Below are 57,671 nucleotides of genomic sequence, written 5' to 3'. Positions count from 1 at the left end.
GGAAATGATGCCTATACGATGGCACTTGACCGCGTAGCAGAGCAACAAGCAAATGACGAAACAAATTAAAGGAGTCTTCCTGTAAACAATCCTTTTTGCGAAACGGATTTGTTTACAGCTTTTCTCAGATGAACACTTTGAGCCATTTCAGTTGTAATGGCTCTGTTTTATTTTATTCAGCTCGCCAATAACTCCATCTTTTTCTGTGATGATTTCCTTAACACCTAATGTTCGACCACAACACGAATGTTTCTCCGTCATTTGGCTTTAAATCAATGACATGTTCACCTGAATGCATACTCATTTGATCTTTTTCGGTGTTTTGTTGGAACGAATGAAATTCTAAGCAACTGGAAGAGGCAGAAGCCAGTAGTAAATATGAAAATCTGCCGGAAACTTGCCTCGATTTCTTTTATTATCTATCATCTGATAAGAATTCCGTTTCATTCCCCGAACCTTTTCTCAAGAAATACTTTTCTCCTCATTCCATTCACTTCTCTATGTTCTTTAAACGTGATTGATCAAGAATGTCAGCTAAAAAAAGTGAAACTTTTAGCTGAAGGAGGTTACCCGTTTTTTGCGGTCACTGATTTTGTTATAATATTTAAATGGAATGAAACGAAATGGAGGAACGTTTTTCATGTATGATGTTACCGAGTGGAAGCACGTCTTTAAACTCGATCCAAATAAAGAGATTTCCGATGAACAGCTAGAGGCCATTTGCGAATCTGGTACGGATGCCATATTGATTGGCGGAAGTGACAATGTGACAGAGGACAACGTGCTCCAATTGATGTCAAAGGTCCGCAGATTTCTTGTCCCATGTGTGCTTGAAATTTCGACACATGAGATGATTGTACCGGGCTTCGATATGTATTTCATCCCCACCGTGTTAAACAGCACCAATCAAGATTGGATTGTTGGGCTTCACAAAGATGCGATGAAGGAGTACGGTGATTTGATGTCAATGGAAGAGATTGTGCCGGAAGGATATGTGATCTTAAACGAAGATTGTAAAGTGGCCAAGCTCACAGAGGCAAATACGGCGTTGGATATAGATGACGTAAGAGCATATGCAAGAGTGGCAGAGCATTTGATGAAACTGCCCATTTTTTATCTAGAATACAGCGGGACGCTTGGAGACATAGATCTTGTCAAAGAAACAAAAGCAGTGCTTCATGAAACGGTTCTTTTTTATGGTGGCGGCATTGAGAACGCAGAGCAGGCAAAGGACTTTGCCCAGCATGCAGACGTGGTTGTTGTAGGAAACGTCATTTATGATCATTTCAAAGAAGCGTTAAAGACAGTCGACGCAGTCAAAAAATCATCATAATCAAACAAGACGAAATGGATTAAAGGGAACAAAAGTTCGAATTGGCGGTGAATGTAATGAATGAAATATCGAATCATCTATTAGAAGGGCTGAATGATGCGCAGAAAGAAGCGGTCAAAGCAACAGACGGTCCGCTATTACTGATGGCAGGAGCAGGAAGTGGTAAAACACGAGTGCTCACACATCGAATTGCGTACTTAATGGCAGAAAAGCATGTAGCTCCGTGGAACATTTTAGCGATTACGTTTACGAATAAAGCTGCACGTGAAATGCGTGAACGTGTAGAAGCTATTTTAGGACCGGGTGCAGATGACATTTGGATCTCTACTTTTCACAGCATGTGTGTCCGAATTTTAAGACGGGATATTGACCGGATTGGTGTGAATCGCAACTTCTCTATATTAGACACATCTGATCAGCTTTCAGTGATTAAGAACATTTTAAAAGAACGAAATATTGATCCTAAAAAGTTCGACCCACGCAGTATTTTAGGATCGATCAGCAATGCAAAAAACGAACTCATAGACGCAGAAGAATATGCAAAAACAAATGCTGACTTCTACGATCAAGTGGTCAGCGACGTGTATACAGATTATCAAAAACGATTGCTCAAAAACCAATCACTTGATTTTGATGATTTGATTATGATGACGATTCGTCTGTTTGAACGCATCCCTGAAGTATTAGAGCATTACCAGCGGAAATTCCAATACATTCATGTTGATGAGTATCAGGATACAAACAGAGCGCAGTACATGCTTGTGAAACTACTGGCTCAGCGTTTTCAAAACATTTGTGTCGTCGGTGACTCAGATCAGTCCATTTATCGCTGGCGTGGAGCGGATATTACAAACATTCTCTCCTTTGAAAAAGATTACCCGTCCAGTGAAGTGATTCTTCTTGAACAAAATTACAGATCCACTAAACGAATTTTGCATGCCGCGAATATGGTCATACAAAACAATGCAAACCGTAAACCAAAAAAACTTTGGACAGAAAATGATGAAGGTGCGAAGGTTGCCTATTACCGAGCAGATAATGAATTCGATGAAGGTCAATTTGTTGCTGGGAAGATTCGTCAGTTTCATCAAAGCGAAAAGCGCAAATTATCCGATTTCGCAATCCTCTATCGAACCAATGCTCAGTCTCGTGTCATAGAGGAAACATTAATGAAGGCGAACATTCAATACAACATTGTCGGCGGCACGAAGTTCTATGACAGAAAAGAGATCAAAGACATTTTGGCATACTTACGACTTGTGGCAAACCCAGACGACGATATTAGTTTCACGCGAATTGTCAACGTACCAAAGCGTGGTATCGGGGCCACATCTGTTGAGAAAATTGCTGCGTATGCAGAGATGAATGACCTGTCGAGGTCTGAAGCACTTGGTCAGGTGGATTTCATTGGACTAAATGCAAGGGCGGCCAATGCTCTTGATGAATTCAAACAGCTCATTGATCAGATGACGAATATGCAGGATTATTTATCTGTCACCGAATTAACGGAAGAAATACTAGAGAAAACAGGCTATCGTGAAGCGCTTAAGGTCGAAAAGACGATTGAAGCACAAAGTCGTTTAGAAAATATAGACGAGTTTCTATCCGTCACAAAGAACTTTGAAGAACAAAATGAAGATAAATCGCTTGTGACCTTCCTGACTGATCTCGCTTTAGTTGCAGACATTGATAAGCTGGATGAAAATGAGGAGGAAGATCAGGATGCTGTCATCTTGATGACCATTCACGCAGCCAAAGGTCTAGAATTCCCGGTTGTTTTCTTAATGGGGATGGAGGAAGGTGTCTTCCCGCACAGCCGTTCATTAATGGAAGATGCAGAGATGGAAGAAGAACGCCGCCTTGCTTACGTAGGCATCACACGGGCTGAAGAAGAGATTTATTTATCGAGTGCCAAGATGAGAACATTATTTGGCCGAACGAACATGAACCTTGAATCAAGATTCATTAGAGAAATACCAGCCGATTTATTGGACAACCTAATTGAGAAAAATGAATCGAAAAAACCGTTTGGCCAAACAAGAGAGAGACCGCAAAGACGGGGGCCTGTCTCACGTCCGCAAACACAAACCATTCAAAACACAGATGCCGGTAGTATTGGCTGGGCTGTGGGTGATAAAGCTGCCCATAAAAAATGGGGAGTTGGAACGGTTGTAAGTGTGAAAGGCAGCGGAGATAGCACAGAGCTTGATATTGCGTTCCCAATCCCTACAGGCATTAAGCGACTACTCGCAGCATTTGCGCCAATCGAGAAGCAATAAAACGATAGGACTTACAAAACGGAAGAATTGAAAGGAAGAAGCAGATGGATAAAGAAGCAGCGAAACGCCGGATCGGGGAACTGCACGAGATTTTGAATCAATACAACTACGAATATCATACACTTGATCGTCCAAGTGTTCCTGATGCTGAATATGATGCGCGGATGCGTGAGCTGATTTCTCTTGAAGAAGAACACCCTGATTTGAAATCAGCGGATTCTCCCTCACAAAGAGTAGGAGGTGCTGTTTTAGTTGCCTTCCAAAAAGTACGTCACGGCACACCGATGCTCAGCCTCGGGAATGCGTTTAATGAACAGGATCTTCTTGATTTTGACCGCCGGGTTCGTCAAGCAGTGGGTGACGATGTCGCATACAATGTCGAGCTGAAAATCGACGGACTTGCTGTTTCTCTCCGTTATGAAAACGGGGTGTTTGTCGGAGGTGCCACGCGAGGTGACGGGACAACGGGTGAGGATATTACGGAAAACCTAAAAACCATCCGTTCCATCCCTCTTAAAATCAACCGTCCTCTATCGATTGAAGTGAGAGGCGAGGCATTTATGCCAAAGCCTTCTTTTGAAGCATTAAACGAAAAAAGATTACAAAACGAAGAAGAGCCGTTTGCAAACCCGCGTAATGCGGCTGCGGGCTCACTTCGTCAGCTCGATACGAAAATTGCAGCGAAACGAAACCTCGATATATTCGTCTACAGTATAGCGGATCTTGATGAAATCGGTGTAGAAACGCAAAGTGAAGGGCTTGATCTTCTAGAAGATCTAGGCTTTAAAACCAACAAAGAAAGACGAATGTGCCAAACGATTGAGGAAGTGATCGACCTCATCGAAACAATGAAAACAAAGCGTTCCGATTATTCATATGAAATCGATGGAATTGTCATCAAAGTGGATTCATTGGCTCAGCAGGAAGAGCTGGGCTTTACAGCAAAAAGTCCCCGCTGGGCTGTTGCGTACAAATTCCCCGCCGAAGAAGTCGTGACGAAGCTGCTCGATATTGAACTAAGTGTGGGGCGTACAGGCGTCATCACACCAACAGCGATACTAGAGCCTGTAAAGGTAGCAGGAACGACGGTACAGCGTGCTTCTCTTCATAATGAAGATTTGATCAAAGAAAAGGATATTCGGCTATACGATCAAGTGATTGTGAAGAAAGCGGGCGATATTATTCCAGAGGTTGCCGGCGTGCTTGTCGATCAGCGAACAGGTGAAGAAAAGCCGTTTCACATGCCGAGTGAATGTCCAGAGTGTCAAAGTGAGCTGGTAAGAATCGAAGGTGAAGTGGCCTTAAGGTGTATCAATCCAGAATGTCCCGCACAAATACGTGAAGGACTCATTCACTTTGTTTCTCGTAATGCGATGAACATTGATGGTCTTGGCGAGCGGGTCATTACACAACTTTTTAAAGAAAAACTTGTGTCTCGTGTGTCTGATCTTTATCGATTAACGAAAGAACAGCTGATTCAGCTTGAACGAATGGGCGAAAAATCTGTCGATAATTTACTGCGTTCCATTGAACAATCGAAGGAAAATTCCCTTGAACGTTTACTATTTGGTCTTGGCATTCGATTTATTGGCTCTAAAGCGGCGAAAACCTTGGCCATGCATTTCGAAGACATCGATCAATTAAAGCAAGCGACGAAAGAACAATTGCTCGAAGTAGATGAAATTGGTGAAAAAATGGCCGATGAGGTTGTCACTTACTTTGAGAAAGAAGAAATACTGGATCTGCTAAATGAACTAAAAGAGCTTGGGGTTAATATGACCTACACAGGGCGAAAGCCGTTAAAAGCAGAAGAAAGTGATTCCTACTTTGCAGGAAAAACCATTGTGCTCACAGGGAAATTAGAAGAAATGTCTCGAAACGATGCAAAGGCAGCGATCGAAGCATTAGGTGGTAAATTAGCAGGTAGTGTGAGTAAAAAAACAAACTTAGTTATTGCCGGAGAAGCAGCTGGAAGTAAACTGACAAAGGCAGAAGAACTCAATATTGACATTTGGGACGAAGCTAAAATGCTCGAGGAGCTAAAGAAATAAGAGGAGTGTTTTCTATTGAAAAAGTTGTTATTGCTGCTGACAATGCTCACACTGGTATTGTCAGCGTGCGCACCTTTTGGGGGAAAGGATGAGAAAGAAGTCACAAAAAAAACGGATGAAACGAAGGAAACAGCGATCATCCCGATGTACAATATCTCTGACTCCTATTACAAAATGGTGCTGCCGTTTAAACAAGGTGCTGCAAGGGGATTAACAGCAGAGCGTCTTAATACACGCTTGGATATTGATGAATTTGAAACAGGTCTCATGCGCCTGGCAACAGAGTCATTTAATACAAACGACTATCTTTTTCAAGAAGGACAGCATTTAGATGAGGATACCGTTCTAAGCTGGCTGGCGCGCAAAAAAACAGGAAGTGATTTGAAAAAAGCAGAAAAAGAAGATGAAAACTTTAAGAACCTAGGCTTAAACCCTCCTCTTCCAAATTCAGGATCAACAAAGTCCAAAAACGAAAATAGTCCAATCTACTTAGCTTCGATGCTAGAGCATAATTACTTAATTCGAAAAGACAAAAACAGCTTACAGCTTGGCGGAGTCGTTATTGGTCTTGCGCTGAATTCCGTTTATTATTATCGAGAAAATATTGGCGATCCTCAGCAAGAGGTGACCATTGATTCATCGAAAAATTCAAAAAAACTCTTAGAAGAGGGCGAAAAAATTGCAGAACAAGTGATTAAACGAATACGCCAAATGGACGGTTTGGAAAAAGTGCCTGTGATGATTGCCCTTTATAAGCAAGCGCCAAAATCGTCCATCGTGCCAGGAAACTTTATCGCCAAAACCGATGTGAAAGCAGGATCATCTGATATCGGCAATTGGGACACGATCAAAGAGGAGAATGTATTCTTCCCTTCAGATAATGCCAAAAGCAACTACAAGAATGATTCAGAAAAATTTGATCGCTTCAAGACAAAGGTAGAAGACTACTTCCCAAATTACACCGGAGTGGTAGGAAAAGGCTTCTATAAAAATGGAAACATGCAAAAAATGAAAGTTGAAATTCCAATGCAATTCTATGGGAAAACAGAAGTAGTGGCTTTCACACAATATTTAACAGGTGAAGTCATGGATTACTATAAGAGCACAAATATAGAAATCTACATTACTTCTTCTGATCAACAAGAAGCCCTTATTACGAAAAATGCTGAAGATAAAGAACCAACAGTCCATATATATGACTAATTTAAAAAACCGCCTTTTGGCGGTTTTTTAAATTAGTAAAAAAGTATCAAATTAAGAAAATGTTGTTATAAAAAGTAGAAGTGTAGAAAATAATGTATTATTATGTATGGTAATGAAGAGAAAATAGAGATTACCATTTTACTTTTTATTAGGGGGGGCAAACCCTTGCTAAATTTTGGGGATTCACTATATGTTCTCGTTCTAACCTTCCTGACGTATCAATTTACAAGTTCTACGCTGATTGCTTCAATGGTGGCCGTCTCGCAGTTTGTCGGACAAGTACTTGGAGCGGTACTCATCCCTTTCTTTATGTATCATTTTAAGCTAAAAAGAAACTCATTTTCTATTTGTAAATATGTCAAATTATTTTCTTCCGTTGCTTGATTATATTCTACAACTAGCATCATTTTCTATTTCTATCTTTTTTATCATAGTATTTCTACTTTCTTTAATAGATGGGGGAACCATTCCAGTTAGAAATTCGATGATCCCGCTTTTAGTAGAAAAGCCCTTTTTATTAAAAAGCCAATAGTTAGATTTTCACTTCTGGTCTATGGTTAGGACTGAATGAATCAGCTAGGTTCAGTTTGTTATTTGTATTTTTATTAGGCCCAGCCTTTCAGCTTCGTAGTATTTCTATTCACACAATACGTAAAAGATACACTGAGTCAAATTTGAATTGCCTAAAATACTATAAGCTCAACATACATTATCCACTTTTATATATGGATTGCCCATCCTCGTTATGAGCACCATGACCGATCTCTTTGGGACAAGAATCGTCTTTTTTTCAACGTTGCCCTCTTTACTGTGTCGTCTTTCCTAGCGTCTACATTAAAAAATGAACATTTTTAGACATTTAAGCTCAATTATTTACAAAAATACCATTATATGATTTAATATGTTCGTAGAAATGTTAACTATACGAAAAGTAGAGGTGGCGTAATTGACTAGTAGTTTAGTATATTGGCCATTAACACATCCACAAAAGCGCGTTATAAACATGGAAACATTTTATCCAGAGACACCGATCAATCATATTGGTGGTATTATTTTCGTCAATGGGCCATTGCAGCTGGACAGACTTAAGCAGGCCATTGTATGTTGTATCAGGACGACAGAATCTCTTCGTCTCAAGCTAGTAGAGAAAGACGGAGTGACTCTTCAATACGTTGATCCAAACGCCGACAACCATATACCTGTATATGAGTTTTCAACCCATGAACTCATGTTAGAATGGGCCGAAAAAGCCTTCAAAACACCGTTTCAATTACTAGAAACCTCTCTTGTCGAATTCGCTGTATTAAAAGTCGGTGAACAACAGTCTGGTTATTTCATCAAATGCCATCATACTGTAGCAGATGGCTGGTCGATGAAAGTAATCATCGATAAGATTAGTCAACTTTACACTGCTCTTACACAAAACTCCTCAATCGAACAAGATACAGACGATCATTCTGTTTTTATTGATAAAGAATCGAAATATATGAACTCCCCAAGATTTAAAAAAGATCAGCAGTTTTGGAAAGAAACCTTATCTGATGTGTCTGATAGTTATTTGGTACAAGGAACTGACCAAATTAAAGGCCATCGACAAAGCCATTACCTTAATCGACAACTTTCAGAACGAATCTATGATTTTATAGATACCCATCATTGTTCAATCAACTCATTATTTACTTTAGGCCTCTTCGTTTACTTGCATAAAAGATACCAGCAAAAAGATTTTATTATTGGGACTCCAGTTCTCAATCGTTCCGGCCAGAAGGAAAAAGCTACATCCGGTATGACTGTCAGCACAATGCCTTATCGAATGAAGATCGATCCTCACCTATCTTTGTTAGAAAGTTTAACAGACGTACAAAAAAGCTATAAGGCTTACTTCCTTCACCAGCGCTATCCATATGACGCACTCGTCAAAGATTTAGAGCTGGCAAAGGCAGGATATGATCAGCTTTTTCAAATCTTTATCAACTCTTACAGCACAAATATGGTGCAGGAGATGGAAGGATACGCAGTTGAATATATAGAGCTTTACAATGGATTCCAGCCATATGGCTTACAAGTTGCTGTGAAAGAATGGGATGAAAAAGGGCAAATTGAGCTGCAATATGACTACAAAATCTCAGATTATGCCAAGGAAGACATCGACTTCCTTCATGAGAGAATGCTTCTATTTGTTGAGAACATACTCACCCATCCCGAACAGTGCTTGAAGGATGTCCTTTTGATGACAGAAGAGGAGAAGCATCGAGAGCTTTACCAATGGAATGACACAACCATTTTGTTTCCTCAGGAGAAAAAAATCCATGAATTGATCACAGACATGTCAAAGGCCTCTCCTAGTCGAATAGCGCTTCAGGATGGATCTCACGTGATGACATACGATGAGCTTGAGAGAAAAACCAATCAAATGGCGCATTTCCTTCAAACTCATGGGTTGCAGCGGCATGATTTTGTTGCTGTATGTATGAATCATTCACCAGAACTCATTGTGTTGCTACTAGGGATTTTAAAGGGGGGCGGTGCATATGTACCGATTGATCCTGAGTATCCGCAGGAGCGCATTCAGTTTATTTTGGATGATAGTCAGGCGAAGCTGTTTTTAACAGATCAAGCATCGTCATTCCCTTTTGAAGGGGATACGTACAATATGTACAACGTGTGGGATGAGTTGGTTCAGTATGATTCCGATCATCCATTCATTGGAGATGCGGAAGACGTTGCATATATGATCTATACTTCTGGCTCTACAGGACAGCCAAAAGGGGTCATGATTGAGCATCGAAGCTTAGTGAATTATATCATGTCTGCCAAATTAAACTATACAGATTCAGCCGATGATCACTTTGCATTGTATTCATCCATTGCATTTGATTTAACAGTGACATCCATCTATACACCATTGGTGATTGGAAGTAAGGTGGTGATCTATCGTCAAGAGGATCAGCCAGGCTTTTTATTAGAACATATCTTGCTTGATCAAAAAGCAAAAGTTATTAAGCTGACACCAGCACATATGGCGCTGCTAACAGATGTTGCACTCACGCAATCAGTTGTGAAGCGGATGATTGTTGGCGGGGAGCAATTATCGACAGCTCTGGCCAAAAGAATCATCGAGGCAAGTGATGGGCGAATTTCTATCTTTAATGAATACGGACCCACAGAAGCAACGGTTGGCTGCATGATTCATCCATTTCATCAAGACGATGGCGGGACATCGGTGTCAATTGGTGTGCCGATGCCAAATACGGAGATTTACCTTTTAGATGAGAATCAGCAAGTGGTGTTACCAGGAACAGTGGGAGAAATGTATATCTCAGGCGCGGGCGTTGGCAGAGGATATTGGCAGAGACCTGACTTGCAGGAATCACGCTTTCTGCCTAATCCATTTGTGAGTCATCGTCGTATGTACCGAACAGGTGACATTGCTAAACGAGCAACCGATGGAAAGCTTGAGTATATTGGCCGGATTGATCATCAAATCAAGCTGCGAGGTTACCGGATTGAACTGGGGGAAATTGAACTTGCGCTTATGGCACTCGAAGAAGTAGATAAAGCGGTTGTCATTGATCTCACCGATGAAGCTGGAGAAAAACAGCTCGCTGCTTATATTGAATTAAAAGAGAAACAACTAACAACCTTTTTGCTGAGAAAAAAATTATCAGATCAGCTCCCAGCCTATATGGTACCAGCGTATTTTGTTGTATTAGATGAGCTCCCGCTAACTCAAAATGGGAAAATTAATCGATCAGCACTGCCTGATCCATTGCTGTCTCAATTGGAAACCCCGGTTGAATGGTCAAGGGAAACAGCGGCCATCGAAGAGATCATGTTAGATACAGCAAAAGATATATTAGGGCATGAGAACATCGAACCGGCTGATCATTTTTATCAGCTTGGCGGTGACTCCATTAAGGCGATCCAGTTTATCGCGAAGTTAAAAGAAAAGGGGCTCTATTTAAAAACAAAAGATATGTTTACTTATCCAATCTTTAGAGAAATGGCACAAATTGTTCAGCAGGAACCTGTATTACATATCTCACAAGAGCAGGTGATGGGCGATGTGAAATCGATTCCAGTTGTCGAATGGTTCTGGTCTAAGCAGTTGGAAAATGAACATTTCTGGCATCAATCTGTCATTGTTCATTCAAAGCAGAAGATGGATGAGAGAATTGTACAGGATGCCTTAAAAGAGCTGATCAATCATCATGACGGATTAAGGTTAAAAGTACATGAGGCGACAAACATACTCTTTTATGATGAAGGCATTCAGCATATTCCTCTGGTGATACGCGATTTCACAGAGCAGGAAGAAGAGAATGTGCAAGAAGCGTTAAAAGAAGTGGGTTTTCAGTTAAAGCAAAGCACCCATCTTTATCAGGGACCGTTAATTCAAGTAGCACTTTGTCAGACATCTTCTCAATCGCATCTCATTTTTGCTGCGCACCATCTTTTAGCTGACGGCATGTCTTGGCAAATTCTTGTGGAGGACTTGATCAAATTATTGCATGCAGAAAAGGTGACAGCAGAGGTACTTCCGCTCAAAACCCATTCATATCAGATTTTTGCAGAGCGGATAAACCAATATGCAGCATCAGATGATGTAAAAGAAGAATTCAGCTATTGGGAGAAAGAGATTCAGGATATTCAGCCTTTGTATCAATTGGCAACAAGTGAGGGATATGTCAAAGATGAAATCAAACTGACCAAGTCATTATCAGTGGAACTGACGAATCAATTGATCAATCAAGCGAATAAAGCGTATCAAACGCAGCCTCATGAACTGTTAATTTCAGCTTTAACTCAAGCCTGTTATCAGCAAACGAATCAAAAACGGATTTCTATAGAATTAGAAGGTCATGGCAGAGATGCTGTGCAGGAAGATATCGATGTTTCTCGAACGTTCGGATGGTTTACAACCATGTATCCAGTGAATGTCAACGTTTATGAGTCTCTATCAGATCATATTCGAGCAGTAAAAGAAACGATACGTGAAGTACCAAATAAAGGTGCAGGCTACGGTTTGTTGTCACTCATCAATAGACAGCTTCCGGACCATTCAGCGCCACAATTACGCTTTAACTATTTAGGTGAGATCGATCAGGTACTTAAACAATCGGCTGATTATGAGATGTCCTATTTCACCTCAGGTACTGATTCGTCATTGGATAATCAGCTAACCACCGTCATCGATATGGTCGCAACGATCAAGGGCGGTCAGCTTATTTTTCATCTTTCTTTTAGCAGAAAACAGCTTTGTGAAATAGACATGACGCAGCTTTTACATGAGATAGAACGGCAAATTGAACGCATGGTTCAGCATTGTCTAGAGAAAGAAGAGGTCGAATTTACACCGTCTGATTTTGAAACAGTGGATATGTCTCTTGAAGAAATGGATTCGTTATTTACATGAGGGAAATTCAGCACGTTGTCTACATTTCATTTGTACTGGCATTGTTATGGATTAATAGTTTTGCCGGTCAAGCAAATGCACAAGCAGCCATTTCACCTAAAGCCATTGATCAAGTCATTGAAGAACAGATGGAGCTGGGACGCATTCCAGGCATGTCCGTTGTGGTTGTGAAAAAGGATCAAGTGGTGTACCAAAAAGGCTTTGGTTATGGAGACCGAAATAAGAAGAAACCTGTTACAGACAGCACTTTTTTTGAAATCGGTTCTACATCAAAGGCATTTACTGCTCTTGCTATTGTTGAACTAGAGAAGCAAGGGAAAATTGATCTGAAGGAGCCGGTGAGCAGCTATATTCCAGGTTTTTTTCCAACGTTTCATGGCAAGCCTCAGCCGATCACTGTGGATCAATTGATGCATCATACAAGCGGAATTCCTTTTCAATCCATTGCGCTTATCCAGCCGGAAGATTCAAAGGATGCGTTGAAAAAAACAGTCCATCAGCTGAAATCAATCGAGCTCAATCGCAAGCCAGGGAACTCCTTTGAATATGCCACCATCAACTATGATGTTCTTGGCCTTATCATTGAAAACGTAACAGGCGAGCCGTATGAGGCATATATGAAAAGACTGTTTAAAAGACATCACCTTGATCAAACGGAGGCAGGCCAAGACCGAATAAAGCACGGTGTTGTCTCGGAAGGGTTTAAACTGCAATTCCTTGCTCCGCAGGTCTATCACGCACCGGAATATCGAGGGAACACCCCTGCAGGCTATATTGTGATGAATAGCCAGGAGGTTGGTACTTGGCTGCAATATCAATTGACCGATTCAACATGGTCTCGCTTTGTAAAAAACCCGGATCACTTGACTGTGAATGTCCCAGACGAAGGGAAGCATGTCTATTACAATGCCGGCTGGTATATAGAAAAAAAGCATGAGCATGTGGAATCGTTATTTCATGCAGGCTCCAACCCAAATTATTCATCGTTTTTTCTTATTCAACCAAAAGAAGGCGTTGCTATCGGAGTTTTAGCGAATATGAATAGCATCTACACCGAGCAAACAGCCCGTCTCGTTGCCAATACGATCGTGGGAACAAAAGAACAAGTAGAAGCACCGGCTGATCCATTTCAGCTCATTGACAAATTAAGCCTTGCAGCTACAGGCCTGTTTATTTTGCTGCAAATTGTGTCTATCCTCCGATTTGTCAAGTGGAGAAGGAGGATCAAAAGGGGCATTGTGGTTCAGCGGAAGATGACACTTGCCGTTTTGCTGAAAAGTTCCTACTGGGTGTTGTTGTTGATTGGTGTGTTGATCCTGCCAATGATCCTTTCACAAGTGGCCTTTAACGGGCTACCTTGGAAGATGATTTTTGTATGGGGACCTTCCTCTCTTATTGAACTTGCTATCTCTTATTATTTGTTTTTCATTTGGTTTTGTACGATTGGTTTCATCAAAGGGTTCACGATGACATCTACTGCTGGAAAGAGAGGACAAGAATATGGCCGTCAAACAGATTTCAGGCATTCAACCTTATAATGAATTGTTTTATCGTAGCTGTTTCTTCAATTGCTTTTTTCCGATTGTGAAGCTGTATGATCAAGAAGTCGTTCCATACCTATTAAATGATCAATTCGCATATGGCCTTACAGACGACGGTTTTTTGCAGATTGACTGCATGTCAACGCATGATCCAGAAAGGATTATGAATTTTCAAGGCATTAAAGTCGAAAAAATCAAATATTGTGCCAATCTTATTGAGAAAGTCAAACAAGATGTGACGCTGGATCGCCCGGTCATTGTGTGGGTAGATCCTTACGTTCAGCGAGGAAGAAAAGAGTATTTGACGACGCATAGCCGCCATTCGATTTTAATCACGGGCTTTTCTGAAAAGCAGCAAACCTTCGATGTGTTAGAAAATCGGCATTTAGATAATTTGTCATATGAGCATCAAGTGTTGTCATATGGAGACGTGCAGAAAGGGTATGACAGCTTTCATGATTATTATCAGCCGAATGATCAATTTCACTCCTATGCGGCTTTCCGCTTTGATCCGGAAAAGGTCTCGACTGAATTATTTGATCAAAAAACGGCATATTTCCTGAGAAATATGCATGGTCAGCTTGAAACAATAGAAAAAGGAATCACAGCTCTTGAAACATATTATGAGCAGTTTCCACAATTGGATGACATCGAGAAGCTCGTGACATCTTTCAATCAGGTGATCAATATCAAGAAAGTGGAGCTGTATCGGCAGAATCTGATGAAAGAGGACATACCTGAAATGGTGCGGTGGACGGAATGTATTTTAGCAGAATGGGAGAAAGCGAGGCATCAGGCAGCAAAACTCCTTTTTTCAGGTGACATGTCCAGTAGGTACCAAGCAAACATCAAAGCTTCCTTAGAAAAAATAATCCATGATGAAAAAAACTGGCTTGAAGTGTTGGAAAACAAATGCAAAAGGGAGTGTGGCGTGTCGTGAAGTTATTTTGCCTACCGTATGCAGGTGGAGCAAGCACCATATTCAGTACGTGGAAACCATATATAGACCAGTCGATAGAAATTCATGCGCTTGAACTCCCTGGACATGGGACAAGAATGACAGAGCCTGTGCTGACTGATTTACATCAGGTCGCAGACGATCTTTACTTACAGGCATCCTCTTCCTTAAAAGAAGAAGAGCCCTACGCCATTTTTGGTCATAGCATGGGAGCCGTCCTTGCATACGAACTACAAAAAAGAATGAAAACAAGATTAAACAAAGAGCCTGTCCATGTCTTTTATTCTGGACGCTTTCCGCCACATATTCCAGAAAAGAAAGTCTATCATCAGCTGTCAGATGTCAAATTAAAAGAGGCGATTATTGAGATGGGAGGCGTTCCAGAGGAACTTGCTGATAACCATGCAGTGCTTGATTTCTTTCTGCCGATTTTAAGAGCAGACTTCCAGATTCTGGAGAACTATCAGTGTGATGAAGTCGTTCCAGCCGCTTGTCCAATTTCTATTTTCTATGGTACGGAAGATTTGCCTTCTGTGCTGTTTGATTTAGAAGATTGGGACCAGTATACAAGAGAAGATTGTGCGTTCTTTGAATTCGATGGAGATCACTTTTTTATTCATCCATTAACAAATGAAGTAGTAGAGAAAATCAATGTCATTTTAAAGCGAATTGGAGTGTTGGAAAAATGAACACGAAGCACGTAGGCATTATTGGAGCAGGTGTGATGGGGGCTGATATGGCATTAGACCTTTCAGCAAATGGCTATCAAGTCACATTAGTCGATCTCACAGAAGAAAAATTAAACGAAGCGTTAGAAAAAATCAAGAAGACATACCAATTGGTTCAATTTGTTAGAAAAAAGAAGATCTCCTTGTCCTTAGAAGAAGTATTGTCCCACATCCAGTTATCGACTTCATTTGAAGGCTTACATGATGCATATATCGTCATTGAAAATGTGACAGAAGATTGGGAGATTAAAAAGCCAATTTATGAAGAAATGCGAGATATTTGTGCTAAAGAAACCATTTATTTTGTAAACACAAGCTGTATTTCCATCACAAAGGTAGGATCCCTTATGCATCACCCTGAAAAGGTCATCGGGGCGCATTTTATGAATCCTGTTCCTCTAAAAGCGTTAGTTGAAGTCATTAGAGGAAAAGCGACTTCTGATGAAACAGTAGAAACGGCAAAAGATTTCTTGAAATCCTTTGATAAAACACCTGTCGTCGTGCATGATCTACCAGGATTTGTTTCCAACCGTGTGCTGATGCTGACAATCAACGAAGCCATCTGGGCTGTGCAAGATCAAGTCGCCACACCAGCTGATGTCGATAAAATTTTCCGCGGGGGCTTTGGTCATAAAATGGGTCCGCTTGCGACAGGGGACTTGATTGGACTCGATACGATTTTGAATTCATTGCTTGTTTTATATGAGAGCTACAAAGATCCTAAGTTCCGTCCGTGTCCTTTACTTGTCAAAATGGTCGACGCAGGCGAGTACGGGAAAAAATCAGGTAAGGGATTTTTCCAATATGACATGTGAGAGGAGAAAAAAGAATGGCTAAGCAAATCAAGTGTGTTGTCTGGGATTTAGATCATACATTATGGGACGGAATTTTACTTGAATCAGATGAAGTGACGTTAAAGCCTTCTATCAAAGAGGTGCTGACTGAATTAGATGAGCGAGGCATCCTTCTTTCGATCGCAAGCCGAAATGATGAAGCAGCCGTAAAGGAAAAGCTCTCTGCCTTCGGGATCGATCATTTTTTCCTCTATCCAGAGATTCATTGGAATGCCAAATCTAGTTCGTTAGAGAGAATCAGCGAGCGCTTGAATATTCATAAAGACACCATCCTTTTTATTGATGATCAGCCATTTGAACGAGAAGAAGTGAAGGCTGTTCATCCAGAGATTACGTGCTGGGATGCGGTGGATTATATGACATTGCTGACAGACGACCGGCTGCGTCCAGTCTTTATCACAGAGGATGCTAAACGCCGCAGAGAAATGTATATGGAAGCCGATAAAAGGCAGCAGGAAGAAGAGAAGTATGAAGGGCCGCCTGAGAAATTTTTGGCGTCTTTAGATATGAAATTCATTATATCTGAAGCAGGAGAACAAGACCTTCAGCGAGCCGAAGAATTAACAGTCCGTACCAATCAATTAAATGCAAGCGGGAAAACCTATGATTATGCAGAGCTTGATTACTTTCGTCAATCAGATGCTCACTTGCTTCTGGTCTGTGAACTTGAAGATAAATTCGGCTCCTACGGGAAAATCGGGCTCTCTTTAATAGAAGAAATAGGTGACACCTGGCATGTCAAACTACTGCTCATGTCTTGCCGTGTCATGTCTAGAGGTGTCGGGACTATTTTACTCACAACGATCTTGCAAGAAGCGAAAAAGCGAGGAAAGCGTCTTTTGGCTGACTTTAAACAAACAGACCGTAACCGCATGATGTATATCACTTATAAGTTTGCAAATTTCAAAGAAATTGAGAATGGAGAGAACGGCTATATTTTGTTTGAAAACGATTTAAGTTTGATTCAGCCTTTCCCAGAATACGTAGATGTCAAAATTGAAATTGACCAGAAAGACCCAGCCAAACAATAAAAAAGCGAAAAGCGAGGAGATTGAATCATGAACCTACACGAACAAGTAAGAGCATATATCGAGCAAAACCTAGTGGTATTTGATGAGGAAATAGAATTGGGAAATGATGATCACATTTTTGAGCAAGGCTTTGTCAATTCTCTATTTGCGATGAAACTAGTGAACTACATTGAACATGATTTTCACTTCCAGTTAGATAACGAAGATCTCGACATTGCCAATTTTAGTACGGTCAATCGCATTGTCTCCTTAATTGAGAAAAAACAACAGGGGGCGGCTCTTCATGAAAACAGCTGAACAAACAATCGATGGCATTGAGGAAATACGTCAGTATTGCGATCAACATATTCGCCCGTTTGCCAATGAATTCGATGAGACAGAACATCTGCCAGAGTCGCTGATTCGGGACATGGCGAAAAGAGGCTATTTGGCAGCAGGCATCCCATCTTCCTATCAAGGACTGGGGCTTGATCCGATTGCATATGGGCAGTTCACAGAGCAAGTGGGGAAAGCTTGCTGTAATGTACGGACCTTATTGACAGTGAATTCCCTCGTAGGAGAAGCCATCCTTCGTTATGGCACAAAAGATCAGAAACAAGGCTGGCTCGTTGAATTAGCCAAAGGGGAAAAAATCGGTGCCTTTGCATTGTCAGAGCCAAATATTGGTTCAGATGCCAATCATGTCGAAACAAGCTACCAAAAGAATGGACAGACTTATGTGTTGAACGGGAAGAAAAAGTGGATCTCCTTTGGAGCGATTGCGGACTTCTTTATTGTGATAGCAAGAGACGGCGAACAAGTTACCGCATTCCTTGTCGATCGAGGTCAGCCGGGCGTTGAGATTGAGAGAATTACAGGAATGATGGCAAACCGGGCGTCTTATTTAGCAGAAATCACCCTTGATGATGTACAAGTGCATGAAGATTGTGTCTTAGGACCAGTTGGGGGAGGATTTAACCATGTGGTCTCACTTGCTTTAGATCATGGAAGGTACAGTGTCGCTTGGGCAGGGCTCGCCATTGCACAAGAAGCCGTTGATTCTCTCGTAACGTATTCACGTAAAAGAACGCAATTTAATGAAAAGCTGTACAAGCATCAAATGATCAAAGGCATGATTGGAGATGCAGTTACCCAGCTCCATGCAGCCAGAGCATTATGCCTAAAGGCTGGAGAAATGAGACAGGCGAAGCACCCTGATGCCATCACAGAGACATCAATCGCAAAGTATTTCACATCCAAAATTGCCGTTGACATTACAAATACAAATGTCCAAATTCATGGTGGAAGCGGATTTAGCCGTGAGAATTCAGCTTCAAGACTTTATCGAGAAGCAAAGGTGCTCGAAATTATTGAAGGTACTTCTCAAATTCAGCAGCAAGTCATTGCTAACTACGGTTTACGCCATTATTTCGTGAAGCATTCTTAAGAGAAAGGAGATGATCCCATGGCTTTACAGCCGCAGAAGCTGGATAAAAAGAACATTGAAAATATGTTAGGTATCACTACGATCCAAGAAGGAATGCTGTTCCATCATTTAATGGAACCGCACGGAACGGCTTATTTTGAACAACTGCTGATCCAAATAGATGGACAGCTTGATCGAGAAACTTTTGAACAATCTTGGACGAATGTCACCAATCAGCATGACATGCTCAGAACATTGTTTAGGTGGCAGGAGCTCGCAAGGCCTGTACAAATTGTGCTGAAGCAGCATCAGCCTGATATTCGATATCGTGATTTGACTCAATCTGGGCAGCCTCTTCATCTGTTGAAAGAAGAGGTGGTGACACAGGACCGAGAAGAACGTTTTGATCTACAGCAAGTCCCATTTCGCTTGACTTTATGTGAGGTCAATGATGAAGTCAGTTGGATTCTGATTAGCTTCCACCACATTTTATTGGACGGATGGAGCCTTGGGATTGTATTAAGTGATTGGATGAGTGCATATGAGCGGTTGTCTAATGGGGACACCCCCCTTCTTGAACAAAGACCGTCCTATCAATCATTTGTCAAATGGCAGCAGAAAAACCTTCAACAGACAGAAGCACAAGCCTCCTATTGGAAAAATGTCTTGGATGGCTGGAGTTATTCAGAACTGCTTCCAAAGTCAGGTAGCGCGTATGAAGCCACAGGGGCTTTCTCAAAATATGAGCATCAGGTGGAAGCCTCCATTGCTGAGAGTTTGAACGATTTCACGAATAAACATGACGTGACATTGGCATCTGTGATGTATACGCTGTGGGGTGTTTTGCTATCCAGATATGCCAACCAAGATGATATTGTGTTTGGAACAACAGTATCAGGAAGAAATGCGGATGTGCCTCATATAGAAAGGATGACAGGCCTGTTCATTAACACATTACCGCTGCGGGTCTCATTCGAACAGGAGCAGACTATTCTCGAATATATGCAGCAAGTCAATCGTGACGTAGCCATTAGGAATGAATATGAACATACGCCACTATCTGATTTAAAGAAGTATGCAGGTATGACGGCAGAGCAATCGTTATTTGATTCAATCGTCGTAATTGAAAACTATCCACTTGATCAAATGCTAACGAAGAACGATCATCCTGTTCGTATTCGTGGGTTTGAGATGACAGAGCAGACGGAATTCGATCTGACGCTTAGTGTTCAGGCGTTTGATGATCAACTACATTTCTCATTGGTGTATAACCCAGTCAGTTTTTCAGCTGAACAAATCGAAAAATGGTGTCAGCATTTTCTGCATCTCTTGTCTGATGCCTGTGAACATCCGCACAAATCTGCGGATCAATTACAGCTACTATCAGAAGAAGAGAAAGAAAAGCAGCTAGCGGTCTTTCGTCAATATGACGGAGCATCTTCTTGTAATGAACCGACGGTGATTGATCTATTTGAAGAGCAAGTGGAACGAACGCCAGCTGCAACGGCAGTTGAGTTTGGCGATACGACCGTGACATATGAACAACTCAACAAGAGAGTGAATCAGCTCGCACATTATTTACAAAAGAAAGGGGTTAAACAGGAGCAGCGTGTCGGTATTTTAGCAGAGCATTCCATTGAAATGGTTGTGGCATGCTTGGCGATTTTAAAAGCTGGCGGTGCTTACGTGCCAATTGATCCTGAATACCCGCAGGAACGTATAGAGTATTTATTAGAAGACAGCGGGGTTGAATGGCTCCTGACTCATCCGATTAACGGGCTTACTTACGATTATAACGGAGAAAAAATTGATATCACACAGCCGGATTTATACACTGGATCATCAGATAACCTTACAACAGCCATCACCTCAGACCAAACAGCCTACTGCATTTATACATCAGGAACGACAGGAAGACCTAAAGGTGTACTCATTCACCATCTTGGCCTAGCCAACTATATTGACTGGGCAAAACAAGTCTATGTTCGAGGAGAAACAAGGCATTTTGCTTTGTATACTTCACTGTCATTTGACCTGACGGTTACTTCTATTTTTACACCACTGATTTCAGGAAATACCATCATGATTTATCACCATGAAAACCGGCAGCTGCTTGTCGAAGAAATTATAAAGGATAATCGTGCACATGTAATGAAGCTCACGCCGTCTCATTTGCAGTTTATTAAGCATCTGTCTTTTCCAGACAGCCAAATGAAATGCTTCATCTTAGGCGGAGAACAGTTGGAAACATCTTTAGCAAAATCCATTCAGCAATCATTCCCGCAGTCAATTGATATTGTGAATGAATATGGCCCTACTGAAACAGTTGTTGGCTGCATGATTCATCGATATGATCAAGACCGTGATCAAGACGTGTATGTACCGATCGGAAAGCCCGCACAGCATACGGATATCCTTCTTTTTGACAAACATATGAATCTCATGCCGGAAGGGACCATCGGAGAATTATATATTGGTGGGAAGGGTGTCGCAAAAGGCTATTTGAATCGCCCAGAACTTACCGAAGAGCGGTTTGTAGACCATCCTTTCCAGCCAGGTGAAAAAATTTATAAAACTGGTGATGTAGCGCGTATTCTGCCTAATGGCCTCATTCAGTTTTTAGGACGAAATGATGATCAAGTGAAATTGAGAGGCTATCGTATCGAAACAGGTGAAATTGAATTCTGGCTAAATGAACAGCCAGGGGTCAAAGCAGCGGCTGTCGTTGTAAAACCAGATGCTTCTGGTTCACCCTGTTTGGCAGCTTACCTTATCACGACAGCCATACTAGATGAATCCGCAATGAAACAAGTATTGGCTGATCAGCTGCCAGATTATATGATCCCATCTCACTTTGTTCAATTGGATGATATGCCGCTGACTGCTAATGGCAAGCTAGATAAACGGGCACTGCCTGCATTAAAACAGCCGCAGCAAACGAAAAAGCTGATGGGATCAGACAACCTTTCTGACACAGAGAAGGTCATTCATGACATTTGGAAAAAAGTCCTTGGTTTAGATGAGATAAGTGTTCATGACAAATTCTTTGACATCGGCGGGCATTCTCTCAATCTGATTCATGTCAACCAACAGCTTGCTAAGCGATTAAATCAAAGCATTCCAATGGTAGAAATGTTCCGCCGTCCGACAATCAGAGAGCTTGCATCATATTTAAGCGGAGCATCAGAGCCGGTAACAGTCGACACACAATCCGCGAACCAAAAGAGAAGAAAAGAAAACGAGCCAATTGCGATTATTGGAATAGCTGGAAAATTCCCTGGTGCGAAAAATGTTGAGGCATTTTGGCGAAATCTGAAGAAAGGAGAAGAATCGATTTCGTTCTTTTCCGATGAAGAACTGCTTGAAGCTGGCATTGACCGTCAAACCTTTGAACGTCCAGATTATGTGAGAGCAAAAGGTGTGATCGATGGATTTGATTTGTTTGATGCATCCTTCTTCGGTTATTCACCAGGTCAAGCAGAAATGATGGATCCTCAAATTCGCCTGTTACATGAGTACGCTTATAAGGCCCTGGAAGATGCGGGATATGTACAGGAAGATTATACAGGTAAGGTCGGTTTATTTACTGGATCCACATCGAACTTTCAATGGATTCAACAATTTGCATCGTCCCTTGATAGCAGTATGTCAGAACTATTTGAAGTGGGTTCACTTAATGATACGTATACCGTTAGTACAAGAATTGCCCATAAATTGAATTTGAAAGGGCCGGCATTAACGCTTCAAACTGCTTGTTCGACCTCTTTGGTTGCTCTACATTTGGCCTGTCAATCCATTGCAAATGGTGATTCAGATGTAGCGCTTGCGGGTGGTGTGTCGATTTTACACCCAGTAAAATCAGGCTACATTTATCAGCAGAACATGGTGAAATCAAGCGATGGTCATTGCCGCGCTTTTGACGATCAAGCAGATGGAACAGTTGGCGGAGATGGCGTTGGTCTTGTTGCTTTAAAAGCACTCAGTGAAGCCATAGAGGATGGTGACCATATTTATGCAGTCATTAAGGGCTCTGCCATCAACAACGATGGCGATCAAAAGGTTGGCTTCAATGCACCAAGCGTTGAAGGGCAGACACGTGTCATTCAGGATGCTTTACGTCAGGCAGATGTTTCACCGGAAACGATTGAATATGTAGAAACACACGGAACAGGAACGTCTCTTGGTGATCCAATTGAAATAGAGGCGCTGACAAAAGCCTTCCAAACAGAGAAAAAACAATTTTGCCGCATTGGGTCTGTGAAAACAAATATTGGACATTTGGATGCAGCGGCAGGAGCGGCTGGCTTGATCAAAGCAGTGCTTTCGCTTCAGCATCAAACATTTGTGCCAAGTCTTCACTTCAAAAAAGCCAATGAAAACATTGCATTTGAGCATAGCCCATTCGTTGTGAACACCGAACTGACCGACTGGAAGCAGCCGTCTTCACATTTGCGCCGAGCTGGAGTGAGCTCATTTGGAATGGGTGGAACAAATGCGCATGTCATATTAGAAGAAGCACCGCAAAGAGATCGTAAGCAAATGCCGCGTTCTGCCGAGCTGCTTGTCCTATCAGCGAAGAGCAAAACGAGCATTGAAAGAATAAAAGAAAAACTCATGACCCAAATCGAAAACACGCCTTCTATCAATTTGGCGGACGTAGCGTATACCCTGCAAACAGGCAGACAATTTTTTGGTTTCCGTCAGGCATTTGTTGCGGGAAGCAGAGAAGATGCCTTGCGTGTGTTAAAAGAAAAGCAAGGAAAGGGCATTGGCAAGCTCATGCATTCGCATGTTGAAAAACAAAAGATTGTTTTTATGTTTTCAGGGCAAGGCAATCAATATCTCAATATGGGATTAGATTTGTATCGAGAAGAGCCTTATTTCAAGGAGCAAATGGATGCCTGTTTTCAAGCATATGAAGAAGCAACAGGGACAAGCCTTGCCCGTATTCTGTATCCATTAGCCGTTGAAACAGATAAGGCGCACGAAAAATTGGCAAGCACTCAATATGCACAGCCAGCCATTTTTGCTATTGAATATGCACTCTCAATGCTCTTCATTGATTGGGGCATTCGCCCTGATGTGATGATCGGCTATAGCTTTGGCGAATTAACAGCAGCAGCTATATCTGGAGTATTCAGCTTAAAGGATGCGATGTCTATGGTTGCTTACCGGGCTAATGCCATGCAGGCGTCTCCATCTGGCGTCATGATGAGTGTTCCTTTACCTGAAGAAGAATTAAAACCGATGCTTCCAAAGGATGTTTCTCTTGCGGTCGTCAATGATTCTTCATGTATCGTGTCAGGGCTTGAAGAGGCGATCAATGAATTTGAAAATGAGTTGAAGAACAAAAGATTGATGTGTATGCGATTAGGCGGCACAATTGCGGCCCACTCACATGTCATGGAGGAAGCAGCGGAGCAATTCGGAGAAAAATTGCAACATATCAAAGCCAATAAGCTCCGAATTCCATTCATTTCGAATTTATCAGGAGATTGGATGACAGACAAGAGCGCTGGAGATGTGTCTTATTGGAAACGGCATATGACCGATACGGTTCGCTTTGCTGAAGGCATCAGGAATATCTTACAAGAGGAGAATATTCAATTAATTGAGATTGGACCTGGACAGGATTTAAGTGTCATGGTCAACCGATCTCTCAACGGCCTGAATCAGCAGGTATGCCATGTGCTAAGGCATGCAAAACAAGATGTGACGGATAGTGAGTTTTTACTCGCACAGATTGGTCGTTTATGGTCACACGGGCTGTCGATTGATTGGAATCGATTCCAGATGAACCGTCAAGCATTGAAAACACCATTACCAACGTATGCGTTTGATCGTACCTCCTATTGGTATGATCCATCAGATCTTGTAAAGCACGACAATTCAAAGCGGTTTGGAAAAAAGAGGCCAATGGAAGAATGGTTCTATACCCCTCATTGGGAAGCGGATCTTTTACCTTGCTCGCCATCCGATGATTCCTCTGCTGGAGCCATGCTTTTATTTGCAGAGCCATCTGCTTTCGGAGAGAAGGTAGCAGCTGAGCTTTTGACGAAACGGAAAGAGTACGTTGTGGTTCAAAAAGGAGATCAGTTTACGAAGCATAATCAAAAAAGCTATACCATTCGTTCTCATGTGCCATCTGATTATGAAAAGCTCATCTCGAATCTGGTAGATGATCATATCAACGTGACAAATGTTTGCCATCTATGGGGACTTTCAGATCGACTTTCATCCCAAACGGAGGAAGAGTGGGTCGTGCAAACGCAGCGAGATTCTTATTACTCCTTACTTTATATCGGACAGGCATTGAAGAAATATGTCTTTGACCAAAAGGTATTGATAACAGTTCTTTCTTCGCTGACGTATGCCATTGGCGGAGAGCCTGTGCTTTATCCTGAGAAAGCTGTCCATCTTGGACCTGCCATGGTGATTTCACAAGAAACACCGAACTTACATTATCGTATTCTTGATGTGGATCGTCCAGTAGAAAATGGTGTTCAGGAAAACAGTTTGTTGAAACAAATCAGCGATGAACTAGATCGAACGTATGGACAGCTTCTCACTGTCTATCGACGGAATAAACGATATGTGAAAAAGTATGCGAAAGGTTCAGTTCCTGAAACAGGACACGTTCATTTGGCTAAAAAAGATGGTGTGTACATTTTAATTGGCGGACTTGGTTTTATAGGATTGAACATCGCCCAGACTTTGGCCGAGCAAACGCAGGGAAAATTGGTCCTAACGAGTAGGTCTGGACTGCCTGATAGAAGCGAGTGGCCCGAGTGGCTAGCGACGCATGATGAACATGATCCAACAAAGAAGAAAATTCAAAAGGTCATGGCACTGGAAGAGACTGGCGCAGAAGTGCTGATAAAGAAAGTAGACGTTCGTCACCGAGAGGATATCCAGCAATTAATAAGCGCAGTGGATGCGTCCTATGGACAAATTGACGGTGTAATCTATGCAGCAGGTGTAACTGGTGACCAATCATTCCGGGTGATGGAGCAAACGGATGACACATTCTCAGAGCCGCATTTTGAGGCCAAGATGAACGGTGTACTTCATCTGAATGCTGCCCTCGGTGATCGACCACTTGATTTCTGCTTTGTGCTATCATCCTTGTCACCAATATTGGGTGGACTTGGTTTTACAGCCTATACAGCTGTGAATCATTTCATCGATGCGTACGTATATGAACGCAATCTACGTTCGCAAACGCAGTGGTCTGTGATTAGCTTTGACGGCTGGGAATTTGAGGATGGCAAGCAGTTGGATCTTCCAATCGGGGATGATGTCACCGAAACGTTGATTACAGAAAAAGAAGGAAGAGCGATCTTTGAGCGACTGCTTTCACTTCTTCAAGTTGAACATATTGTCATTTCGACAACAGATTTACACGATCGCATCCACCGATATGTAGATCGTCTATCTCGCGAAGAAGAGAGTGACGGTGAGCATGTACAAGATGGGACGATGTATTCCCGACCAGCGCTGTCGACGAATTATGTCGCACCTGAAACAGAGCTGGAGAAGGAACTAAGTCAACATTGGCAAGCGTTCTTTAAGATTGATGAAATTGGCATAGATGATCATTTCTTTGAAATGGGAGGAGATTCCCTAAAGGCGATCACCTTTATTGGCATCATTCATCGTGCATTTAGTGTAGAACTGACGCTGCCTCAATTTTTCCAAATGCCAACGATTCGTTTAATGGCAGAATATATCGATCAAGCAGATACAGCGACATATCAGGTGATTGAAAAAGCCGAAGTGAAGGAACGTTATCCTCTGTCGTCTGCCCAAAAACGTTTGTACCTTATGCAGCAAATGGATTTGAGCAGTACAGGATACAACGAATTTAAAGCGGGACGGATTAAAGGTAAGCTCGATATCAGCAGATTGGAATGGGCATTTCAACAGCTAATCAAGCGTCACGAAAGTTTGCGGACAGCGTTTGTACTAAAGAATGGCATCCCTTATCAAAAGATCGAAGAAGAGGTGCCGTTTTCTGTCACACTGTTTGATGTCACGAAAGGATCAAGTCAAGCATCTGAGGAAGATCAAAAACAAGTGATTGAACAATTTCTGACTCCCTTTACGTTAAGTGAGGCCCCATTGATGAGGGTAGGTGTGATGAAGGTCGCAGAAGAGGAGTTTGTGCTCATGCTGGACATGCATCACATTATCTCAGATGGTCTTTCTCAAGATATTTTGGTCAACGATTTTATGCAGTTATATGATGGAAGGACGCTTGCACCTTTAGCTCTTCAATATAAAGATTTTTCAGAATGGCAAAATGACATGCTTGCTTCTGATGCACTCAAAGAATCAAGTGATTATTGGAAAAATCGGCTGGAAGGTGCACCTGCACTAGATTTACCAACAGATTTCAACCGGCCAGAGGTGAGACAATTCCGAGGCGGACATTATACGTTCCGTATAGAAGAAGCAGAGCTGAACGCGTTTAAACAGGTCATTTCAAAAGAAGATGCAACTCTGTTTATGGGGCTGTTAAGTCTTTATCAGATTTTACTTCATAAATTAAGCGGGCAATCAGATATCACGGTTGGGGTTCCAGTATCAGGAAGAAAACAAGAGGAGCTGCAGCAAGTCATCGGTATCTTTGTCAATATGCTGCCACTTCGTTTATATCCTAAAGGAGAAATGACGTACCGTGAGTTCCTTAGCGATGTAAAGGCATATGTGATTGATGATTTCGGACATCAAGATTTTCAATATGAACAAATGGTCCAAGACCTGCAGCTGAGCCGAAATGTCAGCCGGAATCTATTGTTTGACGCTGTGTTCGCTTTGCAAAATATGAATCAGCCAGAACTGAAGGTAGGAGGTTTAACCTTTAGTGATTATCAGTATGAGACAGGAACGTCGCGGTTTGATTTATTGTGGATTGCGTATGAGCAGGGAGACGGGCTTTCTTCAACCCTTGAATATAATACAGAACTTTTCACAGAGGAAACCATTCAGCGCATTGCCGGCTTGCTGAAAGACATCATGCGAGCTGTCACAGTAGATGCAGTGAGATTAGAGGATATCGAACTGACTTCTTCATTCAAGCAACTAGACGACGTATCTCTTTTCGAATTAGATGACTTAAAAATATAAGTAAAGAGGTGAATGGAAGAGTGATTGAACAGGATGATTTTCAACTAAAAGCAGTGGCGAAGGAAAAGGTGAAGGAAAGAGCCTACTGGACATCTATTTTATCAGATGCTCAGTTGGATGGACGCATTCCCAATACGGTTTTACAAGCCAAGCCTGCTGCACTTAATCGATCGCTTTATTCGTCCTTCCCTACGGCTGTGAACCATTCGTTAAAGCAATTATGTGGAGATTCTGATTTGCGAATGTTTATTGTGCTGACCACAGCCGCATTTGGCTTGTTGCAACGTTATAGCGGAAAAACTGAATTGATGGTGACTGTTCCTACAATGGAACAGTCCGGCAATCAAAGCGCCATTAATCATATGCTGCCACTCAAGGCAGAGATTGATGTTCATATGAGCTTTAGCGCAGGATTAGACGCAGTAAAACAATCGTTTCAGGAGGCAGTGCGTCATCAAAACTACCCTGTTCACATTTTAATGGATGAAATTTGGCACTCAATAGGAGATAGCAATCAGCGTGTCAATCTGGCTTGTGCGTTTGAGACATTGCATGGACATGCTGATCGAGAGCAATTAAATGCGGATGTACTCATTGTATGGAAGAAAGAACAAGATCACCTTCATGCCGAAGTCCACTGGGATGCTTCAGTTTATGAAGATCAAATGATGGAGCAGTTTTCCAATCATTTCATGATACTCTTAGAGCAATTTCTCAAAGCACCTGAACAAGCCATGAGCACACACTCATTTCTGTCTGAAAAGGAAAAAAGTCAATTATTTGATGCATTTCAAGGGGAGTCGCTCCCTTATCCAGTTGATCGTGATATTGTGTCTTTATTTCAACAGCAAGTCCAGTTACATCCAGACCGAACGGCCGTTGTGTTTGACACCACCTCCTATACATATGAAGAGGTAGACCGTTTATCAGATCGCATAGCGCTTAGACTTTCTCAAAGTCAGATGACAAGGGAGACCCCAGTTGGTCTTAAAATGTATCGATCTGCTGAACTTGTGATTGCTATTCTTGGCATACTAAAGGCTGGCTATGCTTATTTACCGATTGATGTGAATCTGCCGATCGAAAGAATTCGGTATATGCTCAACAACAGTGGTGCTAAGGCCATTGTATCGGATTCAGCCGGAGATGATGGATTGGATGTCGAGGTTCACGTTATGCAAGACATGCTTCATGAATCGGAAGCAAAAGAGAAGCTGATTTCATCCATTTTGCCTTCGGATATGGCTTATGTGCTGTATACATCAGGCACGACAGGACATCCGAAGGGGGTTGTCATTGAACATCGTCAGGTCATTAATCTGGTTTACGGAATGAAAACACGCTTTTTTGATCTACTCTCAGATGATTTGCAAGTAGGAATGCTGGCTTCACATATTTTTGATGCGTCTGTTCAAACGTTGTTTCCAACATTGTTGCTCGGACATACGCTGCATATTGCAAAAGATGAAGTCCGAATGGATGGTCATGCGTTATGGGATTTTTATCAAAACAATCATATTCAGCTGTCAGATGTGACACCCTCTCATTTAAAGCTGATGAACAAAGCAGCAGGGCAATCGAAACAGGACCTGCCTGCACTGGACATGCTGCTTGTGGGCGGAGAAATATTCACAAAAGAGCTGAGGGATCAATTTTTACAGCATTTATCAAGTGAAGGACCCATCATGTTTAATATATATGGCCCTACTGAATGTACTGTTCAGTCATCATCTTTTTTGATTCCACATGATTGGGATGAACAAGTCATTCCTATTGGGCAGCCAATGCCAAATGAGCGTATCTTCATATGTGACGCGCAAGGGGAGCCAGTTCCGATTGGCGTATTTGGTGAACTGTATATCGCAGGTGATGGTGTAGCACGTGGGTACATCAATCACCCTGATCTGAACAAGGAGAAATTTATCAAAAAACCAGAGTTGGGCTGCGGGATGATATACACGACGGGAGACCTTGCAAGATGGCGTTTTGATGGGTTATTGGAATTTGCCAAAAGGATCGACAACCAAGTGAAAATCAGAGGATATCGGATTGAGCTAGAAGAAGTTCGTAGAGCTATTCTAGATGATCCACATTATCAGGGATTCATTCAAGATGTCATTGTGATCCCTAAGGAAACGACAGAGCAGGACCAATACATTTGTGCTTATTTGATGGCAAAACAAGTCATAGATCAGCGTGCACTTCGCCAGTCCTTAAGTGAAAGATTACCAGGTTATATGGTCCCAAGGCATTTGATTCAGGTCGATCAATTTCCTTTAAATCTATCAGGGAAATTAGATATTCAAGCACTGCCGAATCCAGAAGATCAGCAGCCGAGCGAGCAAGAGACAGTGACCATTCAGGCACATAATGAAACAGAGCAGAAGCTTGTTCGTATTTTCGCTTCTATTTTACAAGTCCCTGCTTCTCAGATTCGATTAGATGATCCATTTTTCGATTTGGGCGGGAACTCTTTTAATATCGTTGAGCTGTCAAATAAATTGAAAGAGGAATTTCAGCAGGAGCTGACCGTGATGGAGCTGTTCCAATATACAACCGTTTTACAAATAGCAGACCAATTAAGAAACAAAGCAGCAGGACAAGATAAACCAATAGAAGATGACGGTGAAAATGAAGCGGATGACTTAGAAAGTGCCGCACAACTGTTAGGCGGGATGATAGATGAGTAAGTTAACAGGATTAGAGGTTGCAGTGGTTGGTATGGCTTGCCGCTTTCCTGGAGCGAAGGATATTCATAGCTTTTGGGACAACCTTGCAAATGGAAGAGAGTCCATTACGTTTTTTTCTAAGGAAGAGCTACTTGAGGCAGGGGTTGAGCAAGAAGCATTGGATCATGAGCAATATGTACGTGCCAAAGGAGCTGTAGATCAGCATGATCACTTTGATGCGGATTTCTTTGGTTATTCACAGCGTGAGGCAGAAGTAATGGACCCGCAAATCCGCATGTTTCATGAGGTGGCGTGGGAATCCCTTGAAGACGCTGGCTATAACCCCGAAACCTATCAGGAGCCGATCGGTTTATTTGGCGCTGCTTCTGCAAATTTATATTGGCAAGCAGCTTCCATGCTAATGAGAACGAATAACTCATCTGAGCAATTTGCGGCTGTTCAGTTAACAGATAAAGATTTTATGAACACAAAGGTGTCCTATAAGTTGAATTTGAAGGGGCCGAGTGTAGCTGTTGATACGGCTTGTTCTTCCTCGTTGGTGGCAGTCCATTTGGCGTCACGCGCCCTGCTAACAGGAGAATGTAAAATGGCACTTGCTGGCGGTGTCACCATCACTACTCCTCACAAAAAAGGATACATGTATCAAGAGGGTATGATCATGTCTCCTGATGGACACTGCCGAGCCTTTGATGAACAGGCAAAAGGAACAGTTGGCGGCGAGGGCTGTGGAGTCGTTGTGCTCAAATCATTAAAGCAGGCGCTAAAGGATAAGGATCATATCTATGGTGTGATAAAAGGATCGGCGTATAACAATGATGGCGGGAGAAAGGTCGGTTATACAGCCCCAAGTATAGAAGGACAAAGTGAAATTATTAAAAAGGCGCTCAACATCAGTCGTGTAGAAGCCGAGAGCATTTCATATATCGAAGCACATGGCACCGGCACGACCCTCGGAGATCCGGTTGAAATTGAGTCACTCAATAAAGCCTTTCAAACCGATAAAAAACAGTTTTGTGCCATTGGGTCTGTAAAAACAAATATCGGTCATCTTGATTCAGCGGCAGGTATTGCTGGCTTTATTAAAACGACACTGAGTCTTTATCATCAAACATTGCCGCCGAGCCTTCATTATAAGAAGCCGAATCCAAAAATTGATTTTGAATCAAGTCCGTTTTATGTGAATACAAAACCCGTACCATGGACGAAAGTGGGTCATCCATTGCGTGCTGGGGTCAGTTCATTTGGTGTCGGCGGAACGAATGTACATCTCATCCTGGAAGAGGCACCCATAGCCGAAAAACTGTCAGCAGAAAAGGATCACGAACTTCTGGTAGTTTCGGCAAGATCGAAACAGGCGGTTCAAAAGTCTGCTGAGCAAGTCACATCTTATTTAAAAGAACAAAAGGATGTGCCGCTGTCACATGCTGCATTTACGCTGCAAGAAGGACGAAAGCATTTTCCTTATCGCCAAGCCTTGCTTGCCAGCCCAGATCGCACATTCCAGTCATCAGGACAGCCTCAAATGGCCTTTCAACAACCTGCAGTTGTCTGGATGTTTTCTGGTCAAGGTGCTCAGTATGTCAATATGGGCAAGGATTTATATGAGAATGACCCGGCATTTAAACAAGCGCTTCAGAAATGTTTTGCCATTGTTTTATCATTGGCTGGCATTGAGATCGAGAGAGTGCTATATCCTTCAACCGAAGAGGAAGGCACCCAGGCAGAACATCTTATGCAACAAACTTCTTATACACAAATCATCTTGTTTAGTTTTGAGTATGCCCTCGCATCGAAGCTCATGGGACTAGGCATACGTCCGCATTATTTTATCGGTCATAGTATTGGAGAAATCACGGCTGCCTGTGTGGCAGGTATCATCCAGCTTGAAGATGCGATTCGGATCGTTTTAAATAGAGGCAATTTGATGCAAAAGATGCCTCCAGGAGATATGGCTGGTGTGGCGCTTTCAGCCGAAGAGATTGAGCATAAACTTCCAGATGGTGTCGAGCTTTCAGCGGTAAATAGCTCACAGTTATCTGTTGTATCTGGTCCTTCTGATCGTTTGCAGGCTTATATTGAACAGGTTGAAAAAAGAGGAGCGTCTGTTCAAAAGTTGAAAACCTCTCACGCCTTTCATACGAGTATGATGGCTGATGCAGCTAAGCAGTTTAAGGAGGTTCTCTCTGAAATGACCTACCAGCAAGGTCATATACCAATCATTTCCAATGTGACCGGTAGCTGGTTAACCCATGAGCAAGCAGCATCACCTGATTACTGGGCATCTCATATTAGGCAGCCTGTTTTATTTAGTCAAGGGATAGAGAGGTTACTTGCATTTGGAGAAGTGGTCTTCATTGAACTCGGTCCAGGTCATACATTGACTCAATTCGTGAGACGGCATGATCGCTATGATGTGGACAAAGCAGCTGCTGTTTCATTGGTAAGACATCCAAAAGAGCAAGCAGCTGATGATGAATATATGCAAAAGGCAATAGGAAAGTTATGGAGTTACGGAGTGGAGCCGAACTGGAGGGCTGTCAGAAAAGGAGAGGCCCCATATCGAGTCTCTCTACCAACCTATCCATTTGAGCATCAAAAGTTCCCCTCACCGCAGTTCCAAGCTGATCAGCTGATGAGTGCATTATCTCCAACAGCACAGAAGAATCACTTAGCTGACTTTCAAGACTGGTTCTACATTCCAGTGTGGGAGCGATCTTCACCAGTACTGAAAGAACAGAATCATCAAGGGAAGCGTGTGTTGGTTTTTGAGAAAAATGGTCATATCGGCGCCTATTTGAAAGAGCGAAATGCGCAGGTCGTCAGCGTATGTCAAAGTGATCATACAATAAAAGAAAATGACCAGATGATGAAGGCAGACGTTCATATGCTGACACATATAGAGTGGGTCATGGCTGAATTACAGCAATCTGGATTTATACCTGAAGACATCATCTGGATGCATGATGAGCTCACTTCGGAGACGGAAGACAAGCCAAATTATTTATCTGTACTCGATCTCGTCAGGCTGATCGGAAAACACCATAACACACACATGAGACTTCATCTCGTGACGAGCCAAGCGCATGATGTCATCGGGACGGAGAAGATTCAGCCTCTTCAAGCAACAATGACAGGACTTGCGCTGACCATTCCGCAAGAATATCAGCACATAGCGTGTCATCACATTGATTTATGTCAGGATAAGATGGCAAATTGGCCGCTATTTCTCTCATATGAGGTAGCGATGCACGATCAAGAAGCGATCGTTGCATATCGTGGCAGCAGCCGGTGGATTCGAAAAGCTTCAAGCACATCGTTAAGCCGAGAGGAATCGTCTAAGCAGCCTTTCAGATCTAGCGGCGTTTATTTCATTACTGGTGGTATGGGCGGCATTGGCTTCACATTAGCTAAGCATTTAGCAGAAACGTATCAAGGGAAACTTGTGATCATGACCCGATCACATATACGTGAACGATCTGAATGGCACGAGCTGCGTGATGAAGATGGGAAAGAAGCTGAGGCTGTTAAAAAGCTGCTGGCTCTTGAAGAATTAGGTGCTAGTGTACAAGTTGTACAAGGTGATGTGTCGGATGAATATGCTGTACAGCAAGCGATTCAGCTAGCCCATACGGTATTTGGTGGTTTACATGGCGTCATTCATGCGGCAGGAGAGGCAGACGGGAAGATCATCCAAGCAAGAACAGTAGAAGATGAGATTCGCATGTGTCAGGCAAAAATCAACGGAACCTATGTGTTGGGGGAAGCACTCAAGGGTGAAACGCTCGATTTCTTTTTGCTTTGTTCATCCCTCGTTTCCTTTCTTGGAGCGGCTGGACAGGTTGCTTATGCGGCTTCTAATGCCTTTATGGATAGCTTTGCTCATGAGAAAAGGAAGGAAGGGAAGCCAGTTATTTCTTTGAACTGGGATCGCTGGGAGAAAGTCGGTATGGCACATGATTCGGCATTGGCGGCGAAAGTCAATGACATGCTGGCACTTGAGGAGCAGGCAGGAATTTCTCCAGAACAAGGAATGAAAGTGCTCCAAGAAGTGCTGCGACTAGATTATCCGCAAATTCTTGTGTCAGTTCGAGATATGGGAGAGAGAATCAAACATCGCTTAACATCTGTGCAACAAGAGGAGACGCCGCTTCAAGAAATATCACAGGGAATAGATGATCGTCTAGAATCATCTTTGAGTGATGTGCTCAGCTCCTTTTTTAAACATGAGCCGGATGTAAATGAGAATTTCTTTGAAATGGGTGCGACATCCCTTGATTTGTTGCAGATGAGTGGACATATCAAATCGGTATACGGCATTGAGGTTCCGGTGGTCATGATGTATAGCCATCCAACCATCGCGTCATTGGCTGCCGAATTGAAGAGAATACATGGTGTAAAGGAAGAAAAGCCAGCTGTTGCCGAATCATCTAAACTACGCAAACAAGCGATGGCTGAAGGGAAAAATCGCCGTAAACAGAGATTAAAACGAAAATAGATGGGAGAAATGTAGCGTATGTCTGATCAAGAGCAATGGACTGAATCTGGACTTGAAATTGCAGTAGTAGGATTAGCAGGTACGTTTCCCGGAGCTCCGGATGTCCAAACGTTTTGGGAAAATGTATCGCAAGGGAAGGAATCCGTTACGTTTTTCACTGATGAGGAATTAAAGGCAGCGGGTGTGGGTGAGACGCTGCTAAAGCGTCCTGATTATGTGAAGGCAAAGCCATATTTACAAGATGCTGCATCATTTGATGCGGACTTCTTTGGCTATTCTCCGCGCGAGGCTTCAATGATGGATCCGCAAATTCGATTGATGCACGAATGTACATGGCATGCACTAGAAGATGCCGGCTATGAACCTGAACAATACGATGGGTTAATTGGTCTTTATGCTGGGGCATCTAGCAATCTATCATGGATGGGTCAGCATATGTCGTCACTTGGAAAGAACGAAGATGTGTTTCAAATCATGCATCTCAATGATCCGTCCTTTGCTTCTCGGGTTGCCTATAAATTAAATCTAAAGGGTCCAAGTGTATCAGTGCAAACGGCTTGCTCTACGTCACTTGTCGCCATCCATATGGCATGCCAAGGATTGATTGGAGGAGAATGTGATCTTGCGTTAGCTGGCGGTGTCACGCTTCATCAACCTCAGATCACGGGATATCAATACCAAGAAGGAATGATTTATTCTCCTGATGGTCATTGCCGTCCATTTGATGAGAAAGCAAAAGGGACGATTTTTGGAGAAGGTGCAGGGGTTGTTGCGCTAAAACGATTAAAGGATGCGATAGAAGACGGAGATTTTATTTATGCCGTCGTGAAAGGGTCTGCAACGAACAATGATGGGAGCAGTAAAGTCGGCTATACAGCTCCAAGTGTCAGTGGTCAGGCAAGTGTTATTGAATCTGCTTTAGAAATGGCCGAGACAGAACCAGAGACGATTTCTTATATTGAATCACATGGAACGGGTACGCCAGTAGGGGATCCGATAGAAATTGAAGCACTCACTCGCGCTTTTCAAACAGATCAACAAGGCTTTTGCCGGATTGGATCAGTCAAAGCCAATATCGGTCATTTAGATGCAGCAAGCGGCGTGGCTGGTTTTATCAAAACAGTCATGATGTTGCATCACCGTCAATTTACCCCGATGCCGCACTTTGACAAGCCGAATCACCGTATTCCATTTGATCAAAGCCCATTTTATGTTGGGACGGACAAAGAAGAGTGGAAGGCGTCTCATTTGCCAAGGAGAGCTGGAGTCAGCGCCTTTGGTATCGGTGGTGCAAATGCCCATGTCATCTTAGAAGAGGCGAAGCCAAGAAAAGCGCACAGCACGACACCTTCCAAGGAATTAATCGTGCTGTCAGCCAGATCAAAGCATGACTTGAAAAACATGACAAAGAACTTGAAGGAATATGTTTCCTCACATCATGAACTCTCAATTGGTCAAGCTGCTTACACCTTACAAAGGGGAAGAAGAGCGTTCCAATATCGTAAAACGTTTGTCTGTTCCACGCGTGATGAATTATTAGAACAACTGCATGATCTAAACGAGGAAACATTAGGTAGAGAAAGTGTTCTTTTCAAACGGATACGCATGAGGTCGTCTGGCTATGATGAGGCTGGTCTACAAAAATATATCAAGCTGTATGAGAAAGATTCTTCTTTCAAAAGAGAAGTGGATCGGTCAATAAGTCTCATCCAATCAGTGTTACCTATAGCCAAAGACCAGTTATTTCATACAAAACAACATATATCGGAAGGACAAGCAGAAGTAGCTATGCTGATCATGACATCGGCGTTTTCAAATCAACTGAAGGCATTCGGAATTGAGCCAGACGTATGGATTGGAGAAGGAAGTGGGGTTTGGACAGCATTATGTGTAGCAGGCGGTCTTGAGCTAACAGAAGCTGCATCCATTCTTTATCATCTCAATGAAACTCAAACGATGGATCAATGGCTGTCTACATTGCCTCAAAAAACGCTGCATCAGCCTGTTTACATTCAACAGACCGGAGAGGAACTGACCACTTTCCATCCATCGTCTGCAAGGCGTTATCTCGATATGGACAACACTGTAAACCTGTCTGCGATTGATCAGGAATCAGCTGCCTTGATCATCGACCTTTCAATGAAACAAGACATTATGGTTAAAAAGGGAGCAGAAAAAATAACCGAAACTCTTGATGGGGACATCCTTCAAATTGCAGGTGCTCTTTGGGAAATGGGGGTCGATCTAGCTTTTCCTTTAACAGAGGAGAAAAATAGGCAGCGTATTCCGCTCCCAGGGTATCCATTTCATAAAAAAGACTTCTCTGCACAAACAAAGCCTATGGCATCTATTGAACCGCAAAAGTCGCAGGAGGAAAAGCGTCTATTTTCATCGCTTGCTTCTTTACAAAAAGACATTCACGACATTGTTCAAACTCATTTTGGATTCGATCAAATGGACGATGAATCGCCATTTTTTGAATTTGGTGCGACATCTCTCGATATATCCCAGCTTGCAGCGAAAATATCTGAGCGAATCGATCAACAAATCGACACTGTTCAATTATACCGTTTTGCCACGGTAGCAAGCCTCTCTGAATACTTGTTTGAAGAGCAGACAGAACGTGAAGAAACACCTGCTTTACTCCCAGCAAAAATGACAACACAAGAACATGCAGATATTGCCATTGTCGGAATGGCAGGAAGGTTCCCAGGGGCTTCGTCGCTAGAAGACTTTTGGCAGCGTCTTGTGAATGGCGAGGAAATGATTCATTTTTTCACAGAAGAAGAGCTCAAGAAAGCGGGGCTGGATGCGGCTGTTTTTCAGCATCCAAATTTTATCGGAGCAAAAGGTCGTTTACAAGACATCGAAGGCTTTGATGCAGACTTCTTCAACTACTCTGCTAGAGAGGCAGAGCTGATGGATCCGCAGTTCAGACTCTTGCATGAATGTGCTTGGGAAGCGCTCGAGGATGCAGGCTGTGACCCTGACAGAATGGCTGGGAAAATTGGGGTTTATACAGGAACAAGTCCAAATCATGAGTGGCTGACGCGTTTTGCACACCAGATGGATGAAACAGAGCAATTCAGCGCCATGCTGTTAAATGATCGTGAGTTCTTTAGTACGCAGCTTTCTTATAAATTGAATTTACACGGGCCGAGTGTGACGATGCAGACAGCTTGTTCGACCTCACTCGTCAATATTGGCATGGGATGTCAGGCGTTATTGAATCAAGAATGTGATGCAGCGCTGGCAGGCGGTGTGACGGTCAGCTCGCCAGAAAATATCGGCTACATCTATCAAGATGGAATGATTCAATCAAAAGATGGCCATTGCCGTCCCTTTGACCAACAGGCGAGCGGAACCATTTTCGGAGATGGCGCGGGGATTGTTCTGTTAAAACGTTACGAAGATGCAATAAGAGACGGCAACCCGATTCATGCTGTTATCAAAGGGATTGGCGTGAACAATGATGGCAACCGAAAAGCTGGTTTTACCGCACCGAGTGTGGAAGGACAGGCAGAGGTTTTAAAAGAAACCTATGAAAAGTCAGGCATAGACCCCGCTTCCATTGGTTATTTAGAAGCGCATGGTACGGGGACAAAAATGGGAGATCCAATCGAGGTATCTGCCCTCAGTCAAGTGTTCAAAGGAATAGAGCCGCTGAGCATTCCAATCGGCTCTGTCAAAAGCAATGTCGGACACTTAAATAGTGCAGCAGGGATCGCAGGTCTGTTTAAAGTCATTTTGTCCATGCAACATAAAACGATTCCACCGACCATTCATTATGAGTCGCCAAATGAAGATATTCCTTTCAAAGATACACCGTTTTATGTGAATCAAAAGGCACTGTATTGGAAGGAAACAGATAAGCCGAGAAGAGCGGGCATCAGTTCTTTCGGTATCGGCGGGACGAATGCTCATATGATCATAGAAGAAGGAATAAAGGCTAAGAAAAAACCAGCTTCTCATCAAAAGCAACTGCTCGTCTTATCTGCAAAAACCGATACCGCTTTAGCGGCAATGACAGATCAATTAAAGCAGTATATGTTGGAACATCCTCAAGTTCCGCTCGAAGATATCGCTTATACATTGCGCTATGGCAGAAAGCAATTTTCGTACCGCAAAGCAATCGTGCTCTCGTCTGCTGATGATTGGAGGCAACAAAAACAAATCGAAACCAGTGTGTTCCGAAGCAAAAAATGGCGTAAAGCTACATTTATGTTTTCTGGTCAAGGTGCTCAATATGCTGGCATGATGCGTGGTTTATACGAAGCAGAACCAGTATTCAAATGGGAAGTAGATAGATGTTTTAAATATGTACTGGAAACAGAGCAAGTTGATTTAAAGGCAGTTGTTTTTGCAGAGGATCATGAAACAAACCAGGACATCACAAAAACGTCAAATGCTCAGCCGCTTCTCTTTATTTTTGAATATGCATTAGCAAAAATGCTACAGCATAGTGGTGTTGAGCCGGAATCTATGATTGGACACAGTATTGGTGAATACGTTGCAGCTTGTTTGTCAGGTGTCTTCTCGTTGGAATCTGCTTTAACACTCGTTATGGCAAGAGGCAGATTGATGCAAGGGATGGAAAAAGGCGCAATGCTTAGTGTGCAGCTATCGGAAACAGAGCTTACTTTGATGATGGATAAATCGCTTTCTATTGCTGCTATCAATGCGAAAGACCTTTGTGTCGTGTCTGGTAAGGAAGAGCATGTGACCGCTTTTGAAAAGAAGTTACAAGACAAAGGGATTGTCACGAGGCAGCTGCATACTTCCCATGCCTTTCATTCATATATGATGGAGCCGATGCTTGAGGAGTTTCATCAATTCGTAGAGCAAGTGGAATTTCATGAGCCGTCGATTCCGTTCATCTCAAATGTGACAGGCACATGGGCGAAAAGCGAAGAGGTGACGACAGCGTCTTATTGGACGAATCACCTTCGCGGAACTGTTCGGTTTCACGATGGCTTATCTCAGCTATTAACCGATGAAGTACTAGCACTCATTGAGGTAGGACCTGGGAACAGCTTGACGGCATTAGCGAAGCGTCATGAAAACAAAGAACATCATCATGATGTGCTGAATATGGTGAGGCATGCACAAGAACAAGCAGATGATCATGCGTATTTCTTAAAGCGAATAGGAGAGTTATGGGCAGGCGGCTACGAGGTCAAGGCGCAGCAATATCCAACACAAGAGGATCATCAGCTTGTATCGTTACCAACCTATCCATTCCAACGCAAACGATATTGGACTGAAGCAGGAAAGCCAGCTTCTCCGCAGCTATCAGTCCCTAAGGAAACAAAGAAGAAAGAGATGGGGGAATGGTTCTATCTTCCTTCGTGGGAGCAGCAGCCGCTAAAACCAGTTTTCGAAAAAGAAACAGAAGAACAAACATGGCTCATTTTTCGGGAAAAGGATGCCTTTCATGAACTGTTTACACAATCATTCATCCAACACGATATTAAGGTCATTTCTGTCACAAAGGGTGAAGCTTATCAAGAGCTAGATCAGTCGTTTACGATCAATCCGGCAGAAGGCCAGCACTACCGTAACATGCTAGATTCATTGTCTAATAGAGGTGTCAATATCCATCGGATTCTGCATTTATGGGAAGCTGCGAAAGAAGATGACAACTCGAATCGACAAGCCGCTTTTCAGGCGCACATTGAAAAAGGCTATTACAGTTTAATTTTCTTATCTCAAGCGATTGCTGCCCAAAAAAATATTCGAGAATGTCGTCTGTTTACTGTCACTAGCGGAATTCAGCCAGTCACAGGACATGAGACGATTTGTGCAGAGAAAAGTGCAATGCTTGGACCGTGTAAAGTCATTTCACAGGAATACCACCATATCAAATGCTGGAATATTGATGTGGAGGACGTGCCAGACGTGATGTCTTGGAAGGAACAAGCACTTGTCGATCTGATTGTTCAGGAAATCATGCAGCCTGGAAAGGACCAGCTTGTGGCGTATCGCAATCGTCAACGCTGGGTACAGAGCTACAAACATTTGCCGCTGCAAAAAGAGGATGGGCTTCCAAACATGATCAGGCCAAATGGTGTGTATCTGATTACAGGCGGTTTAGGAGGCATCGGTTTTGTCCTATCAAAGATGCTGGCGAAAGAAGGAAACGTCCATCTTTATTTAACAGGAAGAACAGCATTACCGCCAAGAGACGAATGGGCGTCCTATACTCATCAAGAGAATGCGGATGAAGGGATGCGTACGAGAATTGAGAAAGTACTTGAGCTCGAACGATTAGGTGCAACAGTTGAGGCGATGCAGGCGAATGCAGGAGATCTTGATGATATGAAGCATGTGTTTAGTGCCATTCGTAATAAGCACGGCGGCGTTCATGGTGTGTTCCATGCGGCAGGGTTGCCTGGCAGTACATCCTTCCGGGCGATCAAAGATATACCTTCTACACTCGCACAGGGAGAGGATCAATTTCAATCAAAGGTGAGAGGGCTTGATGTGTTAGAGCAGCTATTAGATCAAGAGCAAGCGGATTTTTGTCTGCTCTTTTCATCCATTAGTGCATTACTTGGTGGCTTAGGATTCTCTGCTTACTCAGCGGCTAACTTATATATGGATGCATTTGCAGCTAGACTCAATCAAAATAGTCAAACCCCATGGGTGTGTGTGAACTGGGATGCGTGGAATTTCTGGGGTGAGTTGGAATCGACAATTGGTGAATCAATTAATGAGCTTGCTATTTTACCAGAAGAGGGTGCCGAGCTGTTTCAATATGTTCTTTCTAATCGACAAAATCGACACATGCTCGTGTCAACAGGAAGTCTTAATGAACGGATAGATCAATGGCTGTCACTAGAGTCGAAGGCTGCAACGAGTGAGGATTCATATGAGGTGTCTAAGCACGAAAGGCCAGAGTTGAGCAATCCGTATGTGGCCCCTAGAAATGAAACTGAAAAAGCGATCTGTCAAGTATGGCAAGACTTTATGGGCATGGAACAAGTGGGGATTCACGACAACTTCTTTGATCTCGGCGCAAGCTCGCTTGATATTGTTCAAGTCACCAACCGGTTAAATCAAGCACTTCAAACGAATGAAGCGGTTGTTACGTTGTTTACGTACCCTTCTGTCGCAGAGCTAGCGAAATATATCCAACCTTCTGATGAATCGAAGGAAGAATCGATGGAAGAAGAACTAGCCGTCGTCACATCAGGTGATCGAAGAGCTCGTTTTAAACAGCAACGAAATAAAAGATTGAGAGGCGGAATCGAGAATGAATGATACAACAAATCACTATCATGGCGCAGAAATTGCTGTTATCGGTCTTGCAGGTCGTTTTCCAGGTGCCAAAAACGTAGATGAATACTGGGAGAATCTGAAAAAAGGGAAGGAAACGATCTCCTTTTTTACAGAGGAGGAATTACGGGGTGAAGGTACAGATGAAGCCTTATTAAAAAACCCTCGCTTTGTCAAAGCAAAAGGGATGCTTGATGATGTCGATTTGTTTGATGCAGATTTCTTTGACTATACACCAAAAGAAGCAGCCATGATGGACCCGCAGTTCAGACTGTTTCATGAATGTGTTTGGACGGCGCTTGAGGATGCTGGGTACGACCCATTTGAATACAAAGGTCAAATTGGTCTTTATACAGGTGCAGGAATCAATACAGAATGGGTCATGAGAGCACTTCAAGGTGCTGTGCAGGGCGAGGACTCGAAAACACTAGAAACCGCTGTTCTGAATATGCGTGACTATTTGGCCACGATGATCTCATATAAACTAAATCTGAAGGGGCCGAGTATGGTGGTGCAGACCGCCTGCTCGACCTCTATGGTATCGATTCACTTGGCAGTTCAGGCTTTACTAAGCGGAGACTGTCATATGGCTGTTGCAGGCGGCGTTTCCATTCGTCTGCCACAAAAATCGGGTTATCTCTATCAAGAAGGCATGATCCATTCATCTGATGGACATTGCCGCGTATTTGATAACAAAGCTGATGGAACCGTCTTTGGTGATGGTGCAGGAGCTGTCATTTTAAAAAACTTAGAGGATGCCATTAAAGACGGCGACCATATTTATGCTGTAATTAAAGGATCCTCCATTAATAATGACGGAAATAGAAAAGTAGGGTATACGGCTCCAAGTACCAAAGGCCAAGTATCAGCTATTAAGACGGCTCTTAGAATGGCCGAGGTGGATCCTGAAACCATTTCTTACATTGAAGCACATGGGACCGGTACAACACTTGGAGACCCCATTGAAATTGAAGCACTAAAGCAAGCGTTTGATACGGATAAAAAAGGGTTTTGCCGCATTGGCTCAGTGAAATCAAATGTCGGTCATTTGAATGATGCTTCAGGTGTTGCCGGCTTTATTAAAACAGTCTTAAGCTTAAAGCATCAAGTGATTCCTCCGACGATTCATTTTGAAACACCGAATGAAAAAATTGAATTTGCAAATTCACCTTTCGTTGTCAACACAGACTTGACGCCATGGGGTGAGCAAGCAACTCCTCGCCGAGCGGGTGTAAGCTCATTTGGGATTGGTGGAACAAACGCGCATGTCATTTTAGAAGAAGCACCGAATACACGTGTAGCAGCAGATGATACAGGTGATAGTGAACTTCTTTTATTATCTGCAAAAACACCAGAAGCACTTGAGAAAATGACGGATCATCTTGCAGACTATTTACTTGAGCATCAGCAGCATGTCCGTTTAGCAGATGTCGCTTATACGCTTCAAACAGGACGCCATCATTTTCCGCATAAACGTGTCATTCTCGGAAGTGACACAGCTGACATGTTACAGGCGCTGAATCAAAGGTCAAAAGAGGTGGTCAAGACAGCCAGTTCTCAAACATTGAGCCGGCCTGTCGTCTTTCTTTTCCCAGGCCAAGGATCTCAGTATGTGGACATGGGGCGTCAGCTTTATGACAAGTACCCAGTCTTTAAGGAAGCGTTGGATCAATGTTTTGACCAATTCAATCAGCATGTCTCAATTGACCCATTCAGCATTTTATTTTCAACAGAAGCAAGTCATGACCGTCAGCTAATCAACCAAACAGAATATACGCAGCCTCTGCTGTTTAGCGTTGAATATGCTTTAGCTAAATTATTGATTCATTTTGGGATTAAACCGCAGGCGATGATCGGTCATAGTATCGGAGAATACACAGCAGCTGCCGTGTCAGGTTTACTATCTGTAGAAGATGCCATAGATCTTGTGTCTTATCGTGGACAACTCATTAGTCAGCTTCCGAAAGGCTCTATGCTAAGTGTTCCTTTGAGTGAACAGAAAGTGTTGCCATATTTAACAGAAGAACTTTCACTCGCAGCAGTAAATGGTCCTGAGTTATGTGTCGTTTCAGGTGAGACGCCAGCTATTGACGCACTAGCTGAAAAGCTAGAGGCTGCTGGACATGGGTGTAGAAAGCTTCACACCTCTCATGCCTTTCATTCCAAAATGATGGATGACATACTTCCATCATTCAAAGAGAAATTAGCTGAGTATCAATTGAATTCACCGTCTATCCCATACATTTCTAACGTCACAGGTACGTGGGTCGAAAAGGAAGCGGTGAAAGACCCGGCATACTGGGCTGATCACTTGCGGCAAGCGGTTCGTTTCCGTGATGGAGCAGAGACATTACTAACTGAGCTTGATCCGATTTTGATTGAAGTAGGACCAGGAAATACGTTAAGTGCCTTTATTCGTCAAGCCGCTAAGGAACACACTCAGCAGCCAATTCCATTGATGCGTCATCCGAAAGAAGAGGCAGCAGACGATCGCTATCTTTTGAGCAGACTGGGTGACATTTGGCTACAAGGAGTACCGATTGACTGGACAAAGTTAAGACAACACAAATCAAACCAAAAAGTATCCCTGCCAACCTATCCGTTTGAACGACAAAGATATTGGATCGACAAGGTAGATACATCAGCACTATCCCCGTCCTCAGGTGTTCAAATGGTTGTGCCGAAAGAAAACAAGGGAGAAGAAATAGAAGAAAGCAATCAAGGACAAACCATTGCCACAAGCGACATTGAAGCAACACTAAAGCGTATGTGGAAAGACATTTTAGGATTAGAAAAGGTGGAAAGGGACGATCATTTCTTTGAACTTGGTGGACATTCGTTAAATGCGACCAGTCTCATTTCTCAAATTCACAAGGAATTTGGTGTGGAGCTAACGCTCACAGACATGTTCAACAATCCGACGATTGAAAAGCTTCAAGTATTCATTGAAAGGGCAGAGAAGCATCAGTATTTCAAAATCGAACCGGTGAAGCGGAAAGACACGTACCCATTATCTGCAGCTCAAAGACGAACGTTTCTTATTCATCAGCGTATTGGTCAAGTCACCTCATACAACATGCCAATGGCGCTTAGATGTAAAGGAGACATCGATGTTGAGCGCTTTGAACAGACCTTCAGGCAATTAATTGATCGCCATGAAACTTTGCGGACGACATTTGAATTAAAAGATGGGGAACCTGTTCAGCGGGTGCACGATGATTTCCAGTTTGCCGTTGAAATGACAGAGGCTAAGGAAGAGGAATTAGAAGCACAAATCGATGAATTCATTCGACCATTTGACTTAAAGGCTGCACCATTGATCCGTGTGCGGTTTGTCAAGATCGGAACAGTTGATCATCTTTTATTAGTCGATATGCACAATATTGTCGCTGATGGTGCGAGCATGAACATTTTTATTAAAGAATTTACTGAGCTTTATCGCGGAGAAACCTTGCCAGAACTTACTGTTCAATATAAGGATTATGCAGAATGGCAGGAAAAGTATTTCCGCAGCGAGATGTTTCAAAAGCAGCAGGATTATTGGAAGGAGCAAATTGGTTCAAACGTTCCGACCTTGACGATGCCATATGATTTTGAACGGAAGGAACAATCCTTCTTAGGAAGAGCGATTAAGTTTAACATTGAGCCGCACATCGTGGAAAAAATTGAACAGCTAGCTGAACGATATCAGCTGACGAACAACGTCATCTTATTCCAGTTATATGGTCTGCTGCTCTCACGCTATGCCAATCAGGAGGAACTGATTGTCGGTTCACTTGTTGCTGGCAGACGTCACGCAGATATTGAACATACAATTGGTATGTTTACGAACTTCCTGCCAATTAAACTAGAAATGGAACAAGATGCATCCTTTACAGAGCAATTGGCTCAAACAAAACAAGTACTGCTTGATGCATATGATCATCAAGAATACCCATTTGACCAAATGGTCGAACACCTGAATCCAAAAACAAGACCGCACCGCAACCCATTCTTTGATACGATGCTCATTTATCATAATGAGTACGATCCGAATATTAAAATTGAAGCCGATGGACTGACCTTTGAAACGCATGAGTTTGCAAAGGGAATTTCCAAGCTTGATATGAAAATGGATGTTGTCAGAGAGGTAACAGGCGAGTTAAAGTGCGTTCTTCAATACAATCTTGCTTTGTTTGAACATGAGACGATGCAGGCTTTCGTGACGCATTTCCAGCGCTTGGTCGAACAGGCTGTTCAAGCCCCAGATCAATTGCTCAAGGATTTCGACGTGCTTTCAGAGGAAGAAGAAAGAGTAGCGCAAGAGAAAAGAGAACGGGCAGAGAAAAAAGCACCACTTGTGCTGGCAGTCAGCTCAACGTTTACAGCAGATCCGGTCGCTCCATACATTCAGTATTGGGCGAAACAGTTTGATGTGCAGCTCGATGTTCAGTTTGCACCGTATGGACAGGTTTATCAAGAATTATTAAATGAAAAGAGCCTCATCTCTCAGAAGAAAAATGGAGCCAATCTTCTACTCGTTCGTTTGGAGGATATTACTGGTCCAGCTCATGTATCACTTGAAGAAAAGAAAAAGCTCGCCTCAGAACATGCTGAAGAACTCGCAAACGTTCTCAAATTAAAAACGAACCATAACCTATATTTTGTTGGCATTTTGCCATTGAGTCCTGCTTTTAAAGACACCCTTCAAGACGTGGAACAAGAGTGGATCGCCCAGCTATCTGATATTGACAATGTTCAGCTAATCGATTGCCGTCTTCTTGGACAGCAATATCAGATTGAAGAGATTTTTGATGAAAAAGGAGAGCAAGCCGCTCATCTCCCATTCACGGAGGCCTTTTGTGGAGCAATTGGCACAAAAGTAGCGAGAGAGATTGTCGCATGGCGAGGTGTACCATTTAAAGTGGCTGCTATTGACTGCGATCATACACTTTGGAAAGGCGTCGTTTCAGAAGACGGTGTGGAAGGCATCGACATTACGCCAGAACACCAAACGCTCCAACGCTTCTTAAAACAAAAGCAACAAGAAGGATTGCTGCTTGTCTTAAGCAGCAGGAACAATGAAGAAGATGTGTGGCGTGTATTTGAAAACCATCCTGATATGATCTTGCAAAAAGAAGATATTGTCGACTGGCGGATCAATTGGGAAAGTAAACCTATCCAACTAAAAGAAATGGCAGATTCACTGAATCTTTCGTTATCTCAGTTTATTTTCTTAGATGATGACCCGGCCCAGTGCCTGCGTATGAATGAAGAGTTACCTGAAGTGATGACGCTGCTGTTACCTGCCAATGAAAAAGCGATTCCGTTATTTGTCGAGCATGCTTGGGCATTTGACCGTTATGAAGTCACCGATGAAGATAGAGGGCGAACAACGAGCTACAAGGCTGAAAAAGCTCGTCAAAAAGAGCAAGCAGAGTCGCCATCAATGGAGCAATTTTTGCAAAATTTGAATTTGAATATGAGCGTAACAGAATGGAAAGAGCAGCACCTTGCCCGCGTGGCCCAAATGAGCAGTCGCATTAACCAGTTCCGTTTAAACGATCAGCGTTTTGATGAACAGCATCTGAGAGAGCAGATGGAGAACGAGCATGTTCAGGGCTGGATCATTGAGGCAGCGGATCGCTTCAGTCACGAAGGAGTTGTAGGAGCCATCTTGGCGCATCGAACAAATGAAATCTTGAAAATTGATGCATGGATGCTGAGCTGCCGTGCGCTAGGGAAAGGGATTGAGCAAAAATGTCTGACATGGCTCGCTGAATATAGCCGTCAGCACCAACTTTCCACCATTGAATTTTCGTTTGTACCTACTGGACGTAATCAGCTGTTCAAGACATTTATGGAAGAACATCAGATGCAGAAGATGGAGTGGCAGCAAACATATCGAATACAAGTGAAGGATATCGATTCATATAGTGATCACATTCAGATCGTCACTCATTTGTCACCCCTTCAGCACTCAACTGGAGAAATAGATGATCACAAGACGGAGGCAGCAAGTGATCTTGTTTCTCAGACTTATACATGGGAAACTATTCAAACAGATCAAACGAAGCACAGATGCTATGTGCAAGCTCTTAAGGTGCATGATGAAGAAGGTCTTCGGTCATTATTAAAAATGGATCACACGCAATATGATGGACTTTACGCGCAGCCAACCAATGAACGTGAGGCATTACTCATGAACATTTGGTGTGACATTCTTCATGTGAAAAAAGTAGGAATTGACAACGACTTTTTCGATTTAGGAGGAAATTCTTTACTTGCTGTCAAAATGGAAGTAGAGATTGAAAAGAAGGGTTGGTATGTTGATGATTTGAATTTTGCTGAAAAACACACCATTCGCGAATTGGCAAAATATATAAAGAGGGAGAATCAGCATGCATAAAGATGTAAAAGCCATATATGAAGAATCAAACATTTTAGATGAGGCGACTCATTTATATGGAGTCCAGCGAAGTGACATCCATTTTATCGCAGATGCAGAAAACTATGTGTATGAAATGAAAAAAGGCGAAGAGTCTTTCATTTTAAAAATTACCCATACCATCCGCAGATCACCTGATTATATTTTAGGTGAAATGGAATGGCTGCATCACTTAGCGAAGGGTGGTCTTTCAGTTGCGAAACCCATTGCTTCATTAAATGGTCGAGATATCGAGCAAGTAGACGATGGTCGAGGCGGTGCATTTTTACTTCGAGTATATGAAAAAGCACCAGGCCGAAAAGTCGAAGAGGCAGACTGGAACGATGAATTATTTTATGCTCTTGGACAATATACAGGGCTCATGCACAAACTGACAAAAAGCTACCAGTTGTCAGACGCACGTTATAAAAGACAAGAGTGGGATGAAGAGGAGCAGCTTAAGCTACGAAAATATGTACCCGCAGATCAGACACTTGTGTTCGAGCAAGCGGATCGGTTAATGGAAAAGCTAGCAAAGCTTCCGAAAAATAAAGATACGTATGGATTGGTTCATGCGGACCTGCATCACGGAAATTTTCACTGGGATCAAGGGGAAATCACGACCTTTGATTTCGATGATATTGGGTACAACTGGTTTATCAACGACATCAGCATTTTGCTATACAATGTCTTGTGGTACCCAGTGATTCCGTACGAGGACAAAGCTGCTTTTGCAGGGAACTTTATGAAGCATTTCCTTAAAGGCTATCGGAAAGAGAATGAGCTGTTGGATGAATGGCTCGCATACATTCCTGATTTCCTTCGCTTGCGCCACATGCTCATTTATGGGTTGCTGCATCAAGCATTTGATTTGGCCACAATCGGAGTAGAAGAGAAGGCCATGCTTGCTGGCATCCGTTCTGATATTGAGCAAGCGACTCCTATTACGACGTTTGACTTTACAAAGCTAAGTCAATCTTAAAACAAAAATCCCCGCCTAATTGATGAGGCGGGGATACTTATTTATGGGCGATAAGTGGAGGATGATTCAATAATTTGAAACAAGTTTTTTCCTTGCTTGGTATTATCAATCCAGCCTTGAAATGCTGCTTTTCCTGGACCATATGCATAGACAGGGACATCCTCTCCTGTATGGGCAAATGTTGTCCAACCTGAGAAAGAACGCTGATCAAAGATACGTTGAATACTTAACTGGATCGTACTTGCATGCCCTGATTGTGCTGCTTTTTCTACCTGTGAAATTTCTTCTGTTGTCAGTGAGAAATCAATATTGGTGTGAAGTACTTCATTGACAGATTGGCCATCTGCAATTTTCTTTGCCATATACACAGGCGTTTTCTTTGCAGCTAGGATGGGTGCTGGATCCCATTTATAGCCGGTTTCACTTGTCATCCCGTCTGCGCCAAAGGAAAACCCGCCAGTCGAATGGTCTGCTGTGATGACCACGAGGGTTTCTTGGTCTTTTTTAGCGAATTGAAGAGCTGCTTGGACTGCTTTCTCAAAATCCTCCATCTCACTCATTGCACCGACAACATCATTTTCATGCCCAGCCGAATCAATCGTGCTGCCTTCGAGTAGCATAAAGAAGCCATGCTGGTTGTCTTGATTCAATTGAGTTAGTGCTGCCTGCGTCATGTCTTTTAAAGTAGGGACATGCTTTGGGCGGTCAATGGCTCGATCTAGCTCATCTTCTTGAAATAAGCCGAGCATTTGCTTTGATGATTGAGACTTAAAATCGTCTTTCGATCGAAGAATGGAATACCCGCTCTTCTTAAATTCTTGAACGAGATTACGGTCTTTGCGGTCAAAATATTGCATTCCGCCACCAAGAAGGATATCAACTTTGTGCTCTCCATTGATTTTCTCATCAAAAAAGTGGTCTGCAATTTGTTCTTTGTTTTTTCGGGAAACGTTATGTGTGCCAAAAGCAGCTGGTGTTGCATCGGTGATATCAGATGAGACAACAAAGGCAGTTTTCATTCGTGCTTCCTTTGCCGCTTCAACGACACTTCTAAGAGGTTCTTTTTCATGATTGACGGCGATGGCGTTATTGTATGTTTTTTTTCCAGTTGCCATGGCTGTGGCTGCGGCAGCAGAATCAGTAATATTATCTCGAGGGTCATCTGGGTGCGTCGTCTGCATCCCGACTAAATAAGGATCCCAGACGGTTTGTCCTTTTGCAGAAGAATGCTTTTCCTGTTTGAATGTACGGTAGGCTTTGATCATGGGCATCCCCATTCCATCGCCAACGATAAAGATAATGTTTTTTGGTGTCTTCGTTTGTTTTTTGTCTGCTGCATTCGTTGATGTGGGAGAGACATAATGTGAGGTGAGCATAACGGCTAGCATGAGAGCTGTCAGAATAATAGTAAAGAGAAGAATACGATTTTTACGATTCAAATAACCCATTAGAAATCCCCTTTTATTATTTTTTCATATTTTGTATTTTATTTGAATATAAGCCGTTGTTCAACCCCTAATCCCATAAAAAATGGTAATGAGACTTTTGTCTCATCACCATTTACACCGTATCACACTTCACGCCAACAACGCCTTCTAAATCTTTAATATCAAAATATACATCGGTTGTATAGCGATCTTTATGCACACGAACGCGTACTTCCATGATCGGATAGTCCTTTTCCTTTAAATCATCAATTCGAACAGAATGAATGCGGATATTAAGTGCTTTCATTTCTTTTAAAATGTTCGTCATCCGGTTTCGATCAGATAGAGACATTCTGATACGAATTTCTTTTTCCTGTAAGCGAATCGGCCCGATTCGTTGGAAGATCCATGGTAAAAATTCGACGCTGACAAGAATAAAGAAAAGACTGATGAAGGCTTCTTTATAAAAACCTGCACCTGTTGCAACCCCAAGTCCTGCTGCCCCCCAGATCATGGCGGAAGTCGTTAGACCTGAGATGACATCATTGCTTTTTCGAAGAATCACGCCTGCTCCAATAAAACCAACACCAGATATAATTTGCGCCGGTAACCTGAGTGGGTCCATTTGAAGCTTAGAGACTCGAGGGAAATTGTAGGCTGCATCAATGCTAATGATGGTTAATACGCAGGAGCTGACAGCAATGACAATACACGTTTTTAAGCCGAGGGGCTTTTTTTTAAGCTCGCGTTCAAGACCGATGATCAAACCAATTAAGGTTGCCACGGCTAATTTTAAGACAGTATCCCATTCAATTGTCCAAGACATGCGTATCGCTCCTTTCATTTCATTTACGTTTCACATCATGTATATGACCTTCTCACAGCCATATGGCTGCACAACTTCTATTTTATTCAGAAATGGGAGAAAGAAAAGCATTTTATTTAAAAATAAAGAGAGTCATCCGCTAAAGGGCAGATGACTCTTCACTTTTGTTATTTTGTTTCTTCTTCAAGGTGATCTTCCATTTTGGTAAATAGCTTCTTAGAAGCTTTAGACGGTTTATTGGTCAAGAGGCTGACAATGATCGCAGTCAAACCACTCAAAATAAATCCGGGAACCATTTCGTACAAGCCAGTTGTATTATTCAAGCCGGTTGAGATCCATGTTAAGACAACCACTGCTCCTACAACCATTCCTGCTAGTGCACCGTGATGGTTCATTCGCTTCCAGTATAGACATAGCAAGATGACTGGACCAAATGAAGATCCAAAACCTGCCCAAGCATAACCAACAAGATCAAGAATAGTATCACTTGGATTAAGAGAAAGACAAAGCGCGATAATGGCCACAACTAATACAGACATACGTCCGATCATCACCAGTTCTTTGTCTGACGCTTTTTTTCTAAAGAAAGTACGGTATAAATCCTCTGTCATCGCACTTGCTGTCACAAGCAGCTGTGAGGAAATTGAACTCATAATCGCAGCTAAAATGGCAGAGAGTAAAAATCCAGTAATATACGGATGGAATAACACTTTAGAAAGTACAATAAAGATGGTTTCAGGATCTGCCAAAGTAGTACTTGTTTGATGTACATAAGCGACTCCGACTAATCCGACAGAAAGTGAACCAATGACTGATACAATCATCCAGCTCATTCCGATACGACGCGCTGGTTTTAAATCTTTTACAGTCGTAATGGCCATAAATCGAACAATGATGTGCGGCTGTCCAAAGTAACCAAGCCCCCATGCTAAGAAAGAAATAATGCCAATGACGCTCGTTCCTCTGAATATATCAAGCAATTTTGGATCAATTTGTTGTATATCTTGGTACGTGGCAATTGGGCCACCTAACTGAGTAAAGGCAACGATAGGCACGAGCACTAAAGCTAAAAACATAATGACTCCTTGAACAAAATCAGTTAAACTAACTGCCAAAAAGCCGCCTAATAATGTGTATAAGATCACGATACTAGAAGTTAAAATCAAACCAAACATATAATCAGCGCCAAACGCTGATTCAAATAAACGCCCCCCTGATACCATACCTGATGAGGTATAGAGTGTAAAGAAAATCATAATAATGATAGCTGATACAGCTTTCAATAGAGTAGATGAATCTTTAAACCGTTTATCAAAAAAGTCTGGAATGGTGATCGCATCATCAGCAACCTCTGTATACGATCGCAAGCGAGGAGCTAAGAATAAATAATTTAAGTAAGCTCCACTAATCAAGCCAACAGCAAGCCATCCAGATGAAAGCCCCGTTGTATACATAGCGCCTGGAAGTCCCATAAGCATCCAGCCACTCATATCTGATGCGCCAGCAGATAGAGCTGTCACATAAGGACCTAGCCCGCGTCCGCCTAACATATAATCATTTAAGTTATTTGTTTTTCTAAATGAATACCAGCCAATAGAAAGCATTCCAATAAAATAAATAGATAAAGAAATTCCAATTTCAATACTCATGTTTCCATATCACCTTTTTCGTATTAATTTGACATCACCTCAATTAAAATTTACACAGTACATCAAAATGGTCTGTGCTTACTGCTATGGTTATTTAACCTACCAGAGAATACCCAGGTGATCAACCTTCTTAAACCCCGCCATCCGCAAAAAAATACGTGTATTGGCTATAAGAATCTATGTGTAAGCGTTTACAAAATATATAAAAGAAAAAATTTTCTGAAGAATAAGAATAACATATATAAATATTTTGGGCAATTGCTTATTTGAACGGTGAATGGATAATATCCCTTTTCTCAAGCCTTGGTAAAGTTGCTTTAGAACAGTAAAATTTGATATGATAAAGTGTATATGACTTATGATCATGACCATCAACACGCATTATTTTTGGAGGTGAACCTGCATGTCAAGAATTAAAATAGAAGAAGTAAAGCACGTTGCGCATCTAGCAAGGCTTGCGATTACAGAAGAAGAAGCTGAGATGTTTACAGAACAGCTTGATAGCATCATTTCATTTGCAGAGCAGTTAAACGAGGTAGATACGGAAAACGTTGAACCAACCACACACGTATTAAAAATGAAAAACGTCATGAGAGAAGATGTTCCGAATAAAGGTCTTTCCATTGAGGCAGTCATCAAAAACGCGCCTGATCATAAAGACGGCTATATTCGTGTGCCATCAATTTTGGACTAAAGGAGGCCCGAGACATGTCACTGTTTGATCACAAAATTTCTGAATTAAAAGAGCTTTTACATAAAAAGGAACTGTCTGTTTCTGATTTAGTGGACGAGTCTTATAAACGAATCAATGAAGTAGATGGGAAAGTACAAGCATTCCTTGCATTAGACGAAGAGAAAGCACGTACGTATGCAAAGGAATTGGACGAGGCAGTTGGTGGAAAGGGCGAGCTTGGCCTATTGTTCGGTATGCCGATCGGTGTCAAAGACAACATTGTGACGAAGGATTTACGTACAACAGCATCAAGTAAGATTTTACAAAACTTTGATCCAATTTATGATGCAACTGTTGTGAACCGTCTAAGAGAGGCGGAAGCTGTCACAATTGGAAAATTAAACATGGACGAATTTGCAATGGGATCATCTACGGAGAATTCTGGCTACAAAGCAACGAAAAACCCATGGAATTTGGACACAGTTCCAGGTGGATCAAGTGGTGGATCAGCAGCAGCTGTTGCAGCAGGTGAAGTACCATTTTCCCTTGGATCAGATACAGGCGGTTCCATTCGTCAGCCGGCATCTTTCTGTGGTGTTGTTGGTCTTAAACCGACATATGGCCGTGTATCCAGATACGGTTTAATTGCATTTGCTTCATCATTAGATCAAATTGGGCCTATTACGCGTAATGTAGAGGATAATGCATATATTCTTCAAGCGATTTCTGGCGTCGATCAAATGGACGCAACAAGTGCAAATGTGGATGTACCAAATTTTCTTTCTTCATTAACTGGCGATATCAAAGGTCTTAAAATTGCAGTGCCAAAAGAATATCTTGGCGAAGGTGTGGGCGTTGAAGCGAGAGAGTCTGTTCTTCAAGCGTTAAAAGTATTAGAAGGACTTGGTGCTACATGGGAAGAAGTGTCTCTTCCGCATTCTAAATATGCACTTGCGATATACTATTTGCTGTCTTCTTCAGAAGCATCTGCGAACCTTGCGCGCTTTGACGGCATCCGCTATGGCTACCGTACAGATCATGCAGACGATCTCATTGATTTATACAAAAATACACGTTCTGAAGGCTTCGGGAACGAAGTCAAGCGCCGCATCATGCTTGGCACCTTCGCTCTAAGCTCAGGATATTACGATGCGTATTATAAAAAAGCACAAAAAGTCCGTACATTGATCAAAAAAGACTTTGAAGATGTTTTCGAAAAGTATGATGTCATTGTAGGACCAACAACACCAACTCCTGCATTTCACATTGGTGAAAAGACAAGCGATCCTCTTACCATGTATGCAAACGACATTTTAACGATCCCTGTGAACCTTGCAGGTGTTCCAGGAATCAGTGTGCCTTGTGGATTTGCAAGCGGACTTCCGTTAGGACTGCAAATCATCGGCAAGCACTTTGACGAAGGAATAGTTTACCGTGTGGCTCATGCTTTCGAGCAAGCAACAGATTATCATAAAGCAAAACCTGAACTGTAAGGGGTGAATCAGAGTGAACTTTGAAACGGTAATAGGACTTGAAGTCCACGTAGAGCTAAAAACACAGTCAAAAATTTTCTCAAGCTCGCCGACACCTTTTGGTGCAGCTGCCAATACGCAAACAAGTGTCATCGATCTTGGTTATCCTGGCGTACTACCGGTTCTGAACAAAGAGGCGGTGAACTTTGCAATGAAAGCAGCTATGGCGCTGAACTGTGAGATCGCAACAGACACAAAATTTGACCGTAAAAACTATTTCTATCCTGATAACCCAAAGGCTTATCAAATTTCGCAATTTGATAAACCGATCGGGGAAAATGGTTGGATTGAGATTGAAGTAGACGGAAAAACAAAACGAATCGGTATCACACGTCTCCACCTGGAAGAGGATGCAGGAAAGCTGACGCACACCGATGACGGATACTCACTCGTTGATTTCAACCGCCAGGGCACACCGCTTGTTGAAATCGTATCTGAGCCAGACATTCGCACACCAGAAGAAGCGTACGCATACTTAGAAAAGCTAAAATCCATTATTCAATATACAGGCGTCTCCGACTGTAAAATGGAAGAAGGCTCACTTCGCTGTGATGCCAATATTTCTCTTCGTCCAATTGGTCAAGAGAAGTTTGGAACAAAAACAGAGCTCAAGAACTTGAACTCGTTCGCTTTTGTTCAAAAAGGACTTGAATTCGAAGAAAAACGCCAAGAGCAAGTACTGCTTTCTGGCGGTCTGATAGAGCAGGAAACACGCCGTTATGACGAAGCGTCTAAAAAGACGATTCTCATGCGTGTCAAAGAAGGCTCAGATGATTACCGCTACTTCCCAGAACCAGATTTGGTGGAGCTGTACATTGATGACGCATGGAAAAAACGTATAAGGGCGTCGATCCCAGAGCTTCCAGATGAGCGCCGCAAACGCTACATCGAAGAGCTTGGACTGCCTGCATATGATGCAATGGTTCTGACGCTGACAAAAGAAATGTCTGATTTCTTTGAAGCGACCATTTCAGAAGGTGCGGAAGCGAAGCAAGCATCGAACTGGCTGATGGGTGAAGTATCTGCATACCTAAACTCCGCTCAAAAAGAGCTGGAAGGAACAAAACTAACGCCGCAAGGACTTGCCGGCATGATCAAACTCATTGAAAAAGGAACGATATCCTCTAAAATTGCCAAAAAGGTATTTAAAGAGCTGATCGAAAATGGGGGAAATGCAGAAACAATCGTCAAAGAAAAAGGACTTGTCCAAATATCTGATGAAGGTGCGCTGCTCAAACTTGTCACAGAAGCACTTGATAACAACCCACAATCCATTGAAGACTTCAAAAATGGAAAAGACCGTGCGATTGGTTTCTTAATAGGTCAAATCATGAAAGCATCGAAGGGACAAGCAAACCCGCCGATGGTCAACAAGATTCTCCTAGAAGAAATCAAAAAACGCTAAATAAAAAAAACCGCCTCATCTGGGGACTGACCCCCGTTTTTGATACAGGGATCAAAACACCTTTATGAAACAGCCAGTTGTCGAAACTCTTTCGGTGACTGGTTGTTTCATTTTAATTGAATTCGGATATTATTATAATAATTAATATACTCCCTGACCGTTTTTTCTACAATGGCTGTTGTAGTGTTTGTCAGGTGGTGGAGATAGAATCCTTCTGATTTTAAACTGGAGTGGAAGGATTCGATGGGGGCATTATCATCGGGCATTCCCTTACGGGACATGCTCATGGTAATGCCTTTTTCTTTTATCTCCAATCGTATAAGCCACAACCTCACCAGTATATAAATCTTTTATGCTGGATAGATAAAGTGTTTTTTGAC

General features: G+C 42.5%; 26 protein-coding genes and 1 pseudogene (1 of these 27 running past the window's edge). 23 read left to right on the top strand and 4 right to left on the bottom strand.

What is annotated here, in order from left to right; genetic code table 11:
• The 20 genes from LC033_RS06785 to LC033_RS06690 all read left to right on the top strand — a co-directional run.
• Window positions 1-69, top strand: partial view of a YerC/YecD family TrpR-related protein gene (locus LC033_RS06785; RefSeq protein WP_226567489.1) — the 3' end only. 246 nt of this gene lie to the left of the window's left edge; only the last 69 of its 315 coding nucleotides appear in the window; the start codon falls outside the window, past its left edge; its stop codon occupies window positions 67-69.
• A gap of 571 nt (window positions 70-640) precedes the next feature.
• Entirely contained in the window at window positions 641-1,333 is a 693-nt protein-coding gene (gene pcrB / locus LC033_RS06780; protein ID WP_226567488.1) for a heptaprenylglyceryl phosphate synthase, read from the top strand.
• A gap of 56 nt (window positions 1,334-1,389) precedes the next feature.
• Window positions 1,390-3,612 (top strand): DNA helicase PcrA, encoded by a 2,223-nt coding sequence (gene pcrA, locus LC033_RS06775; RefSeq protein ID WP_226567487.1) that lies wholly within the window; start codon window positions 1,390-1,392, stop codon window positions 3,610-3,612.
• Window positions 3,613-3,656: 44 nt separating this feature from the next.
• Window positions 3,657-5,663 carry an NAD-dependent DNA ligase LigA gene (gene ligA / locus LC033_RS06770; RefSeq protein WP_226567486.1) on the top strand — a complete coding sequence of 669 codons (2,007 nt, stop codon included), beginning with the start codon at window positions 3,657-3,659 and terminating at the stop codon, window positions 5,661-5,663.
• 15 nt (window positions 5,664-5,678) lie between these two features.
• Complete coding sequence (locus LC033_RS06765) at window positions 5,679-6,866, top strand: CamS family sex pheromone protein (protein WP_376776420.1); 1,188 nt, start codon at window positions 5,679-5,681, stop codon at window positions 6,864-6,866.
• Window positions 6,867-7,031: 165 nt separating this feature from the next.
• On the top strand, window positions 7,032-7,250 hold the full coding sequence (locus LC033_RS06760) for a hypothetical protein (protein ID WP_226567485.1): 219 nt from the start codon (window positions 7,032-7,034) through the stop codon (window positions 7,248-7,250).
• 562 nt (window positions 7,251-7,812) lie between these two features.
• A complete protein-coding gene (locus LC033_RS06755; protein ID WP_226567484.1) occupies window positions 7,813-12,282 on the top strand; it encodes a non-ribosomal peptide synthetase in 4,470 nt (1,489 codons plus the stop codon).
• On the top strand, window positions 12,279-13,820 hold the full coding sequence (locus LC033_RS06750) for a serine hydrolase domain-containing protein (protein WP_226567483.1): 1,542 nt from the start codon (window positions 12,279-12,281) through the stop codon (window positions 13,818-13,820). The genes LC033_RS06755 and LC033_RS06750 overlap by 4 nt, the downstream gene beginning before the upstream one ends.
• A complete protein-coding gene (locus LC033_RS06745) occupies window positions 13,783-14,763 on the top strand; it encodes a cysteine peptidase family C39 domain-containing protein (protein WP_226567481.1) in 981 nt (326 codons plus the stop codon). The genes LC033_RS06750 and LC033_RS06745 overlap by 38 nt, the downstream gene beginning before the upstream one ends.
• Complete coding sequence (locus LC033_RS06740; protein ID WP_226567480.1) at window positions 14,760-15,470, top strand: thioesterase II family protein; 711 nt, start codon at window positions 14,760-14,762, stop codon at window positions 15,468-15,470. Before LC033_RS06745 ends, LC033_RS06740 begins: the two co-directional genes overlap by 4 nt.
• Window positions 15,467-16,324, top strand: a complete 858-nt coding sequence (locus tag LC033_RS06735; RefSeq protein WP_226567479.1) for a 3-hydroxyacyl-CoA dehydrogenase family protein — start codon at window positions 15,467-15,469, stop codon at window positions 16,322-16,324. Before LC033_RS06740 ends, LC033_RS06735 begins: the two co-directional genes overlap by 4 nt.
• A 14-nt stretch (window positions 16,325-16,338) precedes the next feature.
• The gene (locus LC033_RS06730) at window positions 16,339-17,394 is read left to right on the top strand and encodes an HAD-IIIC family phosphatase (RefSeq protein ID WP_226567478.1); all 1,056 of its coding nucleotides are present in this window, start codon (window positions 16,339-16,341) and stop codon (window positions 17,392-17,394) included.
• 27 nt (window positions 17,395-17,421) lie between these two features.
• Window positions 17,422-17,691: an acyl carrier protein gene (locus LC033_RS06725; RefSeq protein WP_034320179.1), complete on the top strand. Its 270-nt coding sequence runs from the start codon at window positions 17,422-17,424 to the stop codon at window positions 17,689-17,691.
• Window positions 17,678-18,820 carry an acyl-CoA dehydrogenase family protein gene (locus LC033_RS06720; protein ID WP_226567477.1) on the top strand — a complete coding sequence of 381 codons (1,143 nt, stop codon included), beginning with the start codon at window positions 17,678-17,680 and terminating at the stop codon, window positions 18,818-18,820. Before LC033_RS06725 ends, LC033_RS06720 begins: the two co-directional genes overlap by 14 nt.
• Window positions 18,821-18,838: 18 nt before the next feature.
• A complete protein-coding gene (locus tag LC033_RS06715; RefSeq protein ID WP_226567476.1) occupies window positions 18,839-27,928 on the top strand; it encodes a non-ribosomal peptide synthetase/type I polyketide synthase in 9,090 nt (3,029 codons plus the stop codon).
• Window positions 27,929-27,948: 20 nt separating this feature from the next.
• Complete coding sequence (locus LC033_RS06710) at window positions 27,949-30,618, top strand: non-ribosomal peptide synthetase (RefSeq protein WP_226567475.1); 2,670 nt, start codon at window positions 27,949-27,951, stop codon at window positions 30,616-30,618.
• The gene (locus LC033_RS06705) at window positions 30,611-35,113 is read left to right on the top strand and encodes a type I polyketide synthase (protein ID WP_226567474.1); all 4,503 of its coding nucleotides are present in this window, start codon (window positions 30,611-30,613) and stop codon (window positions 35,111-35,113) included. The genes LC033_RS06710 and LC033_RS06705 overlap by 8 nt, the downstream gene beginning before the upstream one ends.
• 18 nt (window positions 35,114-35,131) lie before the next feature.
• Window positions 35,132-42,376 carry a type I polyketide synthase gene (locus LC033_RS06700; RefSeq protein ID WP_226567473.1) on the top strand — a complete coding sequence of 2,415 codons (7,245 nt, stop codon included), beginning with the start codon at window positions 35,132-35,134 and terminating at the stop codon, window positions 42,374-42,376.
• Window positions 42,369-48,779: a type I polyketide synthase gene (locus LC033_RS06695; RefSeq protein ID WP_226567472.1), complete on the top strand. Its 6,411-nt coding sequence runs from the start codon at window positions 42,369-42,371 to the stop codon at window positions 48,777-48,779. The genes LC033_RS06700 and LC033_RS06695 overlap by 8 nt, the downstream gene beginning before the upstream one ends.
• Window positions 48,772-49,779 (top strand): phosphotransferase enzyme family protein, encoded by a 1,008-nt coding sequence (locus tag LC033_RS06690; RefSeq protein ID WP_226567471.1) that lies wholly within the window; start codon window positions 48,772-48,774, stop codon window positions 49,777-49,779. Before LC033_RS06695 ends, LC033_RS06690 begins: the two co-directional genes overlap by 8 nt.
• A gap of 41 nt (window positions 49,780-49,820) precedes the next feature.
• On the opposite strand, the gene LC033_RS06685 is transcribed toward LC033_RS06690, so the two are convergent.
• The 3 genes from LC033_RS06685 to LC033_RS06675 form a co-directional block, all read right to left on the bottom strand.
• On the bottom strand, window positions 49,821-51,227 hold the full coding sequence (locus tag LC033_RS06685) for an alkaline phosphatase (protein WP_226567470.1): 1,407 nt from the start codon (window positions 51,225-51,227) through the stop codon (window positions 49,821-49,823).
• 112 nt (window positions 51,228-51,339) lie between these two features.
• Complete coding sequence (locus tag LC033_RS06680; RefSeq protein WP_226567519.1) at window positions 51,340-52,038, bottom strand: MgtC/SapB family protein; 699 nt, start codon at window positions 52,036-52,038, stop codon at window positions 51,340-51,342.
• Between the two features lie 161 nt (window positions 52,039-52,199).
• Window positions 52,200-53,681 (bottom strand): proline transporter OpuE, encoded by a 1,482-nt coding sequence (locus LC033_RS06675; protein WP_226567468.1) that lies wholly within the window; start codon window positions 53,679-53,681, stop codon window positions 52,200-52,202.
• Window positions 53,682-54,084: 403 nt separating this feature from the next.
• On the opposite strand from LC033_RS06675, the gene gatC reads away from it, so the two are divergent.
• From gatC to gatB, 3 genes are read left to right on the top strand one after another with little or no spacing between them, the layout of a single operon-like run.
• Window positions 54,085-54,375 carry an Asp-tRNA(Asn)/Glu-tRNA(Gln) amidotransferase subunit GatC gene (gatC, locus tag LC033_RS06670; RefSeq protein ID WP_226567467.1) on the top strand — a complete coding sequence of 97 codons (291 nt, stop codon included), beginning with the start codon at window positions 54,085-54,087 and terminating at the stop codon, window positions 54,373-54,375.
• Window positions 54,376-54,389: 14 nt separating this feature from the next.
• A complete protein-coding gene (gatA, locus tag LC033_RS06665; RefSeq protein ID WP_226567465.1) occupies window positions 54,390-55,847 on the top strand; it encodes an Asp-tRNA(Asn)/Glu-tRNA(Gln) amidotransferase subunit GatA in 1,458 nt (485 codons plus the stop codon).
• Window positions 55,848-55,860: 13 nt separating this feature from the next.
• Window positions 55,861-57,291 carry an Asp-tRNA(Asn)/Glu-tRNA(Gln) amidotransferase subunit GatB gene (gatB, locus tag LC033_RS06660; RefSeq protein ID WP_226567463.1) on the top strand — a complete coding sequence of 477 codons (1,431 nt, stop codon included), beginning with the start codon at window positions 55,861-55,863 and terminating at the stop codon, window positions 57,289-57,291.
• A gap of 107 nt (window positions 57,292-57,398) precedes the next feature.
• On the opposite strand, the pseudogene LC033_RS06655 reads toward gatB, so the two are convergent.
• A pseudogene (locus tag LC033_RS06655) lies at window positions 57,399-57,671 on the bottom strand (integrase core domain-containing protein); the annotation flags it as partial.

It is taken from the genome of Bacillus stratosphericus (assembly GCF_020524495.1).
GTDB lineage: Bacteria > Bacillota > Bacilli > Bacillales > Bacillaceae > Bacillus > Bacillus stratosphericus_B.
This window is presented reverse-complemented; position numbering and strand designations above follow the sequence as displayed.

Coding starts and splice junctions, on each gene's coding strand:
- pcrB (WP_226567488.1), top strand. CDS start 641: ATGTATGATGTTACCGAGTGGAAGCACGTCTTTAAACTCGATCCAAAT.
- pcrA (WP_226567487.1), top strand. CDS start 1,390: ATGAATGAAATATCGAATCATCTATTAGAAGGGCTGAATGATGCGCAG.
- ligA (WP_226567486.1), top strand. CDS start 3,657: ATGGATAAAGAAGCAGCGAAACGCCGGATCGGGGAACTGCACGAGATT.
- LC033_RS06750 (WP_226567483.1), top strand. CDS start 12,279: ATGAGGGAAATTCAGCACGTTGTCTACATTTCATTTGTACTGGCATTG.
- LC033_RS06745 (WP_226567481.1), top strand. CDS start 13,783: ATGGCCGTCAAACAGATTTCAGGCATTCAACCTTATAATGAATTGTTT.
- LC033_RS06735 (WP_226567479.1), top strand. CDS start 15,467: ATGAACACGAAGCACGTAGGCATTATTGGAGCAGGTGTGATGGGGGCT.
- LC033_RS06730 (WP_226567478.1), top strand. CDS start 16,339: ATGGCTAAGCAAATCAAGTGTGTTGTCTGGGATTTAGATCATACATTA.
- LC033_RS06725 (WP_034320179.1), top strand. CDS start 17,422: ATGAACCTACACGAACAAGTAAGAGCATATATCGAGCAAAACCTAGTG.
- LC033_RS06720 (WP_226567477.1), top strand. CDS start 17,678: ATGAAAACAGCTGAACAAACAATCGATGGCATTGAGGAAATACGTCAG.
- LC033_RS06715 (WP_226567476.1), top strand. CDS start 18,839: ATGGCTTTACAGCCGCAGAAGCTGGATAAAAAGAACATTGAAAATATG.
- LC033_RS06705 (WP_226567474.1), top strand. CDS start 30,611: ATGAGTAAGTTAACAGGATTAGAGGTTGCAGTGGTTGGTATGGCTTGC.
- LC033_RS06700 (WP_226567473.1), top strand. CDS start 35,132: ATGTCTGATCAAGAGCAATGGACTGAATCTGGACTTGAAATTGCAGTA.
- LC033_RS06695 (WP_226567472.1), top strand. CDS start 42,369: ATGAATGATACAACAAATCACTATCATGGCGCAGAAATTGCTGTTATC.
- LC033_RS06690 (WP_226567471.1), top strand. CDS start 48,772: ATGCATAAAGATGTAAAAGCCATATATGAAGAATCAAACATTTTAGAT.
- LC033_RS06685 (WP_226567470.1), bottom strand. CDS start 51,227: ATGGGTTATTTGAATCGTAAAAATCGTATTCTTCTCTTTACTATTATT.
- LC033_RS06675 (WP_226567468.1), bottom strand. CDS start 53,681: ATGAGTATTGAAATTGGAATTTCTTTATCTATTTATTTTATTGGAATG.
- gatC (WP_226567467.1), top strand. CDS start 54,085: ATGTCAAGAATTAAAATAGAAGAAGTAAAGCACGTTGCGCATCTAGCA.
- gatA (WP_226567465.1), top strand. CDS start 54,390: ATGTCACTGTTTGATCACAAAATTTCTGAATTAAAAGAGCTTTTACAT.